Here is a 51,458-nt window from a genome sequence, read left to right as displayed (position 1 = left end):
GCACCAGAGCGCCTCGCTCGGGCTCGTCCTCGCGGTCGACCGCTACGACCCCGCCCGCGGCGCCAGCTTCCTCGCCTTCGCCATCCCGACCGTCATGGGCGAGGTGCGCAGGCACTTCCGCGACCGCACCTGGGCGCTGCGGGTGCCCCGCCGGGTCAAGGAGACCCAGCTCGCCATCGGGCCGGTCATCGAGAAGCTGAGCCAGCACCGCGGCCGGATGCCGACCGCGGTGGAGATCGCCATGGAACTCGACCTCGACCTGATCGAGGTGACCCAGGCGCTGCTCGCAGGCAATGCCTACCGCACCAACCCGATCGACTCCCCCGCCGACGACGCCGGCGGCGGCCCGGTCCCCGCGCAGATCACCGAGGCGCTCGGCGCGAACGACCCCTCCTACGAGCTGTGCGAGGACGCCATCGCCGTCGCCCCGCTGCTGCGCAGGCTCAGCGAGCGCGACCGGCGCGTGCTCTACCTGCGGTACTTCGAGAACCGGACGCAGGCGCAGATCGCCGAGGAGTTCGGCGTCTCGCAGATGCACATCTCCCGGATCCTGTCCCGGACCCTGGCCGCGCTGCGCGCCCGCGCACTGCGGGACTGACGGGGCCGGACCGCGAGGCGGCCGCGGCGGACACCCTTCCCCGCCGCGGCCACCGCTCCCCGGGTCAGCGCTGCCCGCGGAAGAGCCGCAGCCCGGTGGCGTTCCAGTCGTCGAACACGTCCACCCGGCCCACCCGGTGCAACCCCGCGCGCCCCGCCGCGTCGACCACGGCGAGCGGGTCCAGGTGGCCCGGCCGGTCGACCTTCGGGGTCAGCACCCAGAGCCGGGAGCGCGCGGTCATCGCCTCGCCGCAGCCGAGCAGCACCTGCACCGGATCGCCCTCGCCCGCGCGCAGCCACACCAGCAGCCCGTCCGGGCAGCGGTGGCCGCCGGACCCGGTGAGGCTGCGCCCGGTGATGGCCTCCACCCGCCCGCGCACCTCGCGGTCGGCGTCATCGGCACAGCCGATCTCGCGTACCAGTTGTCCGCGCGCGAACCCGAACCGCTCCACCGCCGATACCACCCAGTCCACCGGCACCGCCGCTCCCTCCGCCGTCTCTCGGAACCACGCGGCTACCCCGCGGCTCCGCGTTTCTAACCGGCAGAAACGGAGGCGGTCAGCGGTTGAGGGTGACGCTGGGGCTGCAGCCGTAGGCGTGCCGGTAGGCGATGGCGAAGCGGCCCGCGTTGGAGAAGCCCCAGTCCGCGGCGATCGCGCCGACCGTGCGCCCGGAACCGGGGGCCGCCGCGACCAGCTCGGCGTGCGCGCCCGACAACCGGATCCGGCGCAGGTAGTGCACCGGGGTGGTGCCGAGGTGCCTGCGGAACGCCAGCTGCACGCCGCGAATCGTCACGTACGCGGCGGCGGCGATATCGGCGAGCGCGATGTCCTCGCGGGCGTGGCTCTCCATGTAGGCGACGGCCCGGCGCACGGTCTCCGGGTGCGCGTCGTTGCGATCCACCGCGGTCGGGCCGCGCTCGCCGGTGCAGGGGAAAGTGTCCAGCACGACCGCGGCCAGATACTCGGCAGCTACCCCGGCCAGCAGCGGCGTGGCCGTCGGCGCGGCGGCGACAGCGCCGAAGTGCTCGATGGCGGCGATCATGCGCGCCGCCGCCGCGGGGCTCACCGGGTCGTGCCCGGCAGGCCGGGCGGCCTGCCCGTTCCGGCCCCGGTCGTCGACCCTGGCCAGCGTCTCCGGCGGGAGCGAGACCGACTGCCAGCTCGCCCGCCGGACGACGCCCGCCCGCGGCAGCTCGGGCAGCTCCATCGCCACCACCCGGCCCGCGGTGATCCGCTGCGGCTCGGCGGCGCCGAATCGGGTTTCGAGCACGCCGGCGCGCAGCACCAGAATGCTCCAGTGGCCCGCCGGTTCCGCGTCGTAGCCGAGTTCGCCGCCGATCCGGACGGCGCTGTGGGTAACCGGCCCGACCTCCTGGCGCAGCACCCGGATCGGCAGGGAGGCACTCGTCGAGCCGAGCCGCACCGGCCCGTAGAGGCTGCTCAGTTCGGTCTCGGCCACGATGAGGTCGTCGGTCTCCAGCAGCACCCGGCCCGGACCGAGCCGCAGCAGGCCGGCCCGGGCTCGGCCCGGACCCTCGTCTGCCGCACCCACCGCGCGCGCATACCCGGTTTCCCCGCGCCCAAACACCCCGTCCGGGGCCGCGCGGTCCGGCACCCGGTTCAATCGCGCAGCGCGCGCTGGCGCAGCCTGGCCAGTGTGCGGGAGAGGATGCGGGAGATGTGCATCTGCGAGACCCCGAGCTCGGCGGCGATCTGGGCCTGGGTGTAGTTCTCGAAGAAGCGCAGCCGCAGCACCAGCCGGTCCCGCTCGCTCAGCTCGCGCAGCAGCGGGGCGACGGCGAGCGCGTCGTCGCAGATGCCGTAAGCGGGGTCGGTTTCACCGAGCCGCTCGCTGACCTGGGCCGCGATTCCGCCGCCCTCCTCGTCGTCGGCGGCGGCGTCGAGCGAGTTGGTGCGGTAGGCGTTGCCGGCGAGCAGCGCCTGGGTGACCTCGACCAGGTCCAGGTCCAGCGCCACCGCGATCTCCAGCGCGGTCGGCGTCCGGCCGTACTCGTGGCAGAGCCGCTCCACCGTCGGCCCGATCGCCAGCTGGGTCTCCTTCACCCGGCGGGGCACCCGCAGCGCCCAGGTGCGGTCGCGGAAGTGCCTGCGCACCTCACCCATCACGGTGGGCACGGCGAAGGCGAGGAAGCTGGCGCCGCGGGCGGGGTCGTAGCGGTCGACCGCGAGGACGAGCCCGAGCGAGGCGCTCTGGTGCAGGTCGTCGTAGGTTTCGCCGCGGCCGGTGAAGCGGCGGGCGATGTGGTCGGCCAGCGGCAGGCAGCGGCGCATGACCTCCTCGCGCAGCCGGGGGCGGGCGGGGTCACCGGCGTCCATGGCTGCGAGCTGTTCCAGCAACGGCTCGATGCCGTCGTAGCTGTCGCTGCCGCGGTTGCTGCGGCGCGCGGTGGTGCTGTCGTGCAGTGCTGAGGAAGTCATCGCGACCTCGCTTTCCGAGACCCCGCGCGCGAAATCGCACGACGGGGGGAGGCGATGATCGTCGGCTACCGCGCCCCCGATGCGGCAACCCGGGTGCGCGGCCGGACTTCGCTGCGCGCCGGTACTCGCCGAAGTTCCTTCGCATTCGGTACGAGCGTGGCTACCGCTCCCCGGCCGGGCGGTCCATGATCTCCGGCTGCCGCCTGCGCAGCGCGGCGAGCAGGCCGGGGGTGTATTCGGGCGGCGCCGCGTGCACCGAGAGCTGGTTGGCCACGGCGAGGTAGGCGTCCAGGTCGGTGCGCTTGTCCAGGTACAGCGCGCTGGTGAGCTGCTGCAGGTAGACGATGTCGGGCAGGTCGGGCTCGGCGAAGCGGAGCACGGTGAAGCCGCCCTCGGCCACGGCGGGGCCGCCGACGTGGTCGGCGATCACCTGCACCGTGACGTTCGGGCGGGCCGCCGCCCGCTCCAGGTGGTCCAGCTGGGCCTGCCAGATCATCGAGCCGCCGATCGGGCGGCGCAGCGCGGCCTCCTCGACCACCAGCCACAGCTGCGGCGGGTGCGCGCGGTCCAGGATCTCCTGGCGCCGCATGCGCAGCGCGACCCGGCGCTCGATCACATCCTCGGACTCCCCCGGGTGCGCGAGCGCGATGAGCGCGCGGGCGTAGTCGGGGGTCTGCAGCAGCTCGGGCACCACCCGCGGCTCGAAGCCGCGGATCAGCCGCGCCGCGTTCTCCAGCCCGAGGTAGGTGTCGAACCACTTCGGCAGCCAGTCGTTGTCCCGGTGCCACCAGCCGGAGGCATTGGCCTGCCTGGCCAGCGCCAGGTACTCGCCGCACTCCTCCGGGTCGGTGACGCCGTACAGCGCGAGCAGGTCGTTCAGGTCGCGCTCGCGGAAACCGGTGCGGCCCAGCTCCAGTCGGCTGATCTTGGAGTGCGAGCCGCGGATCGCCTCGCCCGCGCCCTCCCTGGTGATGCCGCACGCCTCCCTGAGCCTGCGGAGCCGGGCGCCGAGCACCATCCGCAGCGCAGTCGGCCCGCCCTCACCCCCGGGCGCGGGATCGGGCGATTCGTCTGAAGATTGCACTTCTGAGTACCGCATTTCGCTGTTCCGCACGGGGGAGAGTCGTCCTTGCGAGGCTCGCATGGACCGATACTGCCATGTGGGTCCGACATGAATCCACGATCACCAGCGCTGGTTTATCGAAGACCGCACATCTGTGCTTACATCTGTAAGCACAGCGAAAAGCGCACCGCCGCAACGCAATCGCCCATCCTAGCGGAAAAGGCTCCGGCCTGGCCTTTGCGACCGATCGGTACCGCGGCCGGGCCCGCACCGGGCATCGTCCGGACCGGCCCCCCGCGCTGCCCTGCGGCTCAGCGCAGCAGCACCTCCGCGCTCGCCTTCCCGAAGAGTTTGCTGCCGCCGCAGGTCGCGCCGATGCTCAGCGTGGCCGAGCGGCGCACCGGGTCGAGCGCCCTGACCCGCCCGGTGAACCGCACCGACGCCGCGCGGGCCGCCGCGACCGGCGCGAAACCGCTGAACCGGACGCCGTACTCGACGACGGCGGCCGGGTCGCCGAGCCACCCGGTGAGGTAGCCGGCGCCGAGCCCCATGGTGAGCAGGCCGTGCGCGACCACGTCGGGCAGCCCGACGGCCGCGGCGATCTCGTCGCTGAAGTGGATGGGGTTGGTGTCGCCGGAGACCCCGGCGTAGTTCACCAGGTCGCCGCGGGAGAGCGGGAAGGAGCGGGCGGGCAGCTCGTCGCCGACCCGCAGTTCCTCGAAGGCCGGCCGGGTGCGCGGGATGCGCACCGCCCACTCGTCCACCCCCGGCACGGCCGCAGGCTCGCCGGTGACCGCGGCGATGCCCGGCTCCGCCGCGGCCTCCTCGGCGCCGGTGCGGGCGGCGAGCGAGGTGCCGGTCATGATCACCCCGTCCACCGCGTCGGCGAAGCCGCCGACCCGAGCCGGGCCGGTCTGCGCGACCACCGTGCTGTGCGCGGTCTGCAGCACGTGTCCGTCGGCATCGGTCAGCACGTTCCGGCTGACCAGGAAGTCCTTGTCGCCGAACTGCCGGAACGACTCGAACCAGGCGTCGCAGCCGAGCACGTCGCCTGCGACCAGCGGCCGGTGCATCCGGATGCGCTGCTCGGTCTGCAGCATCTGGCTGATGTCGTAGCCGGTGAGCACCGAGTCGAAGAGCGCGCGCTGCATGAGCATCCACACGATGGAGGGGAAGGTCAGCGGGGCGATGATGCCCTTGTACCCCAGCTCGGCGGCGGCGTCCTCGCGCCGGTGCGCCGGGTGCCGGTCCTGCACCGCCCTGGCGAACTCGCGGATCTTCTCGCGCCCCACCTCGAAGTGGTCGGCGAGCCGGAAGTGGGATCCGACCAGGGCCTTCGCCTGGTCGGAGGCGAGGGTGGTGCTGTCGTTCATCTGCTGCTCTCCGCGACCTCCGGCCGCCGGGTGCGGCCGGAGCGGCCCACGGTACCGGCAGCGCCGGGCGGGCTCGCGGTGTCGCCGCCGATTCTGTGCCCGGCGACAAACCGGACCGGCGGCGCCCACCGACACCTCACATCAGCACTCCGAGCGCGCCGCCACTCCGCGCAGCCGCTGGTCCAGCCAGCGCACCGCCTCCGGGTAGCCGGTCGCCGCGCCGATGATGTGCTCGCCGAGCACCCCGCGGTAGACCGCGTTCGCGCCGAGCGCGCACTGCTCCCGGTACAGATTGCGCGCGCCCTCGGCCGGGATCCAGAACTCCTGGTCGCCGTTGTAGATGTAGAGCGGAACCGGCGAGCGGATGCCGGGCATCCGGGTCACCGCGTAGATCTCCGCAGCCAGCTCGGAGCCGAGCGGGTTCGCCATGTCGGCGGCGACGTCGACCGAGAGCTGCAGCAGCCCGGGCAGCGCGAAGACCCCGATGCACTCGTCCTTGATCGGCGAGAGCGCCACCCAGCGGCCCAGGTGGTTGACCCGGTCCAGGATCGCCGGGCGCTCCCGGCCGATGGCGAGGATCGCCGCCATGAACACCCCGGAGGCCAGGTTCGCGTTCATGCTGCGGGCCAGGATCTCGAAGTCGGCGGGGACCCCGCCGAGCGCCGCCCCGACCACCGAGTCCGCGAGTTCGGGGGCGTAGCCGGGCAGCATCTTCACCGCGCCGTGCGTGGCGATCGCGCCACCCGAGTAGCCGGTCATGGCGAAGCGGCTCCCGGCGAACTCCTCGTGGTTCCAGCCGCGCGCGGCCCGGATGGAATCGAGCACGGCGTGCCCGGCGACCACCGGTTCGGCGTAGGCCATCCAGGGTCCCTCGTGGTCCGGGATGAGCACCGCGTAGCCGCGCGCGGCGGCCAGCGCGGTGGTCGGCGGGACGAAGTCGGTGACGTTGGTGTCGAACGAGAGGCCGTGCGCCATGGTGTACCCGGGCGTGCAGCGCTTGCCGAGCGCATCGATCGGCAGGTTGTTCACCAGCACCGGCCGCGGCCCCTCCCCGGTCCACGCGGCCGCGGGCACCACGAGCGTCGCGGTGGCGAAGGAGGGCTCGCCGTGCGCGTCGGTGGTGCGGAACTTGAGCAGCGTCGCCTGCCGGATCGGCACCAGCACGAGCGGGGCGGCCGAGGCGGTGATGTCGCGGATCTCCAGCACCTCGCCGGGCAGCCGGTCGGCGAGGTCGAGCGGCCAGCGGTCGAAGAGCGGGTCACCGGTGGCCGCGGGAAGCACCGCCTGCCGGAACGCCGCCAGATCCGGTGCCAGCTCGGGCACTTCGACCCCGGGCACGGGCGCCGGGAGCGCAGGCACCGGCGGGGCGGGCACCAGCGCGTCGACCAGTTCGTGCAGCGGCGGCACCGGGATTCCCGCCGCGGGCGCCGGGAGCACCGGCAGCGCGATCGGGGGCAGCCCCGGGATGTTCAGGGTCGGCGGAACCGGTCGCGGTGCGGGCGGTTCCGCGAGCGCGGCCGGAGCCGCGGCGATCGGAAGGCAGAGCAGCAACGTGACGACGGTGGCACGAAATCGCATGGCACACTTCCCCGGGTGCGGTGGCGTTGCCAGGACACCGGAGAAGTGCGGACTTCGGCCCCCGAAATCCCCCCTCCGGCACCGAGGCCAGGGAGATCAGTGTGGGGGACGACAGTTGCTCGCAGGTGCGTGTATTCGTTCCGTTGGGGGCGCGTCGCCGATTCGCAATCGGAAACAGGGCCCCGAGACCGTCCCGCGACCCGTTTGTCACGCCTCAGCAGTTACTGGGCGCCGGATCGCCGCGGAAGCGGCCCTCCAGCCACGTCAACGCGCCGGGCAGGCCAAGCACAGCGGCGGTGAGGTGGTCGGGCACCGGGGTGAGTTCGGCCTGCAGCGGGGTGCCCGCGGCGCACCAGCGCCGATCGGTCCGCACGATGGCGTCGATCGGGATCAGCCCGTCGATCGGCGAATGCCACTCGTAGATCGGCATGGTCGGGACGCCGTCGTAGAGCTCGAGGCTGTTCTCCTCCACCACCGCGCGCGCCTCGGGGCTGCTGATCATGGAGGTGGTGCGCGCGAAGTCCATGACACCGCGGCCCGCGCCCGCGGCGAGGATGCCGTTGGTGCAGCTGTTCGCCATGGCCGCGCGCGCCGCGAGGCCGCGCTCGTTGAGCTGCTCGCTGAGCGGGAAGCGGTCCGGGTACTCGCGCTCCAGCCCGAGCCCGGCGGCCAGCGCCAGCCCGAAGACCGGGTGCGCGGCGAAGCCGAGCTGCTCCATCATCGACACCAGGTTCATCGGCACCCCGCCCAGCGCGGCACCGGCGATCTCCAGCTCCGGCGCGTAGCGCGGCGCCAGCGCGGCCGCCCACGCGGTGGCCATGCCGCCGCCGGAGTAGCCGGCCATGGTCACCGGCGACCCGCCGACGCCGAGCTCGCCGACCTGGCGCACCGCGCGGATGCCGTCCAGGGTGATCATGCCGCCGAGCTTGGCGGCGCCGTAGGCGAAGTTCGGGCCGAGATGGTCGGGCAGCGCGACGCTCCAGCCCCTGGCCAGCGCGACGTTCAGCGCGGGCGCCTCCTTCACCATCAGATCCGGGTTCGCGGTGTAGAGCACCCGGGAGACCGAGCACTCGGCGCCGAGGCCGTTGATGATGTGCTGGTACGAGAGCAGCGGCCCGCCCGGCCGGTGCCCGCGCGGGGTGAGCACGGTCGAGGTGGCCGCGATGGGCGCGCCCTCGGAGCTGGTGGAGCGGAAGCGCACCACCGTGACCGCGGTCTCCGGAAAGGCGGGCAGCGCGGGCATCGGCCGCACCGCGATCACGGCGCCGGGCGCCAGCTCGGCGATATCGGCCGGGGTGGCGTAGAAGGGGTCGGGGTCGGGCGCCGGGTAGAGCGGTGCCGCGCTCGCCGGGGCGGCGGCCAGCGCCAGCCCCAGCGCGGCTGCGCCGAGGAGCGCCACCCGTCGCCGAGCGAACCGCGTACGACCCATGGCTGCCGCCTTCCCCTGCTCCGAGCTACCGACCATCATTGTTCGCAGACACCCCACCCGACCCAGCGCGATCACAACATACCGACACGTCACAACGCCCGGGGGATTTCGCTGTGAACCCGGCGCGGGTCGCCGCTGGTCCACCTCGTGAGAACGCCACACCCGCTCCGGAGGCGGCTGTGAGTTGTCCAAGCGAGGGCGCGGAACATGTTCCCGGCCATGGTGCTGGATTTACCGTCGAGGGGCGGCGTCGCACTCCGGCGCCGGGAAGGAGACGGCGTCATGGACAGCACGGTCACCAGCGCGACCCGCTACCCGCTCGTCGGCACCGAGGAGGTTCCCACCCGCCGGATCACCGTCTACTTCGACGGGCCGAACCCCGACGATCTGCTGGTCCTGGAGTACGCCGCCACGCACACCGAGGCGTGGGAGTTCACCTCCGCCGCGGTGCAGGCCGGGCTCACCGTGACCGTCGACGGCAAGGTGCGCCCCGAGCTGCGCAGGCTGCCCTGCCGCTCGCTCTGGCACTGACCCGCACCCGCTAGGCTCGCCCCGGTGCCGAACGGGGAGGACCGAAGCGTGTCGAGGCGGTTGTCGAAGAGTGGACGGCGGGGTTTCGCGGCGGTACTGACCGTCGCCGGGATCGCGCTCACGGCGGGCTGCGGCGCCGACGAACCGGCCGCCGCCCCGCCGACCACGACGATCCCCAGCACGACGATCGCCACCACGACGGCGCCCCCCGAGCTGACCCCGGCCGGGCTGCCCACCGTCGACCCGTACGCCGGTCAGCCGCTGATCGACCGCGCCGAGTGGATCGCGGGCCAGGACGGCGCCAGGCTGCTCGTCTTCCCCACCGACGCCGGGCGCCGCACCCCCTTCCCCGGCGCCGAGAACCGCGCCTGGCTCGAGGTGCTCACCGCCGCGCCGGAGGCCGACTCCGCGGGCATGTACGACCAGTTCCGCTGCCACTGGGTGTGGGCGCGGCTGGCCGCGCCGAACAAGCCGAGCTGGAATCTGGAACCCTGGCGTCCGGCCGTCGGCTACGACGCGGTCGTGCAGGCGGCCTGTAATCCCGGCGGACCGGAGCGCTGATCTCCGGCGCCGGGCGAGGCGAAACCGGAAGGAGAGCACCATGCGTGTCGTCCTGGTAGGTGGACACGGCAAGATCGCCCTGCTGCTGGCGGGGCTGCTCAGCGAACGCGGCGACGAGCCGGTGGCGCTGATCCGCAATCCGGCGCACGGGGCCGAGGTGGCCGCCGCGGGTGCGCGGGCGGTCCTGCTCGACGTGGAGAACACCGACGCCGAACAGCTCGCCGTCGCGCTCGACGGCGCCGACGCCGTCGTCTTCGCGGCGGGCGCGGGCGCGGGCAGCGGGGTCGCGCGCAAGTACGCGGTGGACCGGGACGGCTCGGTGCTGGCCGCCACCGCCGCCGAGGCGGCAGGCGTGCGCCGGTTCCTGCAGATCTCCTCCATGGGCGCGGGCGAGCCCGCACCCGATGGCACCGACGAGGTGTGGCGCGCCTACCTGGACGCCAAGACCCAGGCCGAGGACGATCTGCGCGGACGCGACCTGGACTGGACCGTGCTGCGGCCGGGCAGGCTGACCGACGATCCGGCCACCGGCGCGGTCACGATCGGACAGCGGGTCGGGCGCTCCGATATCCCGCGCGCCGACGTCGCGGCGGTCCTGGTGGCGCTGCTGGACGCCCCGGAAACGGCCGGGGCGACACTGGAAGTGGTGGCCGGAGAAACTCCGATCGCGGCGGCGATCACCGCACTTCGGTAACTCTGAATTAGCCATCCGTGCGCGCCCGGCTTTCTCCCGGCAAATAAAGCGGAAAGGGGTGCCGCCTTTTCGGGCAATTCCGCTGGGCGCGCACGCGGCGAATACCGGATGCCCGCCAGCTCGGGCAACTGGTCAATTGTCCGAATAGCTCGATTCCCGAACTCGCTCCACGCTCGACCAGGCCCCAACCGGCGGATACTCACCGAACCGCGCTGGACAGCCGGAATATTTCCGGCCACAGCGGCTTGCGAGACGGGAATCGTGAATCTGAAAGACTCGTGGTGCAGCCCCCGGATGCCCACCGAAAACTGACTCTCCGACCGCCCTTTACCTCGCGTAATTACTGGTCCGTAACGTTTCGACCGGTTTCCCCGACACTCAAGCGGATGTACAGATGTGCTTGCATTTGAAAGGCGGACGGCCCTAAACTCGGTCGCGCAACGCTCGACAGGGGACACAGGGAGGCCACGGCAGGGAGTGGCCGGCGATTGTTGCCGGGTGTTCACTGCCGTCGGAGGTAAGGGGTTATCGAATGAATCCACCACTACACGGCGAGCGCGACGGCGCCGCCGGGATCGCACTGGCCGACGGGCCGGCGAACGGTTTGATCATGAATACTTTCTCGGCCCGGTACGGGCAACAGGCAGCGATGATCGGCACGCGGGAATCCGCGACCGCCTACGTCATCCACGCGGTCGAATCGACCGGGGCGGCCACGCGCGCCGACTTCGACATCGACCGCATCGTCAGCACGGCGCACGCGCTGTCCGAGGACTGGGAGGTCGAGGCGCTGCAGCCGGACACCTTCTGGCGGATCGCCGCCACCTGCCTGACGCCGTGATCCGCGCCGCCCGCGCGGATGCGGGCGGCAGCCGAACAGACCTTCGGTGCCTCGCGCGCGCCCCCACCGGCGCGCGCGAGTCATCGGAGCCAACAGAAATGCCAGCGCCGCACCGGTATCCACCGGTGCGGCGCTGGTCTGGGAGAAAGCTGCTACCGCGGGTCGATCTTCTCGGCGTAGTCCGCGAAGATCTTCAGGGAGTCCTCCGGCGTCGCGGCTTGCACGCTCAGCCGGTCCATGACCGAGAGGTACAGCGCGAGATCCTGCCTGCGGTCCAGGTAGAGCGCGCTGGTCAGGTGCTCGAGGTAGACGACGTCGGGCAGCTCCTGCTCGGCGAAGCGCAGGATGCTGAACGAGCTGCCCGCCGCGGCGTGCTCGCCCGCGGTGTAGGGCAGCACCTGCAGCGTGACATTGGGCAGCGCGGCGAGCTCGATCAGGTGCTCCATCTGCGCGCGGTGCACGGCGGGGCCGCCGACCGGGCGGTGCAGCGCGGCCTCGTCGACGACTGCCCAGACCACCGGCGGGTCGGTGCGGGTCAGGATCTCCTGCCTGCGCATCCGCATGTCGACCCGGCGATCGGTGTTGGCGTCCTCGTAGCCGAGCGAGACGACCGCGCGGGTGTAGTCCGAGGTCTGCAGCAGCCCGGGAATGAGGTGCGCCTCGTAGGTGCGGATCTTGCTCGCCGCCTGCTCCAGGCCGAGGTAGGTGCCGAACCACGAGGGAAGCAGATCGTTGTAGTGGTGCCACCAGCCCGGCTCGTTGGCCTGCTTGGCGAGATCGAGGAACTCGTCGCGCCGCGCCCGGTCGGTGACGCCGTAGAGCGTCAGCAGGTCGCGGATGTCGCGTTCCTTGAAACCGGTGCGCCCCAGCTCCAACCGGCTGATCTTGGCGTGCGAACCGCGGATGTGCTCCCCCGCCTGCTCACGCGTGATGTTCTTGTGCTCACGAAGCTTCCGGAGCTGGCCACCGAGCGCGATGCGCAGCACGGTGGGCCCGCGATCGGGGGCGGGGTTGCCGCGGCCGCTCGATCCGGGGACAGCGGAGCCGTCGAGGCTGCCGGAGCCGGTTGTGCCGTCGGTTTCATCGAAGCCGTCGGGTTCAGCGATCATGGAGGTTCTTCTCCGATACTCGGGGATAGCCCACAGTGTGCCACCACCGCTCCGAGTTTCCGCTGTTTTCTCGTTTGAACGAACAGCCTTACTCGCCGAACACCCTTCGAGCCGTGGGGCACACCGCACCGATCGCCAATGCTACCGCTCAGGCGGTCAGATAGTCGAACTCTCCCGCTTTCGCGCCACGCACGAAGGCATCGATCTCCGGGCGGGTGTAGTAGATCACCGCACCGTCCGGCTGCCGCGAATTGCGCACCGCCACCAGGCCGTTGCTGGTCTCCGCGACTTCCACGCAGTTCCCGCTCGGATTGCTGAAGGTGCTCTTCTTCCACGCGTCGTCGGCCGGCCGCTCCGTTGCACGCACCGATGTTGCAGACATTCGCCGTCTCCTGTTTTTCTACGACAGATCGCCAGAATTTGCAGATGCACACGCAAACGTTCTTGCATCTGCACCCACAATCCGGACTGTAGCACGGGTGCCGCGGTCGGGGGTGGTCTCGGGGAACGTCGTTGACCTGGCGTTTACCCCCACGTCGCCACTGCCAGGCCGAATCTCGGGATCAAGTGCCCTTGCGAGCTCGATCCCGCACCGCCACAACCCCGGAGGGCCCCGTGGACCACGGGTCACACGAAAACAGCCGCGCCGCAAACGATCCGCGATCGTGGCGGATCCGGCCACTCTCGCACGGCGGCGCCCGGCGCGGCGCCGGTACGCTCGAGTCCGCCCGGCCGGGTGCGCGCCGCAGCGGCCGCCGGGGCGCGGCGGAGCCGGAAGGGCAAGACGCACAAGGGCGATCGCCGCCGTCGAGATCGGCGGTCGAGCCCATCCCCGACACTGGTCGTTCGTACAGATGTACTTGCATTTGTAAGCGATGAATGCAAAACTCGACCTCGAAAGTCGGGGAGGCACGCGGTATCTCCATTCCGGCCCAGCGGGCCGTTTCCGCTGGGTGTCGACCTCCCGCAGCCAGATGTGAGGGGCGGTCCAGATGAGCCAGCCATTCCGAACCTCCCGGATCGGGATCGCCGGGGCGACCGCGATCAGCGCGCAGACGCCGCGCCCGGTGCCGGATTCGACTGTGCCGGATTGCAATTCGGAGCCGCGCGGGCTCACCTATCGACAGGCCAGGGAGATGCTGCGGGCGCACGACGCGCACGGCCCCAGCTGTCGGCAGTGGCTCGCGGCGGCGGCCTATCTCTCGGCCGGGCTGGACGACGAGTAACCCGTCCGATATTCGGCACGCGTGCCTGTTTTCTCGAATTCCGATGTTCACCCGGCTAGAACAATTCCAGCTGGTCGGTTCTATTCTTCGGGAACACGGTTCGGTGATTCCCGGAGATAATGGAAAACCTTCCGTTCGGTATGTTGACTCGATTTGCCGGGAGGCCGCGAGGCCGCAGGGCCGGGGCGCGCGGCGGCACCGACTAGGGTGAGGCCGTGCAGACCGAAAGACCATCCGACGACACGGGAGCCCGGATCTGGGGTGGGACCACGCTCACCGAGCGCCGGGAGGCGCGGCGCGCCGGTCTGCTGGACGCGGCGCTCGACCTGATCGGCGAGTCGGGCGCGGCCGGGGTCACCATGCGGGCCGTCTGCCGCAGGGCCGGGCTCACCGACCGCTACTTCTACGAGAGCTTCGCCGGCCGCGACGAACTGCTCGACGTGCTCTACCGCCAGGTCGCCGAGGAGTTCCTCGGGCCGATGACCGCCTTCGCCGTCGCCGACGACCCGTCGCGGGACCGGGCGCTCTCCGAGCTGCTGGTGGACAAGGTGCTCGACGACCCGCGCAAGTCCCGGCTCTTCCTTGTCGAGCCGTATTCCAGCACCGGGCTGGGGCAGACCACCATCGCGGTCATGCCCGCCTTCACCCGGCTCCTGCAGGACCACCTCTTCGCGCACATCGCGGACCCGGTGCGGCGCAGGCTCGCCGCGGTCGCCATGGCCAGCGGCAACGCCGGGGTCTTCTCGGCCTGGCTGAACGGGTCGCTGCGCGCCACCAGGGACCAGATGACCGACCACCTGGTGGCCACCATCACCGCCTACCGCGCGCTCTATCGCCCCTGACCCGCGGCACCATCCGCCCGAAGGGACCTTTCCCCGGCCCGCTCCCGCACCGCGGGCTACAGTGGCCGCACAGCGAGGGCGAGGAGCGAGTTGGTGGCCATCGGGAAATTGGTGTCGTACGACGCGGCACGTGGATTCGGGTTCATCCGCCCCGAGGACGGCGGCCCCGACGTCTTCGTCCACGTGAACGACATCGGCCTCGACGAGGACGAGCTGCGTGAGGGCAGGGTCTTCGAATTCGACATGACCGAGGGTGACCGTGGCCCCAAGGCCGTCAACCTCACCGCCGCCGGCCCCGCCCCCGCCGCCGCGCCGCGGCAGCACCGCCGCGAACGCGCCGCCGGGCAGCTCGGGGCCGATGAGCACAAACGTCTCGTGACGGAACTGCTGCTCGAGGCGAGTCCCGCGTTGACCGCCGGTGAGATCCTCACCATCCGTGACCGCCTCACGGAGTTCGCCGAGCAGCACGGCTGGGTGGAGGGTTAAGCCCCGCACCTCCCCCGGTCTGTCGGTCCCCGGACCTACGATCGAGCGCGCACCGACGATTTTCCCGGCGTCGCGCCGTCTGTCGTACGACTGAGGAGGTTGCGTGGATCTGCCTGTGATGCCACCGGTACGGCCGATGCTGGCGAAGACGGCTCCCGCCGTGCCGCGGGAACCGGGGCTCGCGTTCGAGCCGAAGTGGGACGGGTTCCGCTGCGTGGTGTTCCGCGACGGAGCCGAGATCGAGCTCGGCTCGCGCAACGATCGCCCGCTGACCAGGTACTTCCCCGAGGTCGCCGAGCTGCTCGCCGCGGCGCTTCCGCCGCGCTGCGTGGTGGACGGCGAGATCGTGGTGGTCACCGACGACGGCCTCGACTTCGACACCCTGCAGAACCGGCTGCACCCGGCCGCCTCCCGGGTGGCCAAGCTGGCCAAGGAGACCCCGGCCAGCTTCGTCGCCTTCGACCTGCTCGCGCTCGGCGACGAGGACCTCACCGAGCAGCCCTTCGCCGAGCGCCGCCGCAGGCTGGAGGGCATCCTCGACACCACCCTGGCCCGGGTGCACCTGACCCCGATCACCCGCGACCCGGAGATCGCCGAGGACTGGTTCACCCGCTTCGAGGGCGCCGGCTTCGACGGCGTCATGGTCAAGCGCGACGCCGAGCCGTACCAGCGGGACAAGCGGGTGATGCTCAAGGTCAAGCACGAGCGCACCGCGGACTGCGCGGTCGCCGGTTTCCGCTGGCACAAGGACGGGCAGGGCGTCGGCTCGCTGCTGCTCGGGCTCTTCGACGACGATGGCAGGCTGCACCACGTCGGCGTCGCCAGCAGCTTCACCGCCGCCCGGCGCCGCGAACTCGTCGACGAGCTGGCCCCGCTGCGGGAGAACGCGCTGGCCGAGCATCCGTGGAAGGAGTGGGCCGACGCCGCCGCCCAGGCCGCCGCCGACGGCAAGATGCCCGGCGGGGTGAGCCGCTGGACCGGCGGCAAGGACCTCTCTTGGGAGGCGCTGCGGGTGGAGCTCGTCGCCGAGGTGCGCTACGAGCACGTGCAGTCCGGGCGGCTGCGGCACGGCGGCAGGCTGGTCCGCTTCCGCTCCGACCGCACCCCCGAGTCCTGCACCTACGCCCAGCTCGACGAGGTGGCCCCGGCCGAGCTGCACGCCCTCTTCCGCGAGGAGACCCGGTGAGCACCAAGGGAATCGAGGTCGAGGCGAGCGGCCGCACGATCACCGTCAGCAACCCGGACAAGGTCTACTTCACCAAGCGCGGCGAGACCAAGCTCGACCTGGTGCGCTACTACGAGTCGATCGCCGAGCCGCTGCTGCGCGCCATCGGCGGCCGCCCGCTCATGCTCGAGCGCCACCCGGACGGCGCCTCCGGCAAGTCCTGGTTCCAGAAGCGCGTCCCGGCGAACGCCCCGGACTGGCTGCACACCGTCCAGGTCGCGACCCCGAACGGCACCACCGGCGAGGCGCTGGTCGCGCACGACCTCGCGCACGTGCTCTGGGCGGTGAACCTCGGCTGCCTGGGTTTTCACGTATGGCCGCACCACGTCCCCGACCTGGAGATCGCCGACGAACTCCGGGTCGACCTCGACCCCTCCCCCGGCATCGGCTTCGCCGACCTGCGCGCCGCCGCCCTCCGCGTCCGCGAACTCTGCGCCGAACTCGGCATGCGGACCTGGGTCAAGACCTCCGGCTCCCGCGGCCTGCACCTCTACATCGATCTCGAGCCGCGCTGGGACGCCTACCAGGTGCGCGCCGCCGCCGTCGCGCTCGCCCGCGAACTCGAGCGCAGGCACCCGGAGAGCATCACCGCCGCCTGGTGGAAGGAGGAGCGCGGCAGCCGCGTCTTCGTCGACTACAACCAGAACGCCCCGCACAAAACGGTGTTCGGCGCCTGGTGCGTGCGCCCCAAGGTCGGCGCCCAGGTCTCCACCCCGATCACCTGGGAGGCACTGGACACCGTCGTACCCGAAGACCTGACCATCGCCACCGTCCCCACCCTGCTCGCCGAGCACGGCGACCCCTGGGCCGATCGCGCCCCGCAGTCCATCGCCACCCTGCTCGAGTGGTCCGAGCGCGACCTCGCCGACGGCCTCATGGACGCCCCCTGGCCGCCCAACTACCCGAAGATGCCTAACGAGCCGCCGCGGGTGCAGCCGAGCAAGGCGCGCAAGGAGGCGTAGTGGTTCGTCTGCTGCTGCCCATCGTTCGACGGACAGCGGGACAGGCGATCGTCAGGCAGGATGCGGGCCATGAACGGTCTGTACGACGGGGAGTTCGCAGGCTTCAAAATTCCTACCTCCGACGACTACGACAGAGCCCTCCGGGAGGCGGTCGTCGCCGTCGACGCCAATGTGCTTCTCGATCTCTATCGCTTCCGTCCGCAGACCTCCCAGGATCTGATCCGGATCTTCACCAGCTTCGGCGATCGCCTGATCGTGCCGCACCAGGCACTGCGCGAGTTCTGGCGGCACCGGCAGCGCTCGAAGACCAGTCTCGCCGCCGCGACGAAGGCGGCAACCGAGGCTGTGACGGGCGCCGAACGCAGCCTCGGCAACGCACTGTCGGTGTGGGCCAAGGCTGTCGGAGTCCGCTCCGACGAACTGGCCGCGATCACCGGCCGGGTGCGGGAATTCACCGGCTCCCTCTGTGCCGAACTGGAAACAGCGCTCGAGGGTTCGCACCCCGCGCGTGCCGACGACCCGATTCTGGCACAGCTCGAAGCGCTGCTGGACGGGCGAGTCACCGCTCCCCTCGACGAGGACGAGTGGAAGACGTGCGTCGAGGAGGGGCACCGCCGGATCGAGGAAGAGATTCCCCCCGGCTACAAGGACGCCGACAAACAGGGCGGCGATCTGCCCGAGGGCGGAGCAGGCGACTATCTCGTCTGGTACCAGGCAACCCGGCACGGACAGCAGGAGGGTCTCGACCTCGTTCTGATCACCCGCGACGAGAAGGAGGACTGGTGGTGGCGCCACCAGTCCGAATTCCTCGGGCCGCGACCGGAATTGACTCTCGAATACTCCGAGTCGACCGGCAGGCGGCTGTTCCTCATGCGCCCCGCCGACGTGCTCGCCCGAGCAGGCGCCCTGCACGTGGCCGTGCACGGCGACTCCACAGCGGATGCCGAACGGGTGTCGGAAACCGATGACGTGCCCGTCGAAGCCTGGACCGCGAGTGCGGTGACCGCGCTCCTGGACCGTCTGGACACGCACGCCCCCGTTCAGGCGGCAGCGCTCCGGCTCGCGGCATCCGCAAAGGACGGCCGGATCACCCGCCAGCAGGTCTACGAGCTGGGTGATTACGCCGACGAGCGGATGCTACGCGGCTTCACCCGCCCGCTGCGCCGTTTCACCACCGCGCTTCAGGAGGAAGGTGTGATCCCCGCAGGTGTCGCACCCATCCTGGTCGCCCGCTATCCGGACGGGGTGAAAGCCTCCTACTTCAGCGTGCCACCCGAGGTTCCGGCGCTGCTCGGCCCGGTAGCCGAGCCGGGCTGAGACCCGACCAGCGCACTGCGACGAAAGCACCGAGGTGCTGGCTGCGCGACCGCCTCGACGACTGCGATGCCAGGCAGTCGAAACGACTCCTCGCTGGTCCAGAGTGCGTCGCCTAAGGTGCAGAGCGGGACATCCCGCGAACGACGAAGGGACGCAGCCGATGCCGGAGAACACCGAGGTGCTCCTCGACGACTTCGAGAACACCGCGCGCTGGACGCTCGCCGGCCCGGGCGCGGGCCGCACGCATCTGACCACCTTCGCCGAGGGCGCGCCGGACAAGCGGCCGGTCGACTATGCGGACGGCACGCGCGGGGCGGATCGGCGGGCGCTGGTGCTGCTGGTGCGGGACGCGGAGAACGACCTGGAGATCGAGCTGGAGGCGCGGCCGGATCCGGCCTTCGCGCCCAGCGGGGAGGTGTCGGCGGTGGGGGTGTACGTCCGCTCCCCGCACGCGCAGATCCGGGTCTCGGCCGATCTGGTCACCGCCGACGGCGCCCGGTGCGAGGTGCCGCTCGGCCGGGTGCCCGCCTCCGGGGAGTGGCAGCGGATCGGCCACGAGCCGGTGCAGCCGCTGGCCGGTGCCGAGGTGCGGGCGCTGCGGGTGCGGCTGGTCGAGGTGGTGCCGCGCGCGGGTGAGGTGATGATCCTGCTCGACGACCTGACCGCGCGCACCGCGGGCTGACTACTCGCTGGTCCAGAGCCCCCACACGCTGCCGCGCGTGCCGCTCTCGCAGATCAGCGCCCGATTGTCGCCGGTGCGCGCCGACTTGCCCTTGCTCGGGTCACAGCTCCCGCCCGGCTGCTGCACGGTGGTGTTGATGGTGTAGGGGCCGGTCCAGGTCTGCGCGCCTGCGGCGCCGAGGCAGAGCATGGTGTCGCCGTCGGCGGTGGTGCCGATGGCGCCGACCGGCACCTCGGTGCAGGAGGAGCCCTTGCGCGCGACGGTCGCGACCGGCTCGGGTGCGCCGGGGCCCGCGTCGCCCGCAGTGGGCACGGTGACGGTGGCGGGCACCGTGGGGGCGGGCGCCTGCGGCAGGCTCATCACCGTGGTCTGGCTGGTGTCGCGGACGGTGTTCTGCGCGCGGTCGAGGACGTCGTCCCAGGCCGAACCACCGAGCACGAAGAGCCCGGCGACGACCGCGGCCTCGGCGGCGCCGAGCAGCAGCGCGAAGACCGCCATGGTCTTGCCGCGCGGGTGCGCGAAGGCGATCAGCCCGAAGACCAGCGCGATCGGGAAGAGCAGCAGCAGCGCGCCGACCAGCGCGATGACGGCGTACGGGTTGACCAGCGGGCCGCGGTTGTCGTCGTCGTCGTCCTCGACCCGGGGCCACTGACCGGAGGGGCGTTCGTCGCGCTCGTCCTCGTTCCAGCGGTCGCCGTAGCGATATTCCGCGCGGCGGTCCTCGGCCCATCGATCGGTCCGTACCATCTGGTCCCTCTCACCTCGTCTCGCGGCGAAAGTTCCCCGATAACGCCCCGATCACGGAGAAGAATAGGGGTAATTGCCCGGGAGCCAGAGGGGAAACAAGCAAGCGGTCGGGAACGGTCGCTATTTCCGGGGCCGATCGATCTCCGGCATGGTCGTCGTCACCAGCGTGAGCAGCACGTCCGTGAGGAGAATGTGGACTTGGTCACGTTCCAGCGAGCCCCGCGTTATCCACTCCCGCCCGGCTACTTTCACCAGCCCGCCGAAGGCGCGCACCACCGCGCGCAGCTCCTCCCCGCGCGGCGATTCGCCGAGCCCGACCATGGAGAGCAGCCGATCGGCGGCGGCGTCGTCGGCCTGGTCCAGGATCTGCTGCACCTCGGGGTCCTCGCCGACACCCTCGTGGCTGGTGACCTTGACCCAGGTGCTGCCGTGCTCGGCGATGGTGTCGAGCAGCCAGGTCACGCTGGCTCCCACCCGATCGCGCGGAGAACCGCTCGGGACCACCATGTCGTCCTGACGCGGCAGCGTCACCATGCGGCGCACGACCGCCAGGTAGAGGTCGCGCTTGTTGCCGAAGTAGTGGTTGATCAGGCCGCGCGCGACCCCGGCGCGCTGCGCCAGCTCGGCGGTGGAGACGGCCGCGTACGGCCGCTCGCCGAACATGTCGATCGCGCACGCCAGGATCTGCGCGCGCCGCTCGTCCGGCTCCAGCCGACGGCGGCGCGGCACCTCTCCCGTATCTGTCTCAGAGCGAGCGGGCAACGAGATCCTTCATCACCTCGTTGCTGCCCGCGAGAATGCGCAGCACACGAGCACCGGTGTAGAGCTGGGAAATCGGATACTCCGTCATGTAGCCGTAGCCGCCGAACAATTGCAGGCAGCGATCGACAACGATACCGAGCTGATCGGTGAGCCAGTACTTCGACATGGCAGCGGTCGGGATATCGAGCTTCCCCTCCAGGTGCTTGGCGATGCAATCGTCGAGGAAGGTCCGGCTCACCTTCGCCAGCGTGGCGCACTCGGCGAGTTCGAACTTGGTGTTCTGCAGCGCGAAGAGCGGCTTGCCGAAGGCCTCGCGGCCCTTCGTGTATTCGACGGTGATCTTCACCGCCTGCTCCATCATGGCGACCGCGATGATCGCGGTGACGAGCCGCTCCTGCGCCAGCAGCTGCATCATCTGGTAGAAGCCCTGGCCCTCGGCCTCGCCGAGCAGGTTCGAGGCGGGGACGCGCAGGCCGTCGAAGAAGAGCTCGGCGGTGTCCTGCGACTTACCGCCCATCTTGTCCAGGATTCGGCCGCGCTCGAAGCCGGGGGTGTCGTCGCTCACCTCGGCGAAGATCAGCGAGACGCCCGCCGCGCCCTTGGTCGGGTCGGTCTTGGCGGCGATGATGATGCCGTCGCAGAGCCAGCCGTTGGTGATGAAGATCTTCGAGCCGCTGATCACGTACTCGTCGCCCTCGCGCACCGCGCGGGTCTTGATGTTCTGCAGGTCGGAGCCGGTGCCCGGCTCGGTCATGCCGATGGAGAGCACCATCTCGCCGCTGGCCGCCTTCGGCAGCACCCGCCGCTTGAGCTCCTCGGAGCCGAAGTGGTGCAGGTAGGGCGCGATGATCGAGGTGTGCACCGGCATGCCGAGCGAGCCGTCGCCCGCCCGCGTCTGCTCCTCGATGATGGCCGCCTCGTGCGCGAAGGTGCCGCCGCCGCCGCCGTACTCGGTGGGGATTCCGGTGCAGAGCAGCCCGAGCTCCCCCGCGCGGTTGTACAGCGCCCGGTCCGGGTGGCCCTGCTTGACGAACTTCTCCGCGTGCGGCACGACCTCCTTCTCGAAGAACGTCCGGGACAGCTCCCGGACCGCCTCGACCTCGTCGTCACTCCACACGGCGCGTGCCATCTCTTCTCCTCGCTAGGTTCGCTCCAGATTCCAGCACTATTGGCGTGCTGTCAACAAGGCTCGCGGGGTGGGCGGGAGCACACCGGGACGTTTGAGAGAATGGGCAGGTCGTTGTCCCGCTCGCCAGAAAGATGCCGCCCGCCGCGATGGCCGAAACCACGATCGATCCCGCCGACCTCGCGACCTGTCTCCGCGTCCTGGAGCAGGCCGGGCAGCTGGAGAAGGACCACCCCGACTCGCTCACCGTGCAGCGCGCCGTCGGGCACATGTTCAAGAAGCTCAAGCAGGCCAAGCGGGATGCCGTCCGGGATGCCGTCGCCTCCGCGGACAAGGCGGTTGTCGCCGCCACCGCGACCGGGTCGCCGAATCGGATCGACGACGAGACCGCGGGGATTCCGCTGAGTTCCACCGCGGCCGGGGCCAGCGCGGGCACCCTGCTCCGAGCGCGGCCGTGCTACATCTGCAAGCAGCGCTACACGCGGGTGGATGCGTTCTACCACCAGCTCTGCCCCGAGTGCGCGGCGCGCAGTCACGCCAAGCGCGACGCGGGCGCCGACCTCACCGGCAAGCGGGCGCTGCTCACCGGCGGCCGCGCCAAGATCGGCATGTACATCGCGCTGCGGCTGCTGCGCGACGGTGCGCACACGACTATCACCACCCGCTTCCCGAACGATGCCGTGCGCCGGTTCAGCGCCATGGAGGACAGTGCGGATTGGTTGCACCGGCTGCGGATCGTCGGCATCGATCTCCGCGACCCCGGGCAGGTGATCGCGCTCGCCGACGACGTGGCGGCGCAGGGGCCTCTGGATATCTTGATCAACAATGCCGCGCAGACCGTGCGGCGCACCGCGGGGGCCTACAGCGCGCTGGTCGACGCCGAGTCGGCGCCGCTGCCCTCCGGGCCGCGCCCCGACGTGATGACGCTCAGCTCCGGAGTGCAGAAGCACCCGACCGCACTCACCGCCGCACTCGCGCCCGAGCTGACCGCCGCCGATGTCGCCGAGCTCGCGCTGGTGGCGGGGTCGGCCACGCCCGAGCGGATCGCGCGCGGGGTGGCGATCGATGCGGGTGGGCTGGTTCCGGACATCACGCACACCAACAGCTGGGTGCAGACCGTGGCCGAGGTGGAGACGACCGAGCTGCTCGAGGTGCAGCTCTGTAACTCGGTCGCGCCGTTCATCCTGGTGTCTCGGTTGCGTCCGGCCATGGCGGCCGCCGCCGCGCGACGGAAGTACGTCGTGAACGTCTCCGCGATGGAGGGCCAGTTCAGCCGCGGCTACAAAGGCCCTGGGCATCCGCACACCAATATGGCGAAGGCTGCGCTGAATATGCTGACGCGCACCAGTGCCAAGGAGATGTTCGAGACCGATCGGATTTTGATGACCGCGGTCGATACCGGGTGGATCACCGATGAGCGGCCGCACCACACCAAGATTCGGCTTGCCGAGGAGGGGTTTCACGCGCCGCTCGATCTCGTCGATGGGGCGGCCCGGGTCTACGACCCGATCGTGCGCGGGGAATCGGGGGACGACCTCTACGGCTGCTTCCTCAAGGACTACGAGCCGTCGCCCTGGTAGGGAGCGCCCTACGCTACTTCGCCCGAATGCCTTCGATATCGGTGGCGATCCGGAGTTCAGCGGTCGCGCTCGCGTTCGGTTCCGCGTGCCCGGTTGCGTTCTTCTCGCCCGGCACGGGTACTTCCGGCGGCGGGAGGATGACGGTGCGGTGATTCATAGCCGGGGGTGGGCCGTCCCAGCGCGAGCAAGTCGGCCATGTCGCGTTCGGAGAAGGGCCGGTGCTGCCCGCGTTCTGCTGCCTCGCGTGCTTCTCGCGCTCGATCATGACTTGGTTCGACCAACTGCGGTCGGCCGACAGCGTTTGAAACGAGGGCGTGAGATCGACGATCGGAGTCCGCGACGGGTTGGCGGATGGACTGGGATGGGCAGGCAGTGCCCACAGTCCGACGGCGAGCAGCGCGGCCACGGTGGCGAACAGGATCACCGGCACTTCAGCGGCCGGCGCACGGGCGGCTGTCCGTCGACCACCTCGGCGACCAGGTCGGCCCAGTGGGCGGCGAGGTAGCCGACGTCGGACCAGGCGGCGTGCAGCCGCTCGGCGCTGGGCGGCGGATTGCTCTGCAACAGTCGCTCCGCGGTGATGTGCGCGGCGGCCATGTCGTCGATGACCGTCGCGCACTGGGCGGCGGCGTCGGGGTGAACGCCGGTCTGCTCGATGATCCATTCCGCGATGTGGCGGCGCAGCGCCGTGCGACCGGCCTCGAAGGCCGCGTCGCGGGCCGGCTTCCCAGCACGCACCCGGTGTACAGCTGCCAGCATGTGGGCCCGCTGGAGTAACTGGGTGTCGTGCGGGCGCGGCGGAAACCGGAACACCGAGGTGAGCTCGCGCCAGTGCGGCAGGGTCGGGCGCGGGACGCTCACGACAGCGGGGTGGACAGGCGGGCGAGCGCGGCGGCGTAGGGCAGGCACCGCGCCGGATCGTGGCCCGCGTGCCGGGTGAGCACGCTCGAGGCGTCCCAGCGCTGTAGCGCCGGAGGCGGCTCGCTACAGCGATAGGTACGCGTCCCATCGCGCTGGTTATCGCGGCACGCTCTCTCTGCACCGTCCGGCTGGCTCCCCATAGCTCTCTCCCCTGCGTCGAGCACCCGGCGCCGGTGACCCACAAGGAAGAGCGGTGGGCCGCGCGGACCGGCGTCGGGCGTCGGTCGCGACGTTCCCGCACCGGGTGCGTGTCCAGGCAACCGCTGGGGGTGTTCTCCCGGAAGGCGTGAGCGGCGGGCCGGTGTGTGCACGGGGGGTGTGCGCGGCGCCGGAATCGTGGTCCCGCTCCGATCCGCGTGCCACACTGCGGAAATGGGACGCCAGCCCAAACAGCCGAACCGCCAGCTCGCCGACCTCGTGACCGAAGTGCGTTTGAGCCGCAAAGGACTCGCGCGCCGGGTGGTCGAGCGTGGTGCCGCCGTCGGCGTGGAACTCGCCTACGACCACACCGCGGTCGGGCGGTGGCTCGGCGGCGAACAGCCGAATCCGCCGGTCCCCGAGCTGATCGCCGAAGTACTCACCGAGGTCGCGGGGCGTCGGGTCACCACAGCGGACTGCGGCATGGTGGCCGGGCAGGCGAGCGCCGATATCGGGCTGGAATTCTCGCTCAGCATCGCGGAGGCCACCGCCGCCGCGACCGCCCTGTGGAGGAGTGATGTGGAGCGCCGCCGGTTCCTGGTAGGTGCGTCGTACGCGGTCGCGGTCTACCCCGCGGCGTCCATGCGCTGGCTGACGATGCCCGGCCCGGAACACCCCGTGTCCGGGCAGGGGTTCCGGCGGATCGGGCAGACCGATGTCGACGCGGTGCGCACCATGACCGCCGCGTTCCGCGACCTGGACAACCGGGTCGGCGGCGGGAAGGTCCGGGCGACGATCGTGCAGTACCTGCACAGCTCGGTCGCTCCCCTGCTGCAGAGCAGCTACCCGGAGCCGATCGGGCGCCAGCTGTTCGCCACCGCGGCCGAGCTGACCAAGCTCGCCGGGTGGGCCGCCTACGACCTCGAAGAACACGGGCTCGCGCAGCGGTACCTGATCCAGGCGCTCCGGATGTCACGCGCCGCCGGAGACGCCGGGCTCGGCGCGGAAATCCTCGCGGCCATGAGTCACCAAGCTACCTACGTCGGACGCCCAGGCGACGCCGTCGACCTCGCACGTGCCGCGCAGATCGCCGCGCGCACAGCAGGATTGGCTGTCCTGGAGTCCGAGTGTCACATGGTGGAAGCGCACGGCCATGCTGCCCGCTCGGACGGTTCCATGTGCGCGACCTCGCTCAATGCCGCCGAGCGAGCCTACGACCGCGCCGACCACGCCCGCCCGCCGTGGCTGGACTACTTCGACGCCGCCTACCTCTCGGCCAAGACCGCGCACTGCTTCCGCGACCTCGGCGACACCGCGCGCACCGCACAGTTCGCCGAGCTATCACTGGACATGTCCGGCGGCTACACCCGCGGCCGCGCCTTCAACCTCTGCCTGCTCGCCTCGGCCCGTGCCGATGAGGACCCGCACGAAGCGGTGCGGATCGGCCGGGAAGCCCTTGCGCTGGCCGCCGGGCTCGAATCGCGCCGCAGCCTGGCCTACCTGCGTGAGGTGCGTCACCGCCTGGCACCGCACGCCGACATTCCCGACGTGGCCGAGTTCCGGCACCGGGTGCTGGAGGTGGCTACGCGGGCAGACTGAGAGCCCGGTACACCGCGACAACCGTTGCGGCGCCGACGATTTCCTCGCGGTCGATCATGCGGACCGCTTCGTCGAGCGGGATCCACCGGATGTCCTCGGCCTCGTTGATGTCGGGCGCGGTTTCGGTGAGTTCGGCACCGCGCGCCAGATAGACCTGCTGCGGCTGGTCCAGCGTGCCGATAGCGGGCTGATAGGTGACCAGGTGTTCCATGTCGAGCGGGCGCCAGCCGGTCTCTTCCTCCACCTCGCGGGCGGCAGCGGCGGCGACGTCTTCGGCGTGGTCGACGTAACCACCGGGCAGCTCCCACACCCAGCGGTCGATGATGAACCGGTGCCGATACATGAGCAGCGCTTCGCGGCGTTCGTTGAGCACCAGCGTCATGGCGCACCGCGGCATCCGTGCCACATATTGGGTGAAGGTCACGCCGTCGGGCAGCTCGATATCGACTGTGGACAGCCGGATGTGTCGATTCTCGTCCACCACGGTCTCACCACGAACGGTCCACTGGGTTCGGCTCACCCTCCGACCGTAATGGCTCCACCTTCACAGTGCTGCTGTCCCGAGCGGGATGCGTCCGTTGCAAACGGTCCGCACGATCGCCCGAATACATCTACCCTCGGCGAGGTGAACCGCAACGAACTCCTGCGGACCGCGGCCGCAGTCACAGTAGTCGCATCGCCTCACCGCCGGGTGCAACAGCACGCGCCCGAACCGAGGTCAGCGCGGTCGATGCGCGCCGTCGAGAATGCGCACGAGTTGCCGACCTCGGCACGCCGGGCGGGAGTGGAGCTCGCGCTGGCGACCAGGTGATCCACGATTCTCTGAAGGCCGTCGCCCGCACGGCGTGTTCGGCCGTGGGGTTGCATGCCTCCGACCTCGAGCCGATCAAAGTCGCGGAGAACGCGATCTATCGGTTGCCGTCCTCCGCGATCATCGTCCGCATCGCGAAGCCCGGCCAGGAAGCCGCTGCGGAACGCGAAATCCTGATCGCCGGCTGGTTGCGCCGATCCGGAGTTCCGGCTGTCGAACCGGCCGATCTCACAACCACTTTCGTCACACTGAGCGATCACCCGGTCACCTTCTGGAAAGAGCTACCCGAACACCGCAGCGCCACCGCCCCCGAGATCGCGCACGCACTGCGCAAACTCCACGAACTCGAGCCGGCGGAGTTCTTGACCGACATCGACCCCTTCGTCCGGCTCGACCAACGAATCGACGCCGCGTTTACAACGAGTCCCGAGGACCGCCGATGGCTTCGCGGCCACCTCGCGGAACTTCGAGAACGGTGGGCAGATCGAATAGACGGCATGCGATGGGGGCCAATACACGGCGACGCATGGGAAGGCAATGTTGTCACGACCACCAACGGCACCACGCTCTTCCTCGACCTGGAACGCACGTCCGTCGGCCCACCGGAATGGGATCTGACCTCTACCGCCATCAAACGCAGCTCATTCGGTTGGATCACCCAGGAGCAGTATGCCGGGTTCGCTCAGGCGTACGGTCACGATGTCGAGACCTGGCCCGGGTTCCCGCTGCTCCGCGATATTCGGGAGATGCGCATGACCTGTATGGCGGTGCAGGCTGCGGGACGGGACAGCCGGCGAGCCCCCCAGGCTCAGCTGCGCGTGGATTCCCTGCGCGGCCGTCGCGGTCGGCGGCCGTGGAGCGGCTGGGAAGCCATGCCCTGAGAGGGGACGACGATGCTGCAGGTCTATGCCGACGCGGCCGGTTCGATCCGCTGGCGGGTCAGCGTGGACTCCACCATCGTGCGCACCCACCAGCACGCAGCAGGCGCCCGCCCCGGCGCTGCCGGTGAGCCCGCCGATCACGGGCTCGGCCGATCACGGGGCGGGTGGACCACGAAACTGCACTGGCCTGCGAACAAGGACTCGAGCCATTGGCGATCCTGCTCAGCGCGGGCCAGGCCGGTGACAGCCCGCATCTGCCGCTCGCGCTGGACGCGACCGCGGTGCCACGCCGTGGTCCGGGGCGGGCTCGGCAGCGACCGGAGCGGGTGCTGGCCGACAAGGCCTACTCCTCCCGCGCCAACCGGGCCTGGCTACGCCGCCACGGCATCGCGGCCACGATCCCGAGCCCCGGCCGACCAATTGCGTCACCGCCGCAACCGGGGCAGGGCCGGAGCCGGCCACCGGCATGCGACCCGGTGATCTACCGCGACCGCAACGCTGTCGAGCGCGGGATCGACCAGCTCGAACAACACCGAGCCGTCACCACCTGTCCGTAGGAAATCCACTCCCGGAGGCGCTCAGAACTGTTGGTTGCCGTACTCGTGGAACCAGGCCGCGATCTGGTCGTGGTCGGCAGTCCTGGCCAGGATCAGCAGGAGCAGTACCCGCGCCTTCTTGGGGGCGAGGTCGCCACCGCTGACGACGCCGATCTTCGGGTCGACGGTGACCGCGCCGGAGCCGTAGGCGTTGGTGGCGACCAAAGCGACGCCTTCGGTCGCCATCGCAGCGGCCGCTTGGTCGGGTGCGGGAGTGCCCGCGAAGACGATGCCCGCGGCGCCCGCCGCGACGGCCGCGGTGATGGGCTCGGCGGGAGCACCGAGATAGCTGTGGGCGATATCGACGCGGGGTAGGGCGTCGCCGTCCATCGTGGTCAGGTCGAACGGCGTGGCCCAGTGGGCGGGATCGGCGCAGTGCCGGACGCGGGCCGGGGCGCGTTGCAGGCGGATACCCGCTTGGTCGATGGTGCCGAGGTCGCCGTATTCGCGGGTGGTGAAGGTGTGCACCCGCGCCGAATCGGTCTTCGTGGCGTCGCGAGCCGGGAAGATCTGATCGTTGAGGGTGACGACCGTGCCGAAACAGGTGGTCCGGTTGCTCGCCGCCAGGCGAATCGCGTTGTACAGGTTGGCCGGACCGTCGCTTCCGAGCGCGGACCAGGGGCGCATCGCGCCGGTCACCACGACCGGTTTCGTGCTGCGGACGGTCAGGTCGAGGAAGTAGCTCAGTTCCTCCATGGTGGCCGAACCTGTGCTGATGACAGCGGAGTCGTGATCGTCGAGACGGCGTTCGACCAGCCGCGCCAGATCGTAGAGGTCGTCCACGGTGTAGTCGCCGGACCCCTTCTGCCCGAAATCCTCGGTCGACAGCATCGCGAGATCGCCGATCTCGGGACGGAGGGAGTCGACGAGCTCGGCGATCGGGAGGGTGCCGGGCCGATAGGTTTCGAAATCCGTGCGCCGGTCGGAAGTACCGGCGATGGTGCCGCCGAGACCGATCACCGCTACCCGCTGCAGGGTCTGCGCGGGCGCGTACCCTGCTGAGCCGAGCACGATTCCGGCGCCTGCGACGGCTCCGGCGAGAGCGATCACCGCGGCGATCCTGGAGACTGTGGACATGCGGGTCAGGCTACGAACGCCCCGTCCGCGAGCGCATCACTCTCCGGTGGTACCTCGATCCGATACCGAGGTACCACCCCAACCGAGTGCCGTTGCAGTACCGAGGATGTGCACGAGTTGCGGACCTTCGCCCGCCGCGCGGGAACTGACCTCGCGCAGGCGGCCGGGTGACCCACGAATTCCTCGCGGCCGTCGCCCACGCGGCGTGTTCGGCGGTGGGTCGAATGCCTCCGACCTCGAGCCGATCAAGCCGGCGGAGAACACGATCTATCGGTTGCCGTCCTCCACGATCGTCGTCCGCGTCGCGAAGCCCGGCCAGGAAGCCGCTGCGGAACGCGAACTCCTGTCGCCTGCCGACGGCGCCGATCCGAAGGGGCCGATACACGGCGACGCGTGGGAGGGCGATGTCGTCACGACCGCCGACGGCACCACGCTGCCCTCGACCATCGACACGTAGAAATGCTCATGGCGAGCGCGAACACCACGCGTACGCTCGAACCATGTGGTATCGACTGGTTGCCGACGCCACGATGGTCGTGCACTACGCCTTCGTGGCGTACGTCGTGGTGGGCGGGTTCCTGGCTTGCCGCTGGCCGCGCACGATCTGGTTGCACATCGCGGCGGTGGCCTGGGGATTCGGCGGGATTCTGCTCGGCTACGACTGCCCGCTGACCGCGCTGGAGAGTTACGCGAGGGAGCGGGGCGGGGAGGCGCCCCTGCCGGGCAGCGGGTTCATCGCGCACTACATCACCGGGGTGCTCTATCCGGAGAGCGCGCTCACGCTGGTGCAGGTCGGCGTGGCGGCGCTGGTGCTCGGCTCGTGGGTCGGGGTCGTGGTGCTACGCAGGCGGGTGCAGCCGGTCGCCACCGCGTGAGGTAGTCCACAACAGCGGACCGGGCGGTCCGGGAGCTCGGTGGAGCGTCGATAGGCTCCGGAAATGATCCTGCGCCGGGAACGAACCCGTTGAGTCTGCTCACCATCGGGCTGGTGGTGGTCGCCGGGTTCTTCGCCGGGCTGATCGGCTACGTCACCGGCATCGCCTCGCTGGTCTCCTACCCCGCGCTGCTCGCCGCCGGACTCCCGCCGGTCGCCGCGAATGTCACCAATACCGTCGCCATGGTGGCGGTCGGCGTCGGCTCGACGGCCAACTCCGGCTCAGCACTGCAGGAGGACAAGCGCACGCTGATCCGCTACGCGATCTGCGCGGCGGTGGGCGGCGCGATCGGCGCGGGGCTGCTGCTCTGCACCCCGGCCGCCGCCTTCGAGATCGCCGTCCCGTTCCTGATCGTGGCGGCCTCGCTGAGCCTGCTGCTGCAACCGAAGCTGCGCGAGCTGGCCGGTGACCGGACGTTCCCGCGCGCCTACCCGATCGGTATCGTGCTGATCGCGATCTACGGCGGCTACTTCGGCGCGGGAGCCGGGGTGATGATCCTGGCGCTGGTGCTGGTCGCCACCGCCTCCGACATCTGGCGGGCGAGCATCATGAAGAGCTACCTGCTCGGAATCGCGAATCTGATGGCGGCGCTGGGTTTCGCGCTGTTCGGACCGGTGAACTGGGTAGCGGCGTCCGCGATGGCGGTCGGGGCGTTCGCCGGCGGCTGGTGCGGCCCGGCGGTGGTGCAGGTGCTGCCCGCGCGGCCGCTGCGCTGGGTGATCGCACTGTGCGGGTTCGGGCTGGCGATCTGGCTCATCCCCCGGTGACGATCACCGCGAGCGCGATCCTGGTGGGCGCGCGCGGTCCCCGCCGAGCTTCATCGGATGCTCCGATCCGCGCAGGCCGCGCCCCCGTGCTGCCTGGCAGCCGGTTGGCCAGGTGCCCGGCGGAGTGGTGGAGCCGCCGCTGCGTGCGGTCACCCTTTCGGGCGCGCGGTCCTGCTGTGCGCGCCGGCCTCGCTCGTTGCGACGGCGGCGTCCTTCGCGCCCGCGCTCCGGGCCGATCAGCGCAGCCGGGCGGAGATTGCGGCCGCCACCTCGGCCACCGCGGCGTCCAGGTAGAAGTGCCCGCCGGGGAAGAGGAGCCGCTCGAACGGCCCGGAGGTGTGCTCGCGCCAGCCGTCGGCCTGCTCGGGGGTTGTGGTCGGGTCGGCGTCGGAGACCAGGGCGACCACCGGGCAGCGCAGTGGCTCGCCGGGCTCGAAGCGGTAGGTCTCGACGGCTCGGTAGTCGGCGCGCACCGCGGGCAGGACCAGCTCGGCCAGGCCGGGATCCGCGCGCAGCACGGCCACCGACCCCGGGTCGTCGGCGAGCCGCTCCAGGTCGGCGATCAGCGCCGAATCGGGAGCCTCGTGCAGCGCGCCGGGTTCCACGTAGCGTGGGTCGGGCCTGCCGGAGACGATGAGCACCGTCGGCCCGCGCCCGGCCGCGCTCAGCCTGCGCGCGGTCTCGAAGGCGACCGTGGCGCCCATGCTGTGCCCGAACAGCGCCAACCCCGGCTCGGTCGGCAGCCGGATCAGATCCTCGGTGACGGCGTCGGCCATGGCGGCGATGCTCTCGGCCAGCGGCTCGCCGAAGCGGTCCTGCCTGCCCGGGTACTGCACCGCGGCCACCGTGGTGCCCGGCGCCAGCGCGGCCGCCAGCTCCCGGTAGGCGGAGGCGGAGCCGCCACCGGGAGGGAAGCACACCAGGGTGCGGGCCGCCGCGGGCTCGGCCCGCAGAATCCGCAGCCACGCGGTCGGCTCGAGGGTCACCGGGCCGAAGCTACACGACCGCCCCGACATCCTCGCCGTCGTCGAAGAGCGGTCGCAGGTTCGTGCCGCCATGATCCGGTCGTTGCCGCCGCCCGCCTCGATCATCGGCCAGACCTGGGCGTCCGGCGCGACCACGAAGTCCACCATCACCGGCCGGTCCCGGATCGCCCGCGCCTCCCGGATGGTGTCTTCCAGCTCCGCCTCGCGCGCGCAGCGCAGCCCGGCGCAGCCGAGCGCCTCGGCGAGCGCGGCGAAATCCGGGATCCGGCGGGTGTGCGTGGTGAGGTCGCTCTGCGAGTAGCGCTCGTCGTAGAAGAGCGTCTGCCACTGCCTGATCATGCCGAGGTGGCCGTTGTCGATGATCGCGACCTTGATCGGCACCCGCTCGACGGCGGCGGTGGCCAGCTCACGGAAGGTCATCTGGAAGCAGCCGTCGCCGTCGATCGCCCAGACCTCGGCCTCGGGGCGGCCCAGCTTGGCGCCGAGCGCGGCCGGGATCGCGTACCCCATGGTGCCCATGCCGCCGGAGTTGAGCCAGCTGCGCGGGTGCTCGAAGCGGAGGAACTGCGCGGCCCACATCTGGTGCTGCCCGACCCCCGCGCAGTAGACCGCCTCCGGCCCGGCCATCTCGCCGAGCGTGCGGATCACCTGCTGGGGCGCGAGCGCGCCGCCGGGCGGGCGGTCGAAGCCGAGCGGGAAGTCCTGGCGCCAGCCGTGCAGCGCCCGCCACCACGCGGCCCGCGCCGGGGCGGCGCCGGGCAGCGCGGTGAGCAGCGCCCGGAGCGCCGCCCCGGCGTCGGCCACGATCGGCACCTCGGCGGCGCGGATCTTGCCGATCTCCGCCGGGTCGATGTCGATGTGGATCACCGCGGCGCCCGGGGCGAAGGAGTCCGGGTCGCCGGTCACCCGGTCGTCGAAGCGGGCGCCGACCGCGAGCACCAGGTCGGCGCGTTGCAGCGCCGCCACCGCCGCGACGGTGCCGTGCATGCCGGGCATGCCGAGGTGCAGCGGGTGCGAGTCAGGGAAGGCGCCGCGCGCCATCAGCGTGGTCACCACCGGGATCCCGGTGTGCTCGGCGAAGGCGCGCAGCTCGGCGGCGGCATCGGCCTTGATCACGCCGCCGCCGACGTAGAGCACCGGCGCCTGGGACGCGGTCACCAGCTCGGCGGCGGTCCGCACCCGCGCGGGTTCCGGTGCGGCGGGCGGGCGGTGGTCGGGTAGCCGGAGCCGCGGCAGCCCGGCATAGCGGGCGCTGGCGCGCAGCACGTCCTTGGGGATGTCGACCAGGACCGCCCCGGGACGTCCGATGGTGGCCAGGCGGAAGGCCTCGGCCAGGGCCGCGGCGATGTCGCCGGGCCGGGTGACGAGCACGCCGTGCTTGGTGATCGGGGCGGTGATGCCGAGGATGTCGGTCTCCTGGAACGAGTCCCGGCCGAGCGCTGGCAGCGGCACCTGGCCGGTGATCGCGACCACCGGCACCGAGTCGGCCTTGGCGTCGGCCAGCGCGGTGACCAGGTTGGTCGCGCCCGGCCCCGAGGTCGCCGGGCAGACGCCGGGCCGCCCGGTCGCCTGCGCGTACCCGGTGGCCGCATGCCCGGCGCCCTGCTCGTGCCTGACCAGCACGTGCCGGATCCGGCGCGACTCCAGCAGCGGGTCGTAGACCGGAAGGATCGCGCCGCCGGGCATGCCGAAGACGATCTCGGCCCCCAGCTCCTCCAGCGCGCGGACCACCACCTCCGCGCCGGTGAGCAGAGGAATCTGGTGGCGGCGCGCCTGATCGGCGGGTGCGCTCATCGGTACTCCGTTCGGAATGCTCCGGTACCGGGGGCGAGCGCGCACGGCACCGGACACCGCGCGCGGCGGTGGACAGGTACGGGACAGCGCTCCCGGGAACGAACGCACCGTCTGGTCGCGGCAGGTCTCTCTGCCGTGGGCGCGCCGCGGGAGGCGAAGCGGAGCGGCGGCGTCCGGGGTGGGGACGCGCCGTCGGGCCGATGCCAACCGCCCGTGCCCGGCGCGCGCGAGCCGGTTTCCGGCGCGCCCGCCGAGCCCGTGCTGTACACCTGTACGGAAAACTGTCCACACAGAACGGGGAACGAGATGACCCAGCGGGTGAGCATCGTGATCGGCGGTGCGTCCGGGATCGGGCTGGCCACCGTGCGCAGGCTGCACGCCGACGGCGAGACCGTGGTGATCGCCGATCGCAACGAGGAGGGCGCGCGGAAGTACGCGGCCGAGCTCGGTGCCGAGGCGCTGCCGGTCGAGGTCACCGACGAGGCGAGCGTCAGCGCGCTGATCACAACGGTCTCCGAGCGGCACGGGGGCATCGACACCGTGGTGGACTGCGCGGGCATCTCCCGGCCGGGAGCCCTCACCGACCTGGCCGCCGAGGATTGGCGCGCCACCGTCGACGTCTGCCTGACCGGCGCGTTCCTCGTGGTCAAGCACGCGGCGCCCGCGCTGCGGCCGGGCGGCTCGATCGTGCTCATCGCCTCGCTGAACGCCACCCAGCCGGGCGTCGCCATGGGCGCGTACTGCGCGGCCAAGGCGGGCGTCGCCATGCTCACCGAGGTGGCGGCGCTGGAGCTCGGGCCGCGCGGCATCCGGGTGAATGCCATCTCCCCCGGTTTCGTACCGACCCCGCTCACCGAGGGGGCAGCGCTCGTCCCCGGCCTGGTCGAGGATTTCGTGGCCAACACCCCGCTCGGCCGCGCGGGCAGCCCGGAGGACATCGCGGCCGCGGTCGCCTTCGTCGCCTCGCCCGCGGCGGGCTGGATGACCGGCTCGAACATCGCGCTCGACGGCGGCGCGCACACCCAGCGCTACCCGGATGTCCTCCAGCACATCGCGGCGCTCGCCGAGGGCTGAGCGGAGCCGGGATGAACCTTTCCCGCCCACCGGGGTTCGCGGTCGAGACACGGCCCACTCCACCGCGACACGGCACCGATCACTGTGGAACGATGGGCCCTCGTGAGTCACGAGCACGTCGCAGAGGGGGGTTCCGTGCCGGTGAACACGCACGACCCGCTGGTCCATGCCTACGAGACCGGGATCGGGATCGCACCCTCCGGCGCCGCCGCGGCCGTCGAGGCGGGTAATCACCTCGCCGCGACGCTACCGGTCTGGACGCTGGCGGCCGGCTCGCTGACCGCCGTGACCGCCGCAGCCAACCGCCTGCGCGCGGTGCGCGGGCTGCCCGCCGCACCGATCAAGCTCGACCCGGCGCGGGTGAGCACCGCCTTCGCCTCCGATCACGTGCTGCGGCTGGCGGGCGAGCCGGTGCGTGCCTTCGGCGACCTCTCCGGCTTCTTCCCGACCTTCGACGGCTGGATCCGCACGCACGCGAACTACCCGCACCACCGGGCCGCGCTGCTCTCCGCGCTCGGGCTGCCCGCCGACGCGAGCACCGACCTCGCCGTCACCCACCTGGCCATGAACCGGGCGAGCGACCTCGAGGACCGGGCCGCCGAGCACGGCGCCATCGTGGTCCGGGTGCGCACCGAGGAGGAGTGGGCGCAGAGCGAGCAGGGGCGCGCCGCCGCCGGCGGGCCGCTGGTCGCCATGGATCGCCGCACCGACATCGGCGGCGACCGGGTCGGGCTCGGCACCGACCCGGCGCGCCCGCTGCACGGACTGCGGGTGCTGGATCTGACCCGGGTGATCGCGGGCCCGGTCGCGACGAGGGCGCTGGCGCTGCTCGGTGCCGACGTGCTCCGCATCGACCCGCCGAAACTGCCGGAGATCCCGCTGCAGTTCGCCGACACCTGCCAGGGCAAGCGCTCGGCGCTGCTCGATCTGATCACCGACCTCGACCGCTTCCACGAGCTGCTCGCCGAGGCCGACGTGCTGGTCACCGGGTATCGGCCGGGCGCGCTGGAGTTCGCCGGGATCGACCCGTCGGTGCGGCCGGGGCTGATCCACGCCAGGGTGAGCGCCTGGGGCGAGAGCGGCCCGTGGGGGCAGCGCCGCGGCTTCGACTCCATCGTGCAGGCGGCGGCCGGGATCGCGGTGCTGGAGGGCGCCGAGGTCGCGCCCGGCACGCTGCCCGCGCAGGCCCTCGACCACGCCACCGGCTACCTGCTGGCCGCGGGCGTGCTGGACGCGCTCGCGCTGCGCACCGTCGACGGCTCCGGCCGCGACGTGCGCGCCGCGCTGGCCCGCACCGCCTCCTGGCTGCTCGCCGCGCCGGACCGCACGCCCCGGCACCCGGCCGCCACCCCGGCCGCCGCCGAGCTCACCATCACCGGCGGCGGCGCCACCACCGCGCGCCCCGCCTTCGCCGAGTACCCCGAGTACCCGTGGCCGGCGCCGAAGTACGGGTCGTCGCCGCTGGAGTGGGCGGTCGCGCTGCGCTGAGCCACAGCCGCCGCCCGACGGGCACGTGACCGCGGCCGCCCTGGTGGCGGCGGCCGGGCCGCGGCGGCGACGCACGCAGGGTTCGGCGAGCCCGGCCGGTCCGCGCGCCGGCGGTTTCCGGCGCGGCGGCGCCCGCGGCAGCGGGCACGACCACGGCGCTAGGCTCGCCCCGTGCGGATTCTGCTCGACGTCGACACCGGTATCGACGACTCACTGGCGCTGCTCTACCTGCTCGCCGCGCCGGAGGCCGAGATCGTGGGGATCGCGTCCACGGCGGGCAATGTGGCGGCCGACCGCGTCGCAGCGAACAACCTGGCCTGGCTCGACATCTGCCGCGCGCCGGAGATCGAGGTAGCGCTGGGCGCCGCGGCACCGTTGGCGGTCCCGCTGCGCACCACCGAGGACACGCACGGCCCGCACGGCGTCGGCTACGCCGAGCTGCCACCGACCACCCGCACACTCTCCCCGCGCAGCGCCGCCGAGCTCTGGGTGGACACCGTGCGCGCGAACCCCGGCGAGATCACCGGCCTCTGCACCGGCCCGCTCACCAACCTCGCGCTCGCGCTGCGCGCCGAACCCGCGCTCCCCCGGTTGCTGCGCCGCCTGGTGATCATGGGCGGCGCCTTCAACCACCCCGGCAACACCACCCCGACCGCCGAGTGGAACATCCACGTCGACCCGGAGGCCGCCGCCGAGGTCTTCGACGCCTTCTCCGGCGCACCGCAGCGCCCGCTGGTGTGCGGGCTCGACATCACCGAGAGCATCGAGATGCTGCCGCTCCACCTGACCCGGCTCGCCGAACGGGCGGGCAGCACGCCGGTCGAAACCGTCGGTCCGGACGATCCGATCACCTTCCGCAGTGCGACCTCGAACCCGATCGTCCGGCACGTCACCGACGCCGTCCGCTTCTACTTCGACTTCCACCGCTCTTACGAACTCGGCTACCTGGCGCACATGCACGACCCCTTCGCCGCCGCCGTCACGCTCGACCCCGCGCTCGCTGTCACCCGTCCCGCCACCGTCGCCGTCGAACTGAACGGGGCGTTGACCCGCGGAACGACCGTCGCCGACTGGACCGGGATGTGGGGCCGGGAACCGAACGCCGACATCGTGGTCGGCACCGACCCGGCCGAGTTCTTCATCCGGCTCATCGAGCGGGTCGGCGACTTCGCGCAGGCCGTGTACGGGGAGGAATCGTGACCGAGGTCGACCAGCTCGCCGCGCTCCGCGAGCGCCTCGGCATTCCCGGCATCGTGGACGTGCACACGCACTTCATGCCGCACAACGTCATGCGCAAGGTATGGGCGTATTTCGACCAGGTCGGGCCGCTGACGGGGCAGGAGTGGCCGATCGCCTACCGGGCCGACGAGGAGGAGCGGCTCGCCACCCTGCGCTCGTTCGGCGTGCGCGCCTTCACCTCGCTGGTGTACCCGCACAAGCCGGAGATGGCCGCCTGGCTCAATGCCTGGACCGCCGGGTTCGCCGCCGCCACCCCCGACTGCCTGCACACCGCCACCTGCTACCCCGAGCCCGAGGCGAAAGCCTATGTGGCCGAGGCTGTCGAGGCCGGAGCCCGGGTCTTCAAGGTGCACGTCCAGGTCGGTGCCTTCGCCCCCGACGACCCGCTGCTCGACCCCGTCTGGGGCATCTTGTCGGACGCCCGCGTGCCCGTCGTGATCCACTGCGGCTCCGGCCCCGCCCCCGGGGAGTTCACCGGCCCCGCCCGGATCGCCGACGTCCTCCGCCGTTTCCCCCGGTTGCCGCTGATAATCGCGCACATGGGCACCCCGGAGTACACCGAGTTCCTCGATCTCGCCGAGCGGTATTCCGATGTCCGGCTGGACACCACGATGGTCTGGACCGACTTCAGCGAGGCGAACGCGCCGTTCCCGCGCTCCGAGTACGGGCGGCTCCGCGACCTCGGCGATCGGATCCTGTTCGGCAGCGATTTCCCGAACATCCCCTACCCCTACGCGCACGCCGTCGAGGTTCTGGAGCGTTTGGAACTCGGTGCCGACTGGGTGCGGAACGTGTTGCACGACAACGGTGCCGAGCTCTTCCGGATCGACCGAGCTGTGCGCGACTGAAAGGTCGGCGACCACCTCGTCGGCACGCCGCGGTCCGGCGGAACCGCCACCTTGCGACCCCGCCGTCCCGGCGTACCCCCGACGAGGTCCGTGGCGCCGAGGAATCGCCGACTGGGCGCGCGCCAACAATGCCTCCACAGAGCAGTGCCGCGCCGAGTTCGACGCGGCGAACCGCGCTCAGCTCCGGGCTCGGCGGGGCGCTACGCCCCGTCGAACGCCCGGACGAGTTGTTCGGCGGCGAGCGCGGCGGTGAGAGATCCCTCGCGCACCTGCCTTTCGACGTCCCCGCGCACCGCTTTGACCGACGGGTTCTCGGCGAGCCGCCGGAGGAGCTGGTCGTGCACCATGGTCCAGGTCCAGTCGACCTGCTGACGCCGCCGCTTCTCGGCGAACTCCCCCGCGTCGGTGAGCACCCGCCGGTGCTCGAGCACGGTGTCCCAGAACTTGTCCAGCCCGAGCCCCTCCAGCCCGCTCATGGTGAGCACCGGCGGCTTCCAGAGCGCGTCGTGCGGGTGGATGAGCCGCAGGGCACCGGCGAGCTCGCGGGCGGCGGCTTTGGCCTCGATCTCGTGCTTTCCGTCGGCCTTGTTCACCGCGACGAGGTCGGCGAGCTCGAGCACGCCCTTCTTGATGCCCTGGAGCTGGTCGCCGGTACGGGCGAGGGTGAGGAAGCAGAAGACGTCGACCATGTTGGCGACGGTCACCTCGGACTGGCCGACGCCGACGGTCTCCACCAGGATGACGTCGTAGCCGGCGGCCTCGAGCAGGACGATGGTCTCGCGGGTGGCCTTGGCGACGCCGCCGAGGGTGCCCGCGGTCGGCGAGGGGCGGATGAAGGCGTCGGCTTCCAGGGAGAGCCGGGCCATGCGGGTCTTGTCGCCGAGGATGGAGCCGCCGGTGCGGGTCGACGACGGATCGACAGCCAATACCGCGACCTTGTGCCCCTTGCGGATCAGGTCCATGCCGAGCGCGTCGATGAAGGTCGACTTGCCGACGCCGGGCACGCCGGTGATGCCGACCCGGTTGGAGGCCGCGACCTCACCCTCGGGGGTCAGCCGGAGCAGGAGCTCCTGCGCTCTGTCCCGGTGATCGGAGCGGGTGGATTCGACCAGGGTGATGGCGCGCGCCAGCGCGGCCCGCTCACCGGAGCGGACCGCGCCTGCCAGTGCGTCGACATCGATGACGCGCTTGCTCATTCCGCGGTGCCACCGCCGAGTTCGTGGCCGAGCGCGGCGGCGAGCTTGCGCAGCAGGTCGATCGCGGCGTCGGCGATGACGGTGCCGGGCGGGAAGATCGCCGCGGCGCCCGCTTCGTAGAGCTCGTCGAAGTCACCGGGCGGGATGACGCCGCCGACGATGACCATGATGTCGGGACGCCCGACATCGGCCAGTGCCTGCCGCAGCGCGGGCACCAGCGTGAGGTGGCCCGCCGCCAGCGAGGAGACCCCGACCACGTGCACATCGTTGTCGGCCGCCTGGCGCGCCACCTCTTCCGGGGTCTGGAACAGCGGGCCCACGTCGACGTCGAAGCCGAGGTCGGCGAAGGCGGTGGCGATCACCTTCTGTCCGCGGTCGTGCCCGTCCTGGCCCATCTTGGCGACGAGGATGCGCGGGCGGCGGCCCTCGGCCTCCGCGAACTCCTCGACCAGCTCGATCGCACTGCTGATGTTGGTGACCTTTCCGGCTTCGTCGCGGTACACCCCGGAGAGCGTCCTGATCTCGGCCTGGTGCCTGCCGTAGACCTTCTCCAGCGCGTCGGAGATCTCGCCGACGGTGGCCTTGGCGCGCGCGGCGTCGATGGCCAGCGCCAGCAGGTTGTTCTCCATGCCGCCCTCGGACGAGGCGGCGGCGCGGGTGAGTTCGGCCAGCGCGCGCTCGACGGCGGCGGAATCCCGCTCGGCGCGCAGCGCGCGCAGCTTCTCGATCTGCTCGGCGCGCACCCGCGAGTTCTCGACCTTGAGCACCTCGACCTGCTGGTCCTCTTCGACCTGGTACTTGTTCACGCCGATCACCGGCTGCTGGCCGGTGTCGATGCGGGCCTGGGTGCGGGCCGCGGCCTCCTCGATGCGCAGCTTCGGGATGCCCTCGCCGATGGCCTGTGCCATGCCGCCGTGCGCCTCCACCTCGGCGATGTGCGCGCGGGCGCGGTTCGCGAGCTGGTGGGTGAGCCACTCGACGTAGTACGAGCCGCCCCACGGGTCGATCGGCCGGGTGGTGTTGGACTCCTGCTGGATCAGCAGCTGGGTGTTGCGGGCGATCCGGGCGGAGAAGTCGGTGGGCAGCGCCAGCGCCTCGTCGAGCGCGTTGGTGTGCAGCGACTGGGTGTGGCCCTGGGTGGCCGCCATCGCCTCGATGCAGGTGCGCGCGACGTTGTTGTAGGCGTCCTGCGCGGTGAGCGACCAGCCCGACGTCTGCGAATGGGTGCGCAGCGACAGCGATTTCGCGCTCTTGGGCTCGAACTTCGCGACCAGCTCGCTCCAGAGCAGCCGCCCGGCGCGCAGCTTCGCGACCTCCATGAAGAAGTTCATGCCGATGGCCCAGAAGAAGGAGAGCCGGGGCGCGAACTTGTCGACCTCCATGCCCGCCGCGATCCCGGCCCTGATGTACTCCACGCCGTCGGCGAGGGTGTAGGCCAGCTCCAGGTCGGCGGTGGCCCCGGCCTCCTGGATGTGGTAGCCGGAGATCGAGATCGAGTTGAACTTCGGCATCTTCGCGCTGGTGAAGGCGAAGATGTCGGAGATGATCCGCATCGAGGGCTTGGGCGGGTAGATGTAGGTGTTGCGGACCATGAACTCTTTCAGAATGTCGTTCTGAATGGTTCCGGCCAGCTGCTCCGGCGCGACGCCCTGCTCCTCGGCGGCCACCACGTAGAGCGCCAGGATCGGCAGCACCGCGCCGTTCATGGTCATCGAGACCGAGACCTGGTCCAGCGGGATGTGATCGAAGAGCTGGCGCATGTCCAGGATCGAGTCGATCGCCACGCCTGCCATGCCGACGTCGCCCTGCACCCGCGGGTGGTCGGAGTCGTAGCCGCGGTGCGTGGCCAGGTCGAAGGCGACCGAGAGCCCCTTCTGGCCGGACTGCAGGTTGCGCCGGTAGAAGGCGTTGGAGTCGGCGGCGGTGGAGAAGCCGGCGTACTGCCGGATGGTCCACGGCTGGTTCACGTACATGGTCGGGTACGGGCCGCGCAGGAAGGGCTGCACGCCGGGCACGCTGTCCAGCGGGTAGCCCTCGGCGGCGACGGCGTCGCGGTCGGCCTTGGTGAAGACCGGGGGGACGTCGATGCCCTCGGGGGTGGCCCAGGTCAGCTGCTCGGGGGCGTAGTTGGTGGCAGCTGCGGCCTCCGCGACGAACGCCGAGACCGCGTCCGGACCCACCTCGGCGGGCTCGGGGGCGTGCTCGTGCAGCGGCACGTCGGCGAAGCTGCCGATCACGTGCTCGATCTCACCGGTCGTCATGCTCCCACCTTCTCCAGCAGGCCGGACAGCGCCGCCACCGCATCGATCTTCGCCGCCAGGTAGCCGTCGGGCTGATCCGCCACCCCGGCAACGGCTTTCGCCGCACCGGCCAGCAGCACCGTCTGCACGCCTGCCGACCTGAGCGCCCGCACCGCGTCGCCCGCCTGCTCGGCGTAGCGCGCGTCCGAGCCGCAGAGCACCGCGATGCGCGCGCCGGACTCCGTCGCGGCGGCGGCGATGCCGTCGACCTCGAGCGGCCCCGGGTTCACCGACTCGATCCCGCCGGAGGCCAGCAGGTTCGCGATGAAGGTCACCCGGACATTGTGCTCGGCGACCCGGCCGAGCGGCACCAGCAGCGCCTGCGGCCGGGCGCCGTTGGCGGCCAGGTACACGTCGGAGCGGTCGCGCAGCGCCTCGAAGGCGGCGCCGTAGCGGGCCACCCGCCCGGGCTCGCGGGCCTGCTCGGAGAGCGCGGCCTCGGCGAGGTTCGGGAACTCGTTCACGCCGGTCACGGCGAAGCGCCGGTGCGCGACGTCGGCCTCGCGGGCGGCCCCGGTGGCGCCGATCCGCTCGGCGAGCAGCCCGGCGGCCAGCGCCGCCCGGTACCCGCCCGCGGCCTCGATCTCGCGCATGAACGCCCAGGCGGCCTCGGCCAGCTTCGCGGTGTGGTCCTCGATGTACCAGGAACCGGCGCCGGGGTCGTGCACGTGGCCCAGGTGCGACTCCTCGAGCAGCAGCAGCTGGGTGTTGCGCGCCATCCGGTCGGCGAAGTTCTGCGAGACGCCGAGTTCGCCCGCGGGCAGCGCGGAGTCGAAGGGAAGCACGGTGACGGTGTCCGCGCCGCCGACGCCCGCGCCGAAGGCGGCGAGGGTGGTGCGCAGCAGGTTCACCCAGGGGTCGCGCTGCGCCATCATGGCCGCGGAGGTGACCGCGTGCTGCGGCGCGCCGCCGAAATCGGGGGCGCCGCTGACGTGCGCGACCCGGGCCCAGAGCGTGCGGCCCGCGCGGAACTTGGCGATGGTGGCGAACTGGTCGTCGGTGGCGGCGAGCCGGAACTCCAGCTGCCCGAGCGCGTCCGCGATGTCGGTGCCCGCGGCGGTGAGCGCGCGCAGGTACTCCAGCCCGGCGGCGACCGCGGCGCCGAGCTCCTGCGCCTCGGAGGCGCCCGCGTCGTGGAAGGCGGTGCCGTCCACGGTGATCGCGCGCACGGTCTCGGTGCGGGCGGCGGCGGTGCGGGCCAGCGCGACGGCCTCGTCCAGGGTGCCCCCGGCGATGCCGGCGAACTCGTCGGTGAGCGGGGAGGCGGCCAGCGCGACCCGGATGGCGGTGCGGTCAGCGGCCCGGTAGCCGTCCAGCGCCGCGAACAGCGCCTCGGACGCGGCACCGACCTCGGCGCCCGCGTCGAGGGTGATCGGGGCCAGATCGAAGAGCAGGCCGTTCAGCGCGGTGCCGAGCTCGGCCACCGGCACGCCGCGCTCACCGACGCCGAGCCAGAGCGCGGAGAGCCCGTTCTCCAGCCCGGCCAGGATCCGGCGGTTGGCGGCGGCGGGGTCGGCGTCGGTGACGCGGCCCGAGACGAACCAGCCGCGGTGCACGTCGCGGTGGGCGTCGACGCCGCGGACGAACGGGAACGTTCCCGGCAGTGGCGGTTCCGGACGCTCGTCGCGCCGGGTGTAGAGCGGGGCGACCGCGAGACCGTCGTAGGTGGTCTCGGTCAGCAGCGTCTCCGGCTCGTCCGGCAGCTCGGCGGCGTCGACCTTGCGCGCCTTCGCCAGCACCCCCGCCACACCCTTGCGCCACGCGGCGTACTCCGGCACCGGCTCGGTGGCCGGATCTGAAGCAATCGGCATCGCTGCTCTTCTCTCTCCCCTCGCCGGAACGGCACCGCGCGTGCACCGCCCCGAACCGGATGTCTGCCCAGGTCAGTGGGCATACCGGTTAACGAGGATTCGTCTGTCGTCACTTCGATGCTAGCGGCCGCCTCCCGGCCGCCGACCGAGGCCCGGCACTACCAACCGGTAACCTCGCCGGGGTGATCCAGCTCATCCGCTCCCCCCGCGCCCTGGCGCTGCTCGCCGCGGTGCTCGTGGTCTGCGCGGCCGCGGTGCTCGCGCCGCTGCCCGGGCCGGCCCGGGTGCAGGAGTGGGCGGACTCGGTGGGCCCGGTGTTCCCGCTGGTCTTCTTCGCGATCTACGCGCTGGTCACCATCGCGCCGGTGCCGCGGACGGTGCTCACGGTGAGCTGCGGGGTGCTCTTCGGGGTCGGGCTCGGGCTCACCGTCGCGCTGGCCGCCACCACGGTGAGCGCCGCGCTGGCGCTGCTGCTGGTGCGCAGGCTGGACGGGCGCCGGGTGGCGGCACGGCTCACGCACCCCGCGGTGCGCGCGGTGGACGAGCGGCTGCGCCGCCGCGGCTGGCTGGCGGTGTGGTCGCTGCGGATGATCTCGTTCGCGCCGTTCTCGGTGGTGAACTACTGCTGCGCGCTCTCCTCCATCCGCTTCGGCCCGTACCTGATCGCGACGGTGCTCGGTTCGCTGCCCGGCACCGCCGCGACCGTGATCCTGGCGGACGCGCTGGTCAGCGGGACGTCGCCGGAGATGATCGCGGTGTCGGTCGCATGCCTGCTCATGGGCGTCGCCGGGCTGGTGCTCGACAGCCGCTGGCAGCCGGTGGACGAGTCCGGCCGGGACGGAGCGGAATCGGCGGCGGGGGCCGAGTCCCGGAAACCGGGCGCAGGCACTGCGGCGGGCGATCCGGTCAGCGCGGGCTCGCACCCGAGCAGCGCCGCACCGCTGCCGGAACCGCGAGGGATCGCCGGGAAGGGTCGGTAGCCCCGGAGCGGGACGGCGCGGTCGTGACGGGAACGCCGCCAACGCGGTCAGCGGGAAGCCGACCCGGGCGCCGTGCCGCCTCAGCCGATCAGCGCCGCGAATCCTCACCCCGCACGCAGCCGCGCGAGCTCCGCCGCACCGAGCACCGCCACCGCCCGGCCCTCGTGCACCAGCAGCACCGGGCCGTCGCCCGCCCGTTCCAGCGCGGCAGCGGCCGATTCAGGGCGATGCTGCGGATGTGCTCGGGGTGGCCGACCGGCAGCCCGACCGGCGCCACGTGCACCGCGGCGCCGTAGGCGCGCAGCAGCGCGACCTTCTCCCGGCTCGACTTGTCCGGCACCACGACGATGGTCCGGTAGCCGCGCGCCGCCGCGATGGCGACCAGCCCGATGCCGGTGTTGCCCGAGGTCGCCTCCACCACGACGCCGCCGGGCCGGAGCGCGCCTGCGGCCTCGGCGGCGTCGATCATGCCGCGCGCGGCCCGGTCCTTCACGCTGCCGCCGGGATTCAGGTACTCCAGCTCGACGGAGACGGTGGCGGTGATGCCCTCGGTGACCCGGTTCAGCCGGACCAGCGGAGTGTTGCCGATGGCGGCGTCCACCGATTCGTACACGCCGGCGCCGCGCGGCCCGACCGCGGTCATGCGACGGTGCTGCCGGTCTCGCCGAGGTGCGCGGGGAGCTCCCGGCCCGATCGCGGGTATTCGTTCCGAGCCATCGATTCGCCCTTCCCACACCGGAATGCGATCCCGGGCGCACGCGGGGGTCGATCCGCCGGAATCGCGTTGGGTACCAGCTCGGCACCGGCAGCTACCACCGGAAAAGCCTCCGGGGCACCGCGATCGGATCAGGCGGGCAGCCACTCCTGCGGGGTGGCGTCCACGGTGACCGGCGCGCCCGCGCGCAGCAGCGTCACCGCCAGCGTGACCTCGATCGCCTCGGCGAAGAGCAGCCGCTGCAGCTCCCGCGCCCCGGTGAGCACCGCGTCGCCCGCGCGCAGCAGCAGGTCGCCGCGCTGGATCCCGGCCCGGTCGGCGGGGCCGCCGCGCACCACCGCGGTGACCCGTGCCCCGGCCGCCTGCCCGGCGACCGGCCGCAGGTCGGGCGGCACCGGCGCGGCCGCGACCACGACACCGAGGTAGGCGCGGCGCACCCGCCCATCGGCGAGCAGGGTATCGAGTATCCGGCGGGCGACCGGGCCGATCGGCACCGCGAGCCCGCCGATCCCGGCGGCCCCGGTGAGCACACCGGTCACCCGGCCCGCGGTGTCGGCGAGCGGCCCGCCCGCGGCGTGCGGTTCGCCGCGCACGTCGGTGTGCAGCACCTGCTCCACCAGCCGCCCGGCCCGCCGGGAGAGCACCGGGACGGCGCGGTCGACGGCACCGACCACGCCCGCGCTCACCGCGCCGCCGGGCCCCGCCGGGTCGGCCAGCGCCACCACCAGCCTGCCGAGGGTCAGGGTGTCGGCGTCGCCGAGCCGGGCGGGGGCAGGACCGCCGCCGCGGGTGCGCAGCACCGCGAGGTCGCTGAGCGGGTCGCTGCCGATCACGTCGGCGACGGCGACGGTGCCGTCGGCGAAGCGCACGTCGGCGCTCTCCGCGGGGCCGATCAGGTGCGCGCTGGTGAGCAGGTGCCCGTCGTCGGTGAAGACCACCGCCGACCCCGCCGAGCGTCGGGTGGCGAGCCCGGCGACGGCGGGAAGCACGGTGTCGGTGACCGCGCCGACCGCGCGCGAGTAGGCATCCTGCACCGGCTCGCCCACCTGCGCGGGCTCCGGTAGTTCCTCGGGTCCGAACTCACGCGACACCGCGCACCACCCCCGCCGACCGGCCGAACAGATCCCGTTCAGCTTGCCCGAATCGGCTGCCCGCCACGCCGGAATCCGGCTATACGGCGTGTTCCCGCAGCCGCCTCGTAGGTCAGCGGTTGCGGCGCGCCACGATCGCGAGCGCGACGGCCACCGCGAGCATGCTGAGCGGGACGGTCGCGAGCACCACGTGCTCCCAGGAGAGCTCCGGCATCCAGCTCGCGTCGATACCGTAGAGCGCGGCGATCAGGATCGGCGGCAGCAGCACCGCGGAGAGCACCGCCGACGCCTTGACGATCCTGGTGTGCTCGGCGTCGAGCCTGGTGCGCAGCGACTGCTGCAGGTAGCCGACCCGGTCGTGCTCGAACCCGGCCTGCTGCGCGACCCCGTCGACATCGTCGAGCAGGTCGTCCAGCAGCGGCCGCAGCCCGGCGCCGCGGCCGGTGGCCTCGGCCCGCAGGTGCCTGGCGGCGCGGGCCAGCCGCACCTGGGAGCGGCGGGCCCGGGAGAGCGTCTCCTCGGCGGCGCCGATCCGGCCCATGAGCTCGCGCACCGCGGTGGGGGCGATCTCCCTGCCGTAGTGCACCCCGCCGGGGCCGTCGATGTCGTCGCGCAGCGCGTCGAGCAGCGCGCCGCCGTGCTCGATCACCTGCTCGGCGGCGTCGTTCAGGGCCCAGAGCAGCGTGTACATGACACCCTGCGGGGACGCGGTCAGCTCCGCGCGCCTGCGCATCTCGACGATGGCGGCGTCGAACGGCGGGAAGTGCTCCCGCGGCTGCAGCGTCACCAGGAACTCGCGCCCGAGCGCGAACACCACGCTGCCGTGCTCCACCCGGCCCGCGCGCAGGTAGTCGAGCGCGACCGGGACGTAGAGGAAGTCCTCGGTGGCCCAGATCCGCTCGCCCGCCTCGGCGAAGTCGACGCCGAGGCGTTCGCGGAGCACGGCGGCGGTGTCGTGATCGCCCGCGGGCAGCGGGATCCAGTGCTGCTGCAGGACCTCGGTGTCGAAGCGGACGGGAGAGAAGGCGGAAACGGCCACGGCGCCCTACCCTCCGTGCGAGACTGCTGCTGCCGCGCGGAGAACGATTGCGCGCGGGCACTTCTCGGCAGTCGGGTGGATCGTGGTCATGGCGAGCCCTTCCGATGCGGGAGCGAGGATTCCCGGAGCGCACCCGACTTCCGCGCACGAGCTCCAGGGGGTGGACGCGACGTGCGCCGCCGACCATTAGAGAACCCGCTGTGCCCGTTCGTCAATCGCGCAGACGGATGTTCCCCTCCGCGTCACCGCGGCGACAGTTGAAACGGGGCGAGACCGCTCGGTCTCGCCCCGGCTCGGACGGCTACTGGAAGGTGCCGGGCGGCTGCCACGGCTTGCCGTGCGGGTCGTCCGCGCGGGGCGCGGGGCGCGGCTGCTCCTCGGCGGGCGGCTCCTGCTGTTGCTGCTGCGCGGGCGAGAGCACCGGCCGGTGCGGCGAGGGCTCGCGCCGGGGCACCCCGGCCGGACCGGTGTCCACCGGGGTGCGCGCGGTCTCCTCCGCGGCGCGCACCGCCTGCGCGATGGCCGGGTCGGGCGCGGTGTCGAACCAGTCGGCCACCTCGTCGTCACCGTCTTCGGGGCGGCTCTGCGCGACGTCGGCGGTGGGCGGCTCGTAGCGGAACACGCCGTCGTCGCCCTGGTTGCCGAAGCTCTTCGCGAAGCCCTCCAGCGCCTTGCCGAAATCGCTCGGAACCAGCCACACCTTGTTCGCGTCGCCCTTGGCGACCAGCGGCAGCGTCTGCATGTACTGGTAGGCGAGCAGCTCCGGGGTCGGCTTCCCGGACTTGATCGCGGCGAACACCTTCTCGATCGCCTTGGCCTGGCCCTGCGCCTGCAGGTAGGCGGCGGCGCGCTCGCCCTGGGCGCGCAGGATGCGGCTCTGCCGCTCGCCCTCGGCGGACAGGATATTGGACTGCTTGCCACCCTCGGCGGCCAGGATCTGCGCCTGCTTGGCGCCCTCGGCGGTCTTGATCTGCGATTCCCGGTTGCCCTCCGCGGTCAGGATCATCGCCCGCTTCTCGCGGTCCGCCTTCATCTGCTTCTCCATCGACTCCTGGATCGACGGCGGCGGGTCGATCGCCTTCAGCTCGACCCGGGCGACCCGGAGCCCCCAGCGGCCGGTGGCCTCGTCGAGCACTCCGCGCAGCTGGTTGTTGATCTCGTCGCGGGAGGTCAGCGTCTCCTCGAGGGTCATCCCGCCGACCACGTTGCGCAGCGTGGTGACGGTGAGCTGCTCGACCGCCGCGATGTAGTTGCTGATCTCGTACACCGCCGCCTGCGGGCTGGTGACCTGGAAGTACACCACCGAGTCGATCTGCAGCGTCAGGTTGTCCTGGGTGATCACCGGCTGCGGCGGGAAAGAGACCACCCGCTCGCGCAGGTCGACCTTGGCGCGCACCCGGTCCGCGAACGGGACCAGGAAGGTCAGCTGCCCGGAGACGGTGCGCGAGTAGCGGCCGAGCCGCTCGATGACCGCGGCCTCGGCCTGCGGCACCAGCGCGATCGACTTGAACACCACCACCACGACCAGCAGGACGAGGACGGCGGCGACGATCAGTACAGCCATTACGGCCCCTTCCAGACGACGGCGGTCGCGCCGTCGATCTTCATCACGTACACGCTCGAACCCTCTTCGTAGGTGTCGTCCGGATTCAGCGGGCGCGCGGTCCACACCTCGCCGTCGATCTTGACCCGGCCGCCGTGCTCGGCCACCTGCTGCAGCACGAGCGCGGTCTTGCCGGGCAGCGCGTCCACATTGGTGGCGATCGGCGGCGGCGTGCCGAACCTGCGGCGCAGCACCGGGCGCACGCCGGCGAAGAGCACCAGCGTGATCGCGGCGAAGACCAGCGCGTCGGTCACCAGCGAGGTGTCGAGCGTCGCGCTCACCCCCGCGGTGCCGAGCGCGGCCAGCCCCAGCGTGAGCAGGGTCAGCTCCCCGGTGAAGATCTCGGCCGCCGCGAGCAGGATTCCCGCGACCAGCCAGACGATTGCGGCCACGCCCCAACTCTAGCCGCCGGGACCGACGTTCCGGGCGGTAGCGCGCGGCGCGACCGGAACCGACCCCCCGCGGAGTAGTTTCGGGGCCGTGAGTGGGCGCGACAACTACGGCGGCGACATCTTCTCCGGGCATGCCGGGGCCAGGCGGCGCGCGGTGCCCGAGGTCACCGCGGACCGCGATCTGGTGGTGGAGGACGCGGCGAGCGGATTCTGCGGGGCCGTCGTCGGATTCGATCGCAGCTACGACGGCGAGTTCGTGAAGCTGGAGGACCGGCGCGGCGCGGTCCGGCTGTTCGCGCTGCGTGAGGCGGCGTTCCTGCTCGACGGCGAGCCGGTCACCCTGGTCCGCCCGGCCGCGGCGCCGCCCGCCGCGGCGACCCGCTCCGCCTCCGGCTCGACCCGGGTGGACGGGCTGCGCGCCCGGGTCGCGCGCGGCAGCCGGATCTGGGTCGAGGGCGTGCACGACGCGGCGCTGGTGGAGCGGGTCTGGGGGCACGACCTGCGGGTCGAGGGTGTGGTGGTGGAGCACTTGGAGGGGCTGGACAACCTCGCCGCCCGGCTCGCCGAGTTCGCCCCCGGCCCAGGCCGCCGGGTCGGGGTGCTGGTCGACCACCTGATCACCGGAACCAAGGAAGACCGGCTGACCCAGGGGCTCGGGCCGTACGTGCTGGTCACGGGGCATCCCTACGTCGACGTGTGGGAGGCGGTGAAGCCGTCCGCGCTCGGCATCCGGGAGTGGCCGCGGGTGCCGCGCGGCGAGGACTGGAAGACCGGCATCTGCACCCGGTTGCGGTGGGGTTCGCCACAGGACGGCTGGCGCCGCGTGCAGGCCGGGGTCAACAGCTTCCGCGATCTGGAATCGCCGCTGATCGGCGCGGTGGAGCGGCTGATCGACTTCGTCACCGAACCGGAGTGACCCGGGCTGATCCGGTTGCGCCGGTGCCGCCGTCGACGTCGCCCGCCGCTCGCGGACAGCCTCTATGCTCGAATGTCATGTGCTCCCCCAGTGCCACCCTGACGGTCTGGGCCGGCTCCTGGCTGGCCGGCTGCAGCGCACCCGACGACGTCCTGGAGGCGCTGCAGGCCTGGTCGCCCACGCACACCATCGCGGCGGGCGACCCGGTGACCGGCGGCCGCACCGACCTGCCCTGGTCCGCGCACGGCAACGCCGGCGCCGGAATCATGGCGCTGCTCAAGGTGATCCGCGAGGCGATGGCCGAGCCGGGCGCCCGGATGCGGCTGGTCCTCCCGGTCCCCGGTGACCTGCGCGGCCTCCCGCCGGGCACCGCATTCGCCGCGGACGCGCTGGAGGCCGAGGAGGGGCTGCTGATCGGGGTGCCGGGCGGCGACGGCACCGGGCTGATCCCGCACTGGACCGACGAGGGCACCCTGCAGTGGACCGTCTACAGCGCGCCGGTCCGGCCGGAGCACGGCCAGGAGATGTCGCTCGGCGAGGCCGAGTATGCCATGCGCGAGGCCGTCCGGGACGCCGCCGACGCGCTGCAGCAGCTGCACACCACCGCCATGGGCGGCGGCTCCGGTGATCCGCGCGAGCTGATCGAGGCGGAGCTCGCCGACTACTCCAGGCACGACTACCCGGCCTCGGTCCCGCTGCGCGCCAGGCGAATCCTGGACACCGCCGACCACGTCGCCGCGATTCTCACCGTGGCGCAGCGGGAACCGGCCTCGCGTCCGACCTCGGCCGGCTCGATGGGCGCGCAGGAGACGTTGCTGCGCCCGCTCTGGGACGCCATCCGCGCCGCCCGGCTGGTCGCCGTGCACGCGGCGGCGGCCCGCTCCGCCTGACCCGCTCAGCCCTTCCCGCTCAGCCGGGGTCGCTGCGCGGTCGGCAGCCGCCGGCCGAACAGCCGCAGCGCGGTGCGGGCGGGGCGGAAGGCGATGCCCGCGCCGTTCAGAAATTCCGGCTGCAGACCCGCATCCTGCCGTATCCGCACGCGATTTCGCTTCTCGGCGGGTGGTGTGTAATGTAAGGGATGCGACGCGG

52 protein-coding genes and 1 pseudogene are annotated in these 51,458 nt (G+C 71.9%); 26 read left to right on the top strand and 27 right to left on the bottom strand.

The features are described 5' to 3' along the window. The coding region (locus ACFO0B_RS23755) for a sigma-70 family RNA polymerase sigma factor (RefSeq protein WP_378614775.1) at positions 1 to 598 on the top strand (598 nt) is incomplete at its 5' end. 64 nt (positions 599 to 662) lie between these two features. Here ACFO0B_RS23755 and ACFO0B_RS23750 read toward each other — a convergent pair. The 7 genes from ACFO0B_RS23750 to ACFO0B_RS23720 form a co-directional block, all read right to left on the bottom strand. Beyond that, complete coding sequence (locus tag ACFO0B_RS23750) at positions 663 to 1,076, bottom strand: DUF3052 family protein (RefSeq protein ID WP_378614774.1); 414 nt, start codon at positions 1,074 to 1,076, stop codon at positions 663 to 665. A 79-nt stretch (positions 1,077 to 1,155) separates the two neighbouring features. Continuing rightward, positions 1,156 to 2,151: a helix-turn-helix domain-containing protein gene (locus tag ACFO0B_RS23745; protein WP_378614773.1), complete on the bottom strand. Its 996-nt coding sequence runs from the start codon at positions 2,149 to 2,151 to the stop codon at positions 1,156 to 1,158. 68 nt (positions 2,152 to 2,219) lie between these two features. After that, a complete protein-coding gene (locus ACFO0B_RS23740) occupies positions 2,220 to 3,038 on the bottom strand; it encodes a SigB/SigF/SigG family RNA polymerase sigma factor (protein ID WP_378614772.1) in 819 nt (272 codons plus the stop codon). Between the two features lie 160 nt (positions 3,039 to 3,198). After that, a complete protein-coding gene (locus tag ACFO0B_RS23735; RefSeq protein ID WP_378615283.1) occupies positions 3,199 to 4,056 on the bottom strand; it encodes a helix-turn-helix domain-containing protein in 858 nt (285 codons plus the stop codon). Positions 4,057 to 4,412: 356 nt separating this feature from the next. After that, complete coding sequence (locus ACFO0B_RS23730) at positions 4,413 to 5,474, bottom strand: fused (3R)-hydroxyacyl-ACP dehydratase subunits HadA/HadB (RefSeq protein WP_378614771.1); 1,062 nt, start codon at positions 5,472 to 5,474, stop codon at positions 4,413 to 4,415. 141 nt (positions 5,475 to 5,615) lie between these two features. After that, positions 5,616 to 7,052 carry a lipase family protein gene (locus ACFO0B_RS23725; RefSeq protein ID WP_378614770.1) on the bottom strand — a complete coding sequence of 479 codons (1,437 nt, stop codon included), beginning with the start codon at positions 7,050 to 7,052 and terminating at the stop codon, positions 5,616 to 5,618. Between the two features lie 214 nt (positions 7,053 to 7,266). Next, entirely contained in the window at positions 7,267 to 8,481 is a 1,215-nt protein-coding gene (locus tag ACFO0B_RS23720) for a lipase family protein (RefSeq protein WP_378614769.1), read from the bottom strand. 282 nt (positions 8,482 to 8,763) lie between these two features. Between ACFO0B_RS23720 and ACFO0B_RS23715 the strand changes: the two genes are divergently transcribed. From ACFO0B_RS23715 to ACFO0B_RS23700, 4 genes are all read left to right on the top strand, one after another. Next, on the top strand, positions 8,764 to 9,012 hold the full coding sequence (locus tag ACFO0B_RS23715) for a hypothetical protein (protein ID WP_233017644.1): 249 nt from the start codon (positions 8,764 to 8,766) through the stop codon (positions 9,010 to 9,012). Positions 9,013 to 9,060: 48 nt separating this feature from the next. Continuing rightward, positions 9,061 to 9,573 (top strand): DUF2599 domain-containing protein, encoded by a 513-nt coding sequence (locus ACFO0B_RS23710; RefSeq protein ID WP_378614768.1) that lies wholly within the window; start codon positions 9,061 to 9,063, stop codon positions 9,571 to 9,573. A gap of 40 nt (positions 9,574 to 9,613) precedes the next feature. Next, entirely contained in the window at positions 9,614 to 10,267 is a 654-nt protein-coding gene (locus ACFO0B_RS23705) for an NAD(P)H-binding protein (RefSeq protein ID WP_378614767.1), read from the top strand. 532 nt (positions 10,268 to 10,799) lie between these two features. Continuing rightward, positions 10,800 to 11,108: a hypothetical protein gene (locus tag ACFO0B_RS23700; protein WP_378614766.1), complete on the top strand. Its 309-nt coding sequence runs from the start codon at positions 10,800 to 10,802 to the stop codon at positions 11,106 to 11,108. A 152-nt stretch (positions 11,109 to 11,260) separates the two neighbouring features. On the opposite strand, the gene ACFO0B_RS23695 is transcribed toward ACFO0B_RS23700, so the two are convergent. Then, positions 11,261 to 12,217: a helix-turn-helix domain-containing protein gene (locus ACFO0B_RS23695; protein WP_378614765.1), complete on the bottom strand. Its 957-nt coding sequence runs from the start codon at positions 12,215 to 12,217 to the stop codon at positions 11,261 to 11,263. Between the two features lie 148 nt (positions 12,218 to 12,365). After that, a complete protein-coding gene (locus ACFO0B_RS23690; protein WP_233017640.1) occupies positions 12,366 to 12,599 on the bottom strand; it encodes a DUF397 domain-containing protein in 234 nt (77 codons plus the stop codon). Positions 12,600 to 13,209: 610 nt separating this feature from the next. Here ACFO0B_RS23690 and ACFO0B_RS23685 point away from each other — a divergent pair. From ACFO0B_RS23685 to ACFO0B_RS23655, 7 genes are all read left to right on the top strand, one after another. Next, positions 13,210 to 13,443: a hypothetical protein gene (locus tag ACFO0B_RS23685; protein WP_378614764.1), complete on the top strand. Its 234-nt coding sequence runs from the start codon at positions 13,210 to 13,212 to the stop codon at positions 13,441 to 13,443. A gap of 215 nt (positions 13,444 to 13,658) precedes the next feature. After that, a complete protein-coding gene (locus tag ACFO0B_RS23680; protein WP_378614763.1) occupies positions 13,659 to 14,285 on the top strand; it encodes a TetR/AcrR family transcriptional regulator in 627 nt (208 codons plus the stop codon). 90 nt (positions 14,286 to 14,375) lie between these two features. Then, complete coding sequence (locus ACFO0B_RS23675; protein WP_378614762.1) at positions 14,376 to 14,771, top strand: cold-shock protein; 396 nt, start codon at positions 14,376 to 14,378, stop codon at positions 14,769 to 14,771. 103 nt (positions 14,772 to 14,874) lie between these two features. Further along, complete coding sequence (locus ACFO0B_RS23670) at positions 14,875 to 15,957, top strand: ATP-dependent DNA ligase (RefSeq protein WP_378614761.1); 1,083 nt, start codon at positions 14,875 to 14,877, stop codon at positions 15,955 to 15,957. Next, the gene (gene ligD / locus ACFO0B_RS23665; protein WP_378614760.1) at positions 15,954 to 16,958 is read left to right on the top strand and encodes a non-homologous end-joining DNA ligase; all 1,005 of its coding nucleotides are present in this window, start codon (positions 15,954 to 15,956) and stop codon (positions 16,956 to 16,958) included. The genes ACFO0B_RS23670 and ligD overlap by 4 nt, the downstream gene beginning before the upstream one ends. A 69-nt stretch (positions 16,959 to 17,027) precedes the next feature. Then, positions 17,028 to 18,275: a PIN-like domain-containing protein gene (locus ACFO0B_RS23660; protein ID WP_378614759.1), complete on the top strand. Its 1,248-nt coding sequence runs from the start codon at positions 17,028 to 17,030 to the stop codon at positions 18,273 to 18,275. A gap of 160 nt (positions 18,276 to 18,435) precedes the next feature. Then, a complete protein-coding gene (locus ACFO0B_RS23655; protein WP_378614758.1) occupies positions 18,436 to 18,957 on the top strand; it encodes a hypothetical protein in 522 nt (173 codons plus the stop codon). Here ACFO0B_RS23655 and ACFO0B_RS23650 read toward each other — a convergent pair whose 3' ends face one another. The 3 genes from ACFO0B_RS23650 to ACFO0B_RS23640 form a co-directional block, all read right to left on the bottom strand. After that, positions 18,958 to 19,704, bottom strand: coding sequence for a hypothetical protein (locus ACFO0B_RS23650; protein WP_378614757.1), 747 nt, complete (start codon positions 19,702 to 19,704; stop codon positions 18,958 to 18,960). It lies immediately after the preceding gene. A 120-nt stretch (positions 19,705 to 19,824) separates the two neighbouring features. Next, entirely contained in the window at positions 19,825 to 20,433 is a 609-nt protein-coding gene (locus tag ACFO0B_RS23645; protein WP_378614756.1) for a TetR/AcrR family transcriptional regulator, read from the bottom strand. A gap of 16 nt (positions 20,434 to 20,449) precedes the next feature. Continuing rightward, positions 20,450 to 21,595, bottom strand: a complete 1,146-nt coding sequence (locus ACFO0B_RS23640) for an acyl-CoA dehydrogenase family protein (protein WP_378614755.1) — start codon at positions 21,593 to 21,595, stop codon at positions 20,450 to 20,452. Between the two features lie 146 nt (positions 21,596 to 21,741). Between ACFO0B_RS23640 and ACFO0B_RS23635 the strand changes: the two genes are divergently transcribed. Continuing rightward, positions 21,742 to 23,172 (top strand): SDR family NAD(P)-dependent oxidoreductase, encoded by a 1,431-nt coding sequence (locus ACFO0B_RS23635; RefSeq protein ID WP_378614754.1) that lies wholly within the window; start codon positions 21,742 to 21,744, stop codon positions 23,170 to 23,172. Between the two features lie 13 nt (positions 23,173 to 23,185). Here the strand turns inward: ACFO0B_RS23635 and ACFO0B_RS23630 are convergent, their stop codons facing one another. Then, positions 23,186 to 23,596 carry a hypothetical protein gene (locus tag ACFO0B_RS23630; protein WP_378614753.1) on the bottom strand — a complete coding sequence of 137 codons (411 nt, stop codon included), beginning with the start codon at positions 23,594 to 23,596 and terminating at the stop codon, positions 23,186 to 23,188. Beyond that, positions 23,593 to 24,033: a hypothetical protein gene (locus tag ACFO0B_RS23625; protein ID WP_378614752.1), complete on the bottom strand. Its 441-nt coding sequence runs from the start codon at positions 24,031 to 24,033 to the stop codon at positions 23,593 to 23,595. The genes ACFO0B_RS23630 and ACFO0B_RS23625 overlap by 4 nt, the downstream gene beginning before the upstream one ends. Positions 24,034 to 24,465: 432 nt before the next feature. On the opposite strand from ACFO0B_RS23625, the gene ACFO0B_RS23620 reads away from it, so the two are divergent. Continuing rightward, the gene (locus ACFO0B_RS23620) at positions 24,466 to 25,830 is read left to right on the top strand and encodes a hypothetical protein (protein ID WP_378614751.1); all 1,365 of its coding nucleotides are present in this window, start codon (positions 24,466 to 24,468) and stop codon (positions 25,828 to 25,830) included. Here the strand turns inward: ACFO0B_RS23620 and ACFO0B_RS23615 are convergent. After that, a complete protein-coding gene (locus ACFO0B_RS23615; RefSeq protein WP_378614750.1) occupies positions 25,814 to 26,350 on the bottom strand; it encodes an NUDIX domain-containing protein in 537 nt (178 codons plus the stop codon). The two genes, ACFO0B_RS23620 and ACFO0B_RS23615, sit on opposite strands and share 17 nt — an antisense overlap. 287 nt (positions 26,351 to 26,637) lie before the next feature. Here ACFO0B_RS23615 and ACFO0B_RS23610 point away from each other — a divergent pair, with 287 nt between their 5' ends. Beyond that, positions 26,638 to 27,522 carry a phosphotransferase gene (locus ACFO0B_RS23610; protein WP_378614749.1) on the top strand — a complete coding sequence of 295 codons (885 nt, stop codon included), beginning with the start codon at positions 26,638 to 26,640 and terminating at the stop codon, positions 27,520 to 27,522. A 164-nt stretch (positions 27,523 to 27,686) separates the two neighbouring features. Next, positions 27,687 to 28,079, top strand: coding sequence for a transposase (locus ACFO0B_RS23605; RefSeq protein ID WP_378614748.1), 393 nt, complete (start codon positions 27,687 to 27,689; stop codon positions 28,077 to 28,079). Positions 28,080 to 28,100: 21 nt separating this feature from the next. On the opposite strand, the gene ACFO0B_RS23600 is transcribed toward ACFO0B_RS23605, so the two are convergent. Further along, the gene (locus ACFO0B_RS23600; protein WP_378614747.1) at positions 28,101 to 29,195 is read right to left on the bottom strand and encodes an asparaginase; all 1,095 of its coding nucleotides are present in this window, start codon (positions 29,193 to 29,195) and stop codon (positions 28,101 to 28,103) included. A 205-nt stretch (positions 29,196 to 29,400) separates the two neighbouring features. On the opposite strand from ACFO0B_RS23600, the gene ACFO0B_RS23595 reads away from it, so the two are divergent. The 3 genes from ACFO0B_RS23595 (at position 29,401) to ACFO0B_RS23585 (ending at position 30,897) form a co-directional block, all read left to right on the top strand. Next, a complete protein-coding gene (locus ACFO0B_RS23595; protein ID WP_378614746.1) occupies positions 29,401 to 29,652 on the top strand; it encodes a hypothetical protein in 252 nt (83 codons plus the stop codon). Between the two features lie 43 nt (positions 29,653 to 29,695). Continuing rightward, positions 29,696 to 30,070, top strand: a complete 375-nt coding sequence (locus ACFO0B_RS23590) for a DUF2784 domain-containing protein (RefSeq protein WP_378614745.1) — start codon at positions 29,696 to 29,698, stop codon at positions 30,068 to 30,070. A gap of 89 nt (positions 30,071 to 30,159) precedes the next feature. Then, positions 30,160 to 30,897, top strand: coding sequence for a sulfite exporter TauE/SafE family protein (locus ACFO0B_RS23585; RefSeq protein ID WP_378614744.1), 738 nt, complete (start codon positions 30,160 to 30,162; stop codon positions 30,895 to 30,897). A 236-nt stretch (positions 30,898 to 31,133) separates the two neighbouring features. On the opposite strand, the gene ACFO0B_RS23580 is transcribed toward ACFO0B_RS23585, so the two are convergent. Both ACFO0B_RS23580 and ACFO0B_RS23575 read right to left on the bottom strand, forming a co-directional pair. Further along, positions 31,134 to 31,913 carry a thioesterase II family protein gene (locus tag ACFO0B_RS23580; protein ID WP_378614743.1) on the bottom strand — a complete coding sequence of 260 codons (780 nt, stop codon included), beginning with the start codon at positions 31,911 to 31,913 and terminating at the stop codon, positions 31,134 to 31,136. Further along, positions 31,894 to 33,677: pseudogene (locus ACFO0B_RS23575) on the bottom strand (acetolactate synthase large subunit). The gene ACFO0B_RS23580 and the pseudogene ACFO0B_RS23575 overlap by 20 nt, the downstream one beginning before the upstream one ends. Positions 33,678 to 33,983: 306 nt before the next feature. Between ACFO0B_RS23575 and ACFO0B_RS23570 the strand changes: the two are divergent. The 4 genes from ACFO0B_RS23570 to ACFO0B_RS23555 all read left to right on the top strand — a co-directional run bounded on the left by ACFO0B_RS23570 (position 33,984) and on the right by ACFO0B_RS23555 (position 38,326). Further along, a complete protein-coding gene (locus ACFO0B_RS23570; RefSeq protein ID WP_378614742.1) occupies positions 33,984 to 34,751 on the top strand; it encodes an SDR family NAD(P)-dependent oxidoreductase in 768 nt (255 codons plus the stop codon). A 141-nt stretch (positions 34,752 to 34,892) separates the two neighbouring features. Beyond that, complete coding sequence (locus tag ACFO0B_RS23565; protein WP_378615281.1) at positions 34,893 to 36,239, top strand: CoA transferase; 1,347 nt, start codon at positions 34,893 to 34,895, stop codon at positions 36,237 to 36,239. Between the two features lie 171 nt (positions 36,240 to 36,410). Continuing rightward, on the top strand, positions 36,411 to 37,439 hold the full coding sequence (locus ACFO0B_RS23560; RefSeq protein ID WP_378614741.1) for a nucleoside hydrolase: 1,029 nt from the start codon (positions 36,411 to 36,413) through the stop codon (positions 37,437 to 37,439). After that, positions 37,436 to 38,326 (top strand): amidohydrolase family protein, encoded by an 891-nt coding sequence (locus ACFO0B_RS23555; protein WP_378614740.1) that lies wholly within the window; start codon positions 37,436 to 37,438, stop codon positions 38,324 to 38,326. The genes ACFO0B_RS23560 and ACFO0B_RS23555 overlap by 4 nt, the downstream gene beginning before the upstream one ends. Before the next feature lie 200 nt (positions 38,327 to 38,526). On the opposite strand, the gene meaB is transcribed toward ACFO0B_RS23555, so the two are convergent. From meaB to ACFO0B_RS23540, 3 genes are read right to left on the bottom strand one after another with little or no spacing between them, the layout of a single operon-like run. Continuing rightward, positions 38,527 to 39,522 (bottom strand): methylmalonyl Co-A mutase-associated GTPase MeaB, encoded by a 996-nt coding sequence (gene meaB, locus ACFO0B_RS23550; RefSeq protein WP_378614739.1) that lies wholly within the window; start codon positions 39,520 to 39,522, stop codon positions 38,527 to 38,529. Then, positions 39,519 to 41,783, bottom strand: coding sequence for a methylmalonyl-CoA mutase (gene scpA, locus ACFO0B_RS23545; protein ID WP_378614738.1), 2,265 nt, complete (start codon positions 41,781 to 41,783; stop codon positions 39,519 to 39,521). Before scpA ends, meaB begins: the two co-directional genes overlap by 4 nt. After that, positions 41,780 to 43,633, bottom strand: coding sequence for a methylmalonyl-CoA mutase family protein (locus ACFO0B_RS23540; RefSeq protein WP_378614737.1), 1,854 nt, complete (start codon positions 43,631 to 43,633; stop codon positions 41,780 to 41,782). Before ACFO0B_RS23540 ends, scpA begins: the two co-directional genes overlap by 4 nt. Positions 43,634 to 43,815: 182 nt before the next feature. Here ACFO0B_RS23540 and ACFO0B_RS23535 point away from each other — a divergent pair, with 182 nt between their 5' ends. Continuing rightward, positions 43,816 to 44,613 carry a TVP38/TMEM64 family protein gene (locus tag ACFO0B_RS23535; protein WP_378614736.1) on the top strand — a complete coding sequence of 266 codons (798 nt, stop codon included), beginning with the start codon at positions 43,816 to 43,818 and terminating at the stop codon, positions 44,611 to 44,613. An 88-nt stretch (positions 44,614 to 44,701) separates the two neighbouring features. Here the strand turns inward: ACFO0B_RS23535 and ACFO0B_RS23530 are convergent, their stop codons facing one another. From ACFO0B_RS23530 to ACFO0B_RS23510, 5 genes are all read right to left on the bottom strand, one after another. Continuing rightward, positions 44,702 to 45,256 (bottom strand): pyridoxal-phosphate dependent enzyme, encoded by a 555-nt coding sequence (locus ACFO0B_RS23530; protein ID WP_378614735.1) that lies wholly within the window; start codon positions 45,254 to 45,256, stop codon positions 44,702 to 44,704. Between the two features lie 203 nt (positions 45,257 to 45,459). Next, positions 45,460 to 46,419 (bottom strand): S1C family serine protease, encoded by a 960-nt coding sequence (locus ACFO0B_RS23525; protein WP_378614734.1) that lies wholly within the window; start codon positions 46,417 to 46,419, stop codon positions 45,460 to 45,462. Positions 46,420 to 46,531: 112 nt separating this feature from the next. Next, complete coding sequence (locus tag ACFO0B_RS23520; protein ID WP_378614733.1) at positions 46,532 to 47,458, bottom strand: CorA family divalent cation transporter; 927 nt, start codon at positions 47,456 to 47,458, stop codon at positions 46,532 to 46,534. A 301-nt stretch (positions 47,459 to 47,759) separates the two neighbouring features. Next, positions 47,760 to 49,022 (bottom strand): SPFH domain-containing protein, encoded by a 1,263-nt coding sequence (locus ACFO0B_RS23515; protein ID WP_378614732.1) that lies wholly within the window; start codon positions 49,020 to 49,022, stop codon positions 47,760 to 47,762. Beyond that, entirely contained in the window at positions 49,022 to 49,453 is a 432-nt protein-coding gene (locus ACFO0B_RS23510; RefSeq protein ID WP_378614731.1) for an NfeD family protein, read from the bottom strand. Before ACFO0B_RS23510 ends, ACFO0B_RS23515 begins: the two co-directional genes overlap by 1 nt. Positions 49,454 to 49,541: 88 nt before the next feature. Here ACFO0B_RS23510 and ACFO0B_RS23505 point away from each other — a divergent pair, with 88 nt between their 5' ends. Both ACFO0B_RS23505 and ACFO0B_RS23500 read left to right on the top strand, forming a co-directional pair. Next, complete coding sequence (locus tag ACFO0B_RS23505) at positions 49,542 to 50,369, top strand: DUF3097 domain-containing protein (RefSeq protein WP_378614730.1); 828 nt, start codon at positions 49,542 to 49,544, stop codon at positions 50,367 to 50,369. A gap of 77 nt (positions 50,370 to 50,446) precedes the next feature. Then, positions 50,447 to 51,259 (top strand): hypothetical protein, encoded by an 813-nt coding sequence (locus ACFO0B_RS23500; RefSeq protein WP_378614729.1) that lies wholly within the window; start codon positions 50,447 to 50,449, stop codon positions 51,257 to 51,259. 5 nt (positions 51,260 to 51,264) lie between these two features. Here ACFO0B_RS23500 and ACFO0B_RS23495 read toward each other — a convergent pair. Beyond that, positions 51,265 to 51,458, bottom strand: a 194-nt coding sequence (locus ACFO0B_RS23495; protein ID WP_378614728.1) for a hypothetical protein, incomplete at its 5' end; no start/stop codon positions are given.

Origin of the sequence: Nocardia jiangsuensis, from assembly GCF_042650385.1 — a bacterium.
GTDB lineage: Bacteria > Actinomycetota > Actinomycetes > Mycobacteriales > Mycobacteriaceae > Nocardia > Nocardia jiangsuensis.
This window is presented reverse-complemented; position numbering and strand designations above follow the sequence as displayed.

Coding starts and splice junctions, on each gene's coding strand:
- ACFO0B_RS23740 (WP_378614772.1), bottom strand. CDS start 3,038: ATGACTTCCTCAGCACTGCACGACAGCACCACCGCGCGCCGCAGCAAC.
- ACFO0B_RS23735 (WP_378615283.1), bottom strand. CDS start 4,056: ATGGTGCTCGGCGCCCGGCTCCGCAGGCTCAGGGAGGCGTGCGGCATC.
- ACFO0B_RS23730 (WP_378614771.1), bottom strand. CDS start 5,474: ATGAACGACAGCACCACCCTCGCCTCCGACCAGGCGAAGGCCCTGGTC.
- ACFO0B_RS23725 (WP_378614770.1), bottom strand. CDS start 7,052: ATGCGATTTCGTGCCACCGTCGTCACGTTGCTGCTCTGCCTTCCGATC.
- ACFO0B_RS23720 (WP_378614769.1), bottom strand. CDS start 8,481: ATGGGTCGTACGCGGTTCGCTCGGCGACGGGTGGCGCTCCTCGGCGCA.
- ACFO0B_RS23715 (WP_233017644.1), top strand. CDS start 8,764: ATGGACAGCACGGTCACCAGCGCGACCCGCTACCCGCTCGTCGGCACC.
- ACFO0B_RS23705 (WP_378614767.1), top strand. CDS start 9,614: ATGCGTGTCGTCCTGGTAGGTGGACACGGCAAGATCGCCCTGCTGCTG.
- ACFO0B_RS23700 (WP_378614766.1), top strand. CDS start 10,800: ATGAATCCACCACTACACGGCGAGCGCGACGGCGCCGCCGGGATCGCA.
- ACFO0B_RS23695 (WP_378614765.1), bottom strand. CDS start 12,217: ATGATCGCTGAACCCGACGGCTTCGATGAAACCGACGGCACAACCGGC.
- ACFO0B_RS23690 (WP_233017640.1), bottom strand. CDS start 12,599: ATGTCTGCAACATCGGTGCGTGCAACGGAGCGGCCGGCCGACGACGCG.
- ACFO0B_RS23685 (WP_378614764.1), top strand. CDS start 13,210: ATGAGCCAGCCATTCCGAACCTCCCGGATCGGGATCGCCGGGGCGACC.
- ACFO0B_RS23660 (WP_378614759.1), top strand. CDS start 17,028: ATGAACGGTCTGTACGACGGGGAGTTCGCAGGCTTCAAAATTCCTACC.
- ACFO0B_RS23655 (WP_378614758.1), top strand. CDS start 18,436: ATGCCGGAGAACACCGAGGTGCTCCTCGACGACTTCGAGAACACCGCG.
- ACFO0B_RS23650 (WP_378614757.1), bottom strand. CDS start 19,704: ATGGTACGGACCGATCGATGGGCCGAGGACCGCCGCGCGGAATATCGC.
- ACFO0B_RS23640 (WP_378614755.1), bottom strand. CDS start 21,595: ATGGCACGCGCCGTGTGGAGTGACGACGAGGTCGAGGCGGTCCGGGAG.
- ACFO0B_RS23635 (WP_378614754.1), top strand. CDS start 21,742: ATGGCCGAAACCACGATCGATCCCGCCGACCTCGCGACCTGTCTCCGC.
- ACFO0B_RS23620 (WP_378614751.1), top strand. CDS start 24,466: ATGGGACGCCAGCCCAAACAGCCGAACCGCCAGCTCGCCGACCTCGTG.
- ACFO0B_RS23600 (WP_378614747.1), bottom strand. CDS start 29,195: ATGTCCACAGTCTCCAGGATCGCCGCGGTGATCGCTCTCGCCGGAGCC.
- ACFO0B_RS23590 (WP_378614745.1), top strand. CDS start 29,696: ATGTGGTATCGACTGGTTGCCGACGCCACGATGGTCGTGCACTACGCC.
- ACFO0B_RS23580 (WP_378614743.1), bottom strand. CDS start 31,913: ATGTCGGGGCGGTCGTGTAGCTTCGGCCCGGTGACCCTCGAGCCGACC.
- ACFO0B_RS23570 (WP_378614742.1), top strand. CDS start 33,984: ATGACCCAGCGGGTGAGCATCGTGATCGGCGGTGCGTCCGGGATCGGG.
- meaB (WP_378614739.1), bottom strand. CDS start 39,522: ATGAGCAAGCGCGTCATCGATGTCGACGCACTGGCAGGCGCGGTCCGC.
- scpA (WP_378614738.1), bottom strand. CDS start 41,783: ATGACGACCGGTGAGATCGAGCACGTGATCGGCAGCTTCGCCGACGTG.
- ACFO0B_RS23540 (WP_378614737.1), bottom strand. CDS start 43,633: ATGCCGATTGCTTCAGATCCGGCCACCGAGCCGGTGCCGGAGTACGCC.
- ACFO0B_RS23530 (WP_378614735.1), bottom strand. CDS start 45,256: ATGACCGCGGTCGGGCCGCGCGGCGCCGGCGTGTACGAATCGGTGGAC.
- ACFO0B_RS23515 (WP_378614732.1), bottom strand. CDS start 49,022: ATGGCTGTACTGATCGTCGCCGCCGTCCTCGTCCTGCTGGTCGTGGTG.
- ACFO0B_RS23500 (WP_378614729.1), top strand. CDS start 50,447: ATGTGCTCCCCCAGTGCCACCCTGACGGTCTGGGCCGGCTCCTGGCTG.